The organism is Hydrogenophaga sp. L99 (assembly GCF_058731905.1).
On sequence record NZ_CM178972.1, the window covers coordinates 999,377 to 1,050,000 of the forward strand.

A 50,624-nucleotide genomic window follows, 5' to 3' on the forward strand; every position below is an offset into this window, starting at 1 on the left:
TGTTTTGAACGTGGTCGGTCATGGTGGTGATCTCCTTCATCATCTGACTTGCTAAAACAAACCGTTGCCAAACCCGCAGGTCAACAACGCTCTCCAACCTATTGTAGGGTGCCGCCTACCGCACAACGCCGTTCGGGCAAAAGCTCCATTTTTCGTAAGGTCACTTGTGACCTCAAAGCGCCCAATGCACGCGGTATCGTGGAAACCCTGTGGCTGAGCGTTTAAGCTCAGTCCTTGTTACGCCAATTACGACTCAACAACCTCGGAAAAAGTTCATGAAAAACAAAGCCGTCCTCGAAATCGCTGACATCAAACAGATGGCCGCTGCTGCTGAAGCTGAAGCGCTGCAAAACAAATGGGCCGTGACCATTGCCATCGTGGACGACGGTGGCCACCTGCTGTGGCTGCAGCGGCTGGACGGCGCCCCGGCCATTTCTTCACACATTGCACCCGCCAAGGCGCACACGGCCGCGTTGGGCCAGCGCGAAAGCAAGGTTTATGAAGATGTGATCAACCAGGGTCGTGTGTCGTTCCTGAGCGCGCCCGCCGTGTCGGGCATGCTGGAAGGCGGCGTTCCCGTCATGAAAGACGGCCAGTGCATCGGTGCTGTGGGTGTGAGCGGCGTGAAGTCGAGCGAAGACGCGCAGATTGCCCGCGCGGGCATTGCTGCACTCGGCCTGTAAGCCGCAGGGGCGGCTGGCCCCTGAAAACATGACGGGCTATCGAAAGTGCTAGAAAAGCACTTTCCTGGCTGGCCCAAAAAACGACGCCGGCGCCTGAAAAAGCGCCAGGTCGCCCCACGATCAAGATGGGTTGCGTGCTGCTTTTGCCGCTGGCTTCGGCTTGCGCAGCTTCATTTGGTCAGGATCAGTTTGCCAGCCCGTGTGCTTTGCAGGCGGTAAACGGTCCCGTTGTGCTCAATCACCACCGTCTTCTCCCCACGCAGCAGGTCTTGGCTGGGCAGTGCGGTGGCTGCGGTGGCTGCGGTCGAGCCTGACCGCCTTGGCTCGGCAGACGCTGCCAACGGCCCGCTCGTCTCGTTCGGTTGACTCATGCTGTCTGTCTTTTCAGGGTTGGCGTTTTGCATGGCTCACGGCCCGGGCGCAGTGGGTTCGGTGATGAAGCCGATCTTGCGTACACCGGCGCGCTGCGCAGCCGCCATGGCCAGGGCCACGCGCTCGTAGCGCACCGCTTTGTCGCCGCGAATGTGCAGTTCGGGTTGCGGCGTTTGGGCCGCAGCCAGCCCCAGGCGGTTGGCCAGAGCGTCGTCGTCCACCTTTTGCTCGTTCCAGAAATAGGCGCCGTCTGCGTCAATGGCCAAACGGATGTTCTCCGGTTTGTCTTGCACCTTTTCGTTGCTGGCGTTGGGCAGGTCGATATTGACCGCGTGTTTGATCACCGGCACGGTGATGATGAAAATGATGAGCAGCACCAGCATGACGTCGATGAACGGGATCATGTTGATCTCGCCCAGCATGGCGTCGCTGTCTTCCTGGGTTCCAATGGCCATGGTCGTGTCTTAAAAGGTTCAGGCTTTTTTCATGGGCAGCACCTTGCCGTCACCACCCGCCGTGACGCGGGCACCGGTGACAAAGTAAGCGTGCAGGTCGTGCGCAAAGCGGTTGAGCTTGTGAACGATGCCCTTGTTGCCGCGCAGCAGGGCGTTGTAGCCCAGCACCGCCGGAATGGCCACCACGAGGCCCAGGGCGGTCATGATCAGCGCCTCGCCAATGGGGCCTGCTACCTGGTCGATGCTGACCTGACCCGCCGCACCGATGCCCAGCAAGGCGTGGTAGATACCCCAAACGGTGCCGAACAAGCCCACGAATGGCGCGGTGGAGGCCACCGAAGCCAACACCGACAAGCCGCCCTGCGCGCGGGCCTGGAAGTCGTCCACACTTTTGCGCAGTGAGCGCTCCACCCAGTCGCTCACGTCCAGCGTGTCGTGCAGCTGGCGCACGGGGGGGGAGCCGTTGTGGCCGTCTTTGTGCAGGATGTGGCGCGTGGCTTCACGGCCTTCCATGGCCACAGCCCGAAACGGATTGCCATCGGGCTCGCCGAGCTTGTCCAGGCCTTCGGCAAAGTCGGCGCTGTGCCAGAAACCCTCAACGCCTTTGGCCTGGGCGCGTTGGGCGCGTTGGTCCAGGGCCTTCCACAAAATGATGATCCAAGTGGCCAGCGACATGACCAGCAGCACCAGCGCGACGCTGCGGGTGACCCAGTCACCCTGCGTCCAGACGTGGGCCAGGCCCGAGGTGGCGAATTGCGTTTCCATGGTTTCAAGCTCCGGGAGAAAAGGGGTTATTCAAGAACAAAACTGATCGGCACGTTGAACCACATGGCCTCGGCCACGCCGTTGCGTTTGCCTGGCGCGTAGCGCCATTTCAAAACCGTTTGCAGCGCGGTCTGGTCCAGCCGGTCGTAGCCGCTGGAACTGCGTATTTCGGCTTTGCTGGCCGCGCCGTTGGCCTCAATGAACACGCGCACCACCACCTTGCCTTGTTCGCCCAGGCGCTTGGACAGCGGCGGGTACGGCGGCCGCGGGTTGTTCAGGTAGTCGGCGCTGCTCGAAGGCAGTTCCACGCGGGGCGGCGCCGGGGGTGCCGGCGGCGCCGGGGGCGCCGGTGCTGGCTCGCTCACGGCCGCCAGCAGGGCAGGTGGTGCGGGGTCCGGCTGCGTGGCGCCTGTGGGTGCATCGAGCGCGGGTGTGGGGCTGGTTAGGGCCACGGGCTGGGGGGTCGGGGTTGTCGCCGGTTTCGGCTGTTTGGGTGCCTGGCTCACCGGGCGAGCTTTTTCGGTGGGCGGTGCGGGCGGCAGGGGGGTGATCTCGGGCTGTGGCGCCTCGATCAATTCGGCCATCACCAGCGCCGGCATCACCTTGGCCACGGCGCGGTGCAGCAGGCCGCTTTGCAGCGCCCACAGCCCAGCCACGTGAAAGCCCAGCACCGCCGCAACGATAAGCAGGCGGCGCTGAACGGGGGGGCGTGGGGCTTGGAAAGGCATGGGGCTGGGGAAGGGCGCAAAGCTTGCGCTGGCGGCGGTCATAGTTTAGGCGTGCTGGTGGGTGGTGTCAGGGGGTGTGGCGCTTGGGGCTGTTGACCGGGCGCAAGACCCAGCGCAGCGCCGCGAGCAGGATCACCAGACTGACGGCAAGCATTGTGAGACCAGTGGCCATGGCGGTTCCTTGGTGCGGTGGGGTTGTGCAGGTGTGGTGGATAGAAGTAGTTCATTCTACATGAGAATGATTCGCAATAAATGAATAAGGAGGGATGAGACGTGTTTTCTGGTCTGCGGGTAGGCTCTTACAGCCACGATCCGACTGTTCGCAGGTGCGTCAAGCCAGTGTCAGGTGGGCATCGTCCAGCGTACGGCATCCGGTGAGCGCCATGGCGATCTCCAATTCATCACGCAAAAGCCGGATCACGTGGGCCACGCCGGTGGCGCCAGCGTTGGTGAGTCCGTGCAAGATGGGGCGGCCAACCAGCACGCTTGACGCGCCCAGCGCCATGGCCTTGAGCACGTCGGTGCCCCGGCGAATGCCGCCGTCCACCAGCACCGGCACGTTGCCCTGAATTGCTTGGACCACGCGCGGCAGCAAGCGGGCGGTGGCGGGCACCGTGTCGAGCGTTCGCCCGCCGTGGTTGGACACGATCACACCGGCAGCGCCGCAGCGAACGGCCTCCACCGCATCCGCCGGGTGGGTGACGCCCTTGAGCAGCACCGGCAGATGCGTGATGGAGCGCAGCCAGGCCACGTCGGTCCAGGTGGGCGCGTGCGTGAGAAGACCATCGAACAGCGCGCTCTGCCCGGGTTGCAGCGGCGCGGCCGCAGGCGCGTTCATGCCGATGAGATTGACCGCAGTGACGCCAGCCGGTGTGTGAAAACCTGCGCGGCGCTCGCGGTCTCGCACACCCTGCACGGGCGCGTCCACCGTCAGCACCAGAGCTTCGTAGCCCGCTGCAGCTGCGCGCTGCACCAGCTCGCGGGTAAAGCCGCGGTCAGGTTGCAGGTACAGCTGGAACCAGAGCGGTCCGCGGTCAGCGTCGGGCAGGTAGGTGCGGCCACGTCCTCCAGGCGGGTGCTGGCCTGGGTGCTCACCACCAGACCGGCACCCAGCGCTGCAGCGGCCAGAGCGGTGGCGTGTTCACTCTGTGGGTGGGCCAAGCTTTGGTAGGCCATGGGCGCCACCAAAATGGGGTGCGCCAGCGTGCGGCCCAGCAGCGGTACCCGGGTGTGGCCGCCCGCCAGCGGCCGCAGCACGCGGGGCAGCAGCTCCAGGGTTTGCCAGGCCAGCGCATTGGCCCGCAGCGTGGTTTCGTCGGCTGCGCCGCCATTGAAGTAGGCCCACACCGTCTCGGGCAGCAGCGTTTGGGCGTGCTGTTCGTGGTCAAGCAAGCACACCAGCCCTTGAGGCAACGCACGGCCCATTGGGCTGTTGGGCTGATCTGCCGCTGAGCCCGGGTCGGTGTTGACCGGTTGCATGGGCGCACTCATGTGTCCGCCCACATGCGCAGCAGGTTGTGGTACGTGCCCGTCAGCGCCGTGGTCTCGGGGTTTTCGCCGTGCTGTTGGCGCAGTTTGAGCAGGTTCATGTCCAGGTCAAACAAGAGCCGGCGCTGTTCGTCGCTGCGCACCATGCTTTGAATCCAGAAAAAGCTCGCCAGGCGTTGCCCGCGCGTCACAGGCCGCACTTCGTGCCGGCTCGTGCCGGGGTAGAGCACCGCGCTGCCGGCCGCCAGCTTGATGCTTTGTGCGCCGTAGGTGTCGTGCACGGTCAGTTCGCCGCCGTCGTAGTCGCCAGGTTCGCTCAGGAAGACGGTGCACGACAGGTCGGTCCGAACGCGCTCGGCGGTTTGCTTGGAATGCACAATGGCACCGTCAATATGAGGCCCGTAGTGGTTGGCTTGCCCGCTGTAGCGGTTGAACAGCGGGTTGAAAATTTTGTGCGGCAGGGCCGCTGAAAAAAACAGCGGGTCGGCCTGTACCGCTTGCAAGATGCGTTGCTGCAACTGGATGGCCAATGCGCTGTCTTGGGCCAGTTGCTGGTTGTTCTTCTGGGTCACGGCCTGTCCACCCGCACTCGATGCGCCTGAGACCCAGGGCGCTTGCGGTCCCAGGTCGGAGCGAATCAAGGCGAGTTCCCCGGGATTCAAGAGATTTTTCAGGACAAGGATCATGTTGCGTGTGGCGCAGGCCGTGGGCTTGGGGGACGTTCAGAACAAGGTCTTCAGGCTCAACTGGACGCTGCGCGCAGCGCCCGGCACATAGAAGCCCCGGTACAGCGAGTCGGCATACAGCTTGTCGGTCAGGTTGGTCACGTTGAGCTTGACGGAGGTGCTGTCCGACACCATGACCTCGACCATCGCGTCGGCGGTGGCAAAGGCCTTGGCCATCAGCGAGCGCTGACCTTCAGGGTTCTGCTCCCCACGGTAGTTCAGGCCCGCGCCCACGCGCACCCGGGGCGTTACGCGGTAGGTGGTCCACAAGCTGGCGCTGTGCTTCGGCGTGAGTGCGGGGCGGTCGCCGGCTACTTGCGCCCCTGTGCCTGTCCCGTTGGGTGCTACGTTGCTTTCGTCAATGCGGGCGCTTGGAATCCAGGTGTGGTTGTAGAAAATGTCCCATTTCGGGTTGATGCGGCCCGACAGGTTGAATTCCATCCCGGTGGCGTGGCGCTTGCCTGAGAGCAGGTATTGCGTGGCAGCTGTGTCTGAATCGGTGTTGCGCTCGTTGAATTTCTCGGAACGGAACAAGGCCACGCCCAAGCTTGCACGGTCTTCAAACAACTCAAACTTGCCGCCGATTTCGATGTTTCGGCTCTTCTCCGGTGGCGTGTTGGACAGTTTGTCGTTGTTGCTCCCGGGTGCAAAGCTGCCCAGTGCAAACTGGTAGGTGTCGCCCGAGGTGTTGTACGAAGTGCCGGCTGAGGCGTAGTAAGACGCGGTGGTGCTGGGCTGGAACAGCACGCCCAGGCGCGGGCTCCACAAACCTTCGCTGATCTCTTTGCTGTTGCCGGCGGTGTCGCGGTAAGCGCCTTTGAATTTGTCGTAGCGCAGGCCGCCCAGCAGCTTGAGCTGGCGGGTGATCTCCACCGTGTCCTGCAGGTACAGGCCAACGCCGCTGGCCTTGAACGTGTTGAGCAGCGGATCGCCACGCACCACAGTGCTGACCGCGCCGTCGTTGGGCGTACCGACCAGGGTGGTCAAACCGCTCGGTGTGCCGGCAAAGCTGTTGTTGCGCTGGGCGTTCTCGTAAGACAGGTCCACGCCAGCCATCAGGTTGTGCTGTTTGCCGAACGCGGAAAACCGGTTGGTGTAATCGCTCTGAACCTGCGTCAGGTCGCTGATGCCCACCCGGCCTTTGGGCGTGCGGGTGATGACCGTGGCGTCGTTCAGGTTGTCGATGGTGGTGCCCGAAGCGAAGCGCACCACACTGGCCCACAGGTCACGCTGATAGGTTCCGTGCCGCACCTGGGTCTTGAGTTGGCTGTTTGGGTCAAACCGGTGCAGGTGGCTGAAGGTGGCGTAGGTGCTTTCGGTCTTCAGGTAATCACTCGCCAGGCCGTAGTAGTTGCTGGCCGGCAGGCTGGCCACGATCTCGTTGTTGACGATGAACCAGGGGTGGTTGTAAAGCGGCGTGCCATCGGTTTCCAGGTGGTACAGCCCCACGGAGAACTCATCTTTCAAGCCAATACCCCAGCGGTAGGTGGGTGCAATGCCTTTTTTGTTCACGGTGGCGCCGTCGTTCTCGGCGCTGTGCAGCATCGCGTTGAGCCGCAGGGCTGCGTCGTCGCCCGTCTTGATGTTGAAGTCGCCGGTGAGGCGGCCTTCTTTGCCGGTGCCCACCGTCAGGTTCACCTCGTGCTGGTCCATCAGAAACGGTTGTTTGCTGACCTGGTTGACCACACCGCCGGTGGAGCCTTTGCCAAACAGCATGGAGGCCGAGCCTTTGAGGATTTCAACCCGGTCGTGGTTGAAGGTGTCCCGCTCGATCAGCGGTGCGTCCCGCAGGCCGTCCACGTAAATATCACCTGCCTGGCCAAGCGAAAACCCCCGCATGCGCACGTCCTCTTCGCCGGTTTCCCCGGCCAGAAAGGTGACGCCAGCGGTGGTTTTGAGCACTTCCCGGAAATCGTCCAGGTTGCGGTCGTTCAGCAGCATCTCGGTCATCACCGTGACCGACTGCGGAATGTCGCGCAGCGCTTGCTGGCCTTTGCCGATGGTGCTTTCGGTGGCGCGCAGGTTGTTTTTGGACTGGGGCGTTTCAGCCTGCTCGCGCACCACCACGGTTGACAGCGTTTTTTCGGACCCATCGGGTGCGGTTTGTGCCATGGCACCGACAGACCCGGCCAGCAGCATGGCCCCCAGGGGCAGCAAGGCGGCGTTGCTTTTCGCTTGTGGGGATGGGGTCGAGTTGGCTTTTTGGGCGGGGACGGGGCTGAAGCGGTTTTTCCGGTTGGACATGGTTGCGTTGGCAGTCGATCAGGTTTTCGGCTGGCTGGAACGCACGGCATGCGGCGCTGTGGCTGGCTTGAGGATGTAACTGTATAAGAAATGCGAACGATTCGCAATAAGATAAAGTAGTTTCGGATCGCTTGTCGCGCTGCCGCCACACAGAGCGAGTGGGACTGCTCCAGAGGTTTTTCGGCTTTGTATGTTGCATAGCAACAAAATCTATGAGGTGCATAGAGACTATCAATAAAGATAATCAATAGTTTTGAGCTATGATTCGTTCATCGCCACAAAGCGAAGCGTTTCTTCAATCTTTTTAACCAACCTAGGAAACTCCATGTCTCTGATCAATACCGCAGTCCAGCCTTTCAAAACCCAGGCTTTCCACAACGGCAAGTTCATTGAAGTCTCTGACGAAAGCCTGAAAGGCAAGTGGTCGGTCCTGATCTTCATGCCGGCCGCGTTCACCTTCAACTGCCCGACCGAAGTGGAAGACGCTGCTGACAACTACGCCGAGTTCCAGAAAGCCGGCGCCGAGGTCTACATCGTCACGACCGACACCCACTTCTCGCACAAGGTGTGGCACGAAACCAGCCCCGCCGTGGGCAAGGCCAAGTTCCCTCTGGTGGGCGACCCAACCCACACCCTGACCAACGCGTTTGGTGTGCACATTCCTGAAGAAGGTCTGGCCCTGCGCGGCACGTTCGTGATCAACGCCGACGGCATCATCAAGACCGCCGAGATCCATTCCAACGAAATCGCCCGCGACGTCAAGGAAACCCTGCGCAAGCTGAAGGCCGCCCAGTACACCGCCGCCAACCCCGGCCAAGTGTGCCCAGCCAAGTGGAACGAAGGCGCCAAGACGATCGCTCCTTCGCTGGAACTCGTCGGGAAGATCTAAGCACCCCCGCGCCGCGCCTGCGGCGCGTCACCCCCTCAAGGGGGCAACGCTGGCGGCCCGGCAAAGCCGGTTCCGCGGCGTTCTTGGCTCAGACACTTCGCTCCGGCGCAGATTTGTTTTCTTGCCATTGGCAGCACCGCTGCCTCATGGGCTTGCTTGCAGGCCCATGCACCAGCGGCCTTCCGCACCTTAATTTTCTTTTCAGGAGTTCAACATGCTTGACGCCACCCTCAAATCGCAGTTGCAGCAGTACCTCGGTATGCTGCGCCAGCCGATCCAGCTGATCGCTTCGCTGGACGACAGCGACACAGGCATCGAGATGCGCGGTCTGCTCGACGACATCGTGTCGCTGTCCGACAAGGTCACGCTGGACACTTCGGGCGACGATGCGCGCAAGCCGTCTTTCGTGGTGGCCCGCGCCGGTGAAACCCAGGGCGTGCGTTTTGCCGGCCTGCCGCTGGGCCACGAGTTCACTTCGTTGGTGCTGGCGCTGCTGTGGACGGGCGGCCACCCGCCCAAGGTAGATGCCGACGTGATTGACACCATCAAGTCCCTGGACGGTGACTTCAGCTTCGAGGTCTACATGTCTCTGAGCTGCCACAACTGCCCGGACGTGGTGCAGGCGCTCTCTTTGATGGCGATCTTCAACCCCAAGGTCAAAACCGTGGTGATTGAAGGCGGCGCCTTCCAGCAAGAAGTGAACGAGCGCCAGATCATGGCCGTGCCCATGGTGTTCCTGAATGGCCAGGTGTTTGGCTCCGGCCGCATGACGGTGGAAGAGATCGTGGCCAAGCTGGACACCAAGTCGGGCGACCGCGAAGCCGCCAAGCTCAACGCCAAGGACCCGTTTGACGTGCTGATCGTGGGTGGTGGCCCAGCCGGTGCGGCAGCGGCGGTGTACGCCGCCCGCAAAGGCATTCGCGTGGGTGTGGCAGCCGAGCGCTTTGGCGGCCAGACCAACGACACCATGGCCATCGAAAACTACATTTCGGTGCTGGAGACCGACGGACCCAAGTTCGCTGCGGCGCTGGAAGCCCAGGTGCGCCACTACGAGGTGGACATCATGAACCTGCAGCGAGCCGACAAGATCATCCCCGCTGAAGAGCCGGGTGGTCTGGTGACGGTGCAGATGGCCAACGGCGGCGAGCTGAAGGCGCGCAGCGTGATCCTGTCCACCGGCGCACGCTGGCGCAATGTGAACGTGCCCGGCGAGCAGGAATACAAAAACAAAGGCGTGGCCTACTGCCCACATTGCGACGGCCCGCTGTTCAAGGGCAAGCGCACGGCGGTCATTGGCGGTGGCAACTCTGGCGTGGAGGCGGCCATTGACCTGGCCGGCATCGTGGCCCACGTCACGCTGGTGGAATTCGCCGACCAGCTCAAGGCCGACGCCGTGCTGGTGAGCAAGCTGAAAAGCCTGCCCAACGTGACCATCCACGTGAACGCCCAGACCACCGAGATCACCGGTGCCGACGGCAAGGTCAACGGCCTGAAGTACAAGGACCGCGCGACGAATGAAGAACATTTGGTACCGCTGGAAGGCGTATTCGTGCAGATCGGCTTGGTTCCCAACACCGAGTTCCTGAAAGGCACGGTCGAACTGAGCCGCTTCGGCGAGATCGTGGTGGACGCCAAGGGCCACACCGATGTGCCCGGCGTGTTTGCCGCTGGCGATTGCACCACGGTGCCTTACAAGCAGATCGTGATCGCCGCAGGCGAGGGCTCCAAGGCCGCGCTCAGCGCGTTTGACTACCTGATTCGCCAGCCCGTGGCGGCGGTGGCTCCAGCGGAAGCTGCCATGGCCTGACGGGTGGCGCGCCGCGCTCTGAGGCAGGGCGCGACGGTTCAAACGCAAAAAAGGGCTTCGGGAAACCGAAGCCCTTTTTTGCGTTTGAACGGGCGCCGCAACCGGTGCGGGCGCGGAGGCCGCGCTCGAATGTGATCTATTTGCTAGGGGCTTACCCTAGGGCCATGCTGGCGGGCCCCGATCAGCAATTTAGCTGTAAGGAAGCGGATCCACAGTCGCCCCCGTAATGCCAACAACCGCACGGGAATTGGCATGCAAAACGTGGCGGCGCAAGCCGTCGAAACAGCAAAAGCATCACTTTGAGGAGATGGCTTTCATGACAACTGATAGCAACGCAAAGGCCTACTGGTCTGCCACGCTTGGTCTGCTGACCAAGGTGCTGATCATCTGGTTCATCGTGTCTTACGGAGCAGGCATCCTGTTCGTTGGCGTTCTGAACAACATCAGTCTTGGCGGTTACCCGCTTGGCTTCTGGTTCGCCCAGCAAGGCTCGATCTACATCTTTATTGCGCTGATCTTTTACTACGCCAGCGCGATGGGCAAGATCGACCGCAAGTTCGGCATGCAAGAAGACTAAAGGAAGACCAAGATGGAACTCCAAACCACTATTTACATTTTCGTCGGGTTGAGCTTCGCGCTCTACCTCGGCATCGCCTTCTGGGCACGCGCGGGCAGCACGTCCGAGTTCTACGTGGCTGGCGGTGGCGTGCACCCGATCACCAACGGTATGGCCACGGCTGCTGACTGGATGTCGGCGGCTTCGTTCATCTCCATGGCGGGTCTGATCTCCAACATGGGCTACGGCGGCGCCGTGTTCCTGATGGGCTGGACTGGCGGCTACGTGTTGCTGGCCATGTTGCTGGCGCCGTACCTGCGCAAGTTTGGCAAGTTCACCGTGCCTGAGTTCGTTGGCGACCGCTTCTACTCGAAGGCCGCCCGCAACGTGGCCGTGTTGTGTCTGCTGGTGGCTTCGCTCACCTACATCATTGGTCAGATGACCGGCGTGGGCGTGACGTTTGCGCGCTTCCTGGGCGTGTCCAGCGAGCAAGGCATTTACATCGGTATGGCCATCGTGTTTGCTTACGCGGTGTTCGGCGGCATGAAGGGCATCACCTACACCCAGGTGGCTCAGTACTGCGTGCTGATCGCGGCCTACCTGGTGCCAGCGTTCTTCATCTCCCTGAACCTGTCGGGCAACTTCTTGCCACAGCTGGGCCTGGGTTCTGACTTGGCCGGTACCGACATTTCGCTGCTGACCAAGCTGGACCAAGTGGTGACCGATCTGGGCTTTGGCCAGTACACCACCACCAGCGCCGGCTCGACGCTGAACATGTTCTTCTACACCGTGTCGCTCATGATCGGTACCGCCGGTCTGCCCCACGTGATCGTGCGCTTCTTCACCGTGCCAAAAGTGGCTGACGCTCGTTCGTCCGCCGGCTGGGCGCTGGTGTTCATTGCTTTGCTGTACACCACCGCTCCGGCTGTGGGCGCCATGGCCAAGCTGAACCTGCACGGCACCGTGAACAGCGCTGTGGGTCTGAAGCAGACCGCCAACGGCATTGAAGTGGACGCCGACGTGGTGAAAGCCAATGGCGACCTGTACGCCACCGAAGCCAGCCTGGTTTACGAGCAGCGTCCTGACTGGATGAAGCGCTGGGAAAAAACCGGCCTGCTGAAGTGGGAAGACAAGAACGGCGACGGCCGCATTCAGTACTACAACGACAAGACCAAGAACGAAGCCGCCAAAGGCAAGGCAGAAGCTGCCGGCTGGAAGGGCAACGAGTTGACCGTGAACGCCGACATCATCGTGCTGGCCAACCCGGAAATTGCTCTGCTGCCTAACTGGGTGATCGCTCTGGTGGCTGCTGGTGGCCTGGCCGCTGCGCTGTCTACCGCTGCAGGTTTGCTGCTGGCCATTTCGTCCGCCGTGTCCCACGACCTGATCAAGGGTGCTATCAACCCTGACATCAGCGAGAAGAACGAACTGATTGCCGGCAAGATCGCCATGGCAGTGGCTATTTTCGTGGCAGGCTGGCTGGGTCTGAACCCGCCGGGCTTCGCGGCCGGTACCGTGGCTCTGGCCTTCGGTATTGCAGCGTCCACGATCTTCCCTGCGCTGATGATGGGCATTTTCAGCCGCACCATCACCGACAAGGGCGCCATCGCCGGTATGTTGTCAGGCTTGTTCGTGGTGTTGTTCTATGTGTTCGCACACAAGGGCATCTTCTTCGTGAAGGGCACCGACTACCTCGACCTGATCGGTGGTGCCAACTCGTTCTTCACGATCACCCCCGAGGCCTTCGGTACCGTGGGTGCTCTGGTGAACTTTGCAGTGGCCTACGTGGTGAGCAAAATGGGCTCTCCAGTGCCTAAGCACATCCAGGAACTGGTGGAGTCGGTGCGCGTGCCCAAGGGCGCTGGCACGGCCACTGGCCACTAAGTTGAACGGAAAGACCGGGCGCCCAGCAATGGTTGGGCACCGGGTCTGAATCCTGGCCCCGCTGGTTCGCTGGCGGGGCTTTTTTCATGGAGGACAATCCGGTACCCGCCGGCTTGTCCCCCAAGGTTTGTTGTGCACAGCCCGTCGGATCGGCCGTTTGCGCACAGCACATCTGCTGGCTGTTTTTAACAAGGACTTATCGGATGCACTTGCCGAGCGTTTTTATATTCAACTGGATATTTTTGTTGGCCTTGTTTCCAGTGAGCTTCTTTTGGCTGCGCCGGGCCTACCGTGTTTTGGTGAAGCGCGACTTTTCTGAGGTCGCTCTCAAGAAAGGCTTGCCGCCGCCCAATGCCGAGAAATACGCGCCTTATGAGATGGCCATCAACATGATCGGCGGCGTGGTACTGGTGGTGTTGCTGGTCGCGGTGCTGGGTTTCCAGGCGCTGGCTTCGGAAGACTGGGTTGCCATTGCCGGCGTGACGCTGTGGATCAAACTGTTCGCGTCGTTCGCGCTGGGCCGCCAGGCCCACGGATTGGGGCCCAAAAAGAAGCCGGCGGCCAGCAAAGAGACCCAGTGAAGCGGGTCTGCCCAGCCGGTACTGCGGGTTGGGCTTGTCGGTGATGTGCCCGGGCGCTGCGCCACACGCGCAGCGCCGCCGCGACAGGGATCAGTACACCAGCCGATCCGGTTGAATTTCTTGCAGGATCGTGGTGGCGATCTCTTCGATCGACTTGGTGGTGGTGGACAGCCAGCGAATGCCTTCGCGGCGCATCATGCCCTCGGCCTCGCTGATCTCCATGCGGCAGTTTTCCAGGCTGGCGTAGCGCGAGTTGGGGCGGCGTTCGTTGCGAATTTCGCTCAACCGCTCGGGTGCAATCGTGAGACCGAAGATTTTTTTGCGGTGGGGCACGAGCGCCGGCGGCAGCTTTCGGCGTTCAAAGTCTTCAGGAATCAGCGGGTAGTTCGACGCCTTCAGCCCGTACTGCATCGCCAGGTAAAGCGATGTGGGCGTTTTCCCGCTGCGGCTCACGCCCACCAGGATCACGTCGGAGCCCTGCAGGTCGCGGTGGCTCTGGCCGTCGTCGTGCGCCAGGGAAAAGTTGATGGCTTCGATCCGGTCGTTGTAGGCCTGGCTTTTTGAGGCGTCTGAAAAGCGGCCTACCCGGTGGTTGGACTTGATGCCCAGCTCTTGTTCCATGGGCTCGACAAAGGTGCCGAACATGTCCAGCAACATGCCCTGGCAGTGTTCCTTCACCACCCGAAGCACATCCATGTTGACCACGGTGGTGAACACCAGCGGCCTTTTGCCCTCCACCTCGGCTGTGTGGTTGATCTGCCGTATGGCCTGGTGGGCCTTGTCCACGCTGTCAATGAAGGGCAGGCGCACCCGCCGAACGGGCGCTTCAAACTGCGCCAATATGGCGTTACCAAAGGTTTCGGCGGTGATGCCGGTGCCGTCAGAGATGAAAAAGACCGTTCGGTTGGGCATGGTGGTACCGGGTATGGGCGAAAAGGGAGGACTGCAGGATTGCGAAAAATTCAAACCCTGCCGCCGTGGCTTTCACGCGCCTGCAGGCTGGGTGGCCGCCTCATCCGGGGCATGCACCCTACAATCACGGGTTGCGGCCGGTGACCATTATCCGGGTTACGGCCCCCAGATTCAGCCCCTTTGCCCGGTGCCAGACCCACAACAGAATTACAGGTCTTTAGCTGGTGCGTGGAGCCCCCGGTTTTTTAACCTTGAGGAGTCTTTCCATGTCCAACCTGTTTGCCCCGACCGATCTGGTCGTGCCTTTCGAGCATCTGCGGATGACCGATGTGGATTCTGTGGGCGGCAAAAATGCCAGCCTGGGTGAAATGATCTCGCAGCTGCCCAGCGGCGTGAAAGTGCCCACCGGCTTTGCGACCACCGCCCACGCGTTTCGCGAGTTTCTGCAGTTCGACGGCCTGACCGATCGCATCAACGCGCGCCTGGATGCGCTGGACACCGAAGACGTGCGCGCGCTGGCTGAAGCCGGTGCCGAGATCCGCGCGATGGTGGAAAACCAGCCGTTTCCCGCCGACCTGGAAAAAGCCATTCGCGATGCGTTCACCACGCTGGTGGGTGACAACGACAAAGCCACCTTCGCGGTGCGCTCGTCGGCCACCGCCGAAGACCTGCCCGACGCCTCGTTTGCCGGCCAGCAGGAAACCTTTTTGAATGTGCACGGCATCGACGAAGTGCTGCACAAGATGAAAGAGGTGTTTGCCTCGCTGTACAACGACCGCGCCATCAGCTACCGCGTGCACAAGGGGTTTGCCCATGCCGACGTGGCGCTCTCGGCTGGCGTGCAGCGCATGGTGCGTTCCGACACGGGCGCGGCTGGCGTGATGTTCACCATCGACACCGAGTCGGGTTTTGAAGACGTGGTGTTCATCACCTCCAGCTACGGCCTGGGTGAGACGGTGGTGCAGGGCGCCGTGAACCCCGACGAGTTTTACGTGCACAAGCCCATGCTAAAAGCCGGCAAGCGCGCGCTGATTCGCCGCAACCTGGGCAGCAAGCTGATTCAGATGACCTTCACCACCGCCGAAGAGAAAGCCAACGAGGGCGCGCTCAAGGGCAAGCTGGTGAAAACCGTGGATGTGCCGGTGGAGCAGCGCAACCGCTACAGCCTGACCGACGCCGACGTGGAGCAGCTGGCGCATTACGCGCTGGTGATCGAACAGCACTACGGCCGCCCCATGGACATTGAGTGGGGCAAGGACGGCAACGACGGCCAACTCTACATTTTGCAAGCCCGCCCCGAAACGGTGAAGAGCCAGTCGGCCGGCAAGACCGAGGTGCGCTACAAGCTCAAAGGCAAGGGTGCCGTGCTGGCTTCGGGCCGCGCCATTGGCCAAAAAGTGGGCACCGGCCCGGTGCGCCTGGTGAGCCACATCAGCGAGATGGACAAGGTGCAACCCGGTGATGTGTTGGTGACCGACATGACCGACCCGAACTGGGAACCGGTGATGAAGCGGGCCTCGGCCATCGTGACCAACCGCGGCGGCCGCACCTGCCACGCCGCCATCATTGCGCGCGAGCTGGGCATTCCGGCCGTGGTGGGCTGTGGCGATGCCACCGAGCAGCTGAAGGACGGCATGCTGGTGACGGTGAGCTGCGCCGAGGGCGACACCGGCAACATCTACGACGGCCTGCTGGAAACCGAGATCACCGAAGTGCAGCGCGGCACGATGCCCGAGGTGGACGTGAAGATCATGATGAACGTGGGCAACCCCCAGTTGGCGTTCGATTTTTGCCAGATCCCCAATGGCGGCGTGGGCCTGGCGCGCCTGGAATTCATCATCAACAACAACATTGGCGTACACCCCAAGGCGATCCTGGACTACCCGAACATCGACGCCGATTTGAAGAATGCGGTGGAATCGGTGGCCCGCGGCCACGCGTCGCCCCGTGCCTTTTATGTGGACAAGGTGGCCGAAGGTGTGGCCACCATTGCCGCGGCCTTCTGGCCCAAGCCGGTGATCGTGCGCCTGTCGGACTTCAAGAGCAACGAATACCGCAAGCTGGTGGGTGGCAGCCGCTACGAGCCCGATGAAGAAAACCCGATGCTGGGCTTTCGTGGCGCGGCGCGCTACATCAGCGAAGACTTCCGCGAGGCCTTTGCCATGGAGTGCGAGGCCTTGAAGCGGGTGCGCGAAGAGATGGGTCTGGACAACGTGCAGGTGATGGTGCCCTTCGTGCGCACGCTCGGCCAGGCGCAACGCGTGACCGAACTGTTGGCCGAGAAGGGCCTCAAGCGCGGTGAGCACGGGCTCAAGGTCATCATGATGTGCGAGATCCCGAGCAACGCTGTGCTGGCCAACGAGTTCTTGCAGTTTTTTGACGGCTTCTCCATTGGCTCGAACGACCTCACCCAGCTCACCCTGGGTCTGGACCGCGACTCGGGCTTGGAGCTGCTGGCCAAAGACTTCGACGAGCGTGACCCGGCCGTGAAAGCTTTGCTCAAGCTCGCCATTGGCGCCTGCAAGGCGCAGGGCAAGTACGTGGGTATTTGTGGTCAGGGCCCCAGCGACCACCCCGACTTTGCGCAGTGGTTGCGTGACGAAGGGATCAGCTCGATTTCGCTGAACCCCGACTCGGTGGTGGACACCTGGCAGCTGCTGGCATCGACCGCCAAGTAAAGCGCCGGTAGACCCGGCAACGGTAAAAAGCGGCAAGGGGCAACCCTTGCCGCTTTTTTTGTTGCGCTGCAACGTAAGGCGGGGGTCAGTGCCTGGCGCACAATCGTTACGAAGGTGCGTCCACCGAGCGCGCCCGACAACGAGGAGACACGCATGTTTGAAGGACTGGTCGCACAGCGCTTGGTGGCCCTGTTTTTCGCCGGCTGGGCGTTGCTGAACTTTCCCTTGCTCGCCCTGTGGGACCACGACGCTCGGGTGTGGGGCTTGCCGTTGTTTCCGCTCGCGCTGTTTGTCATCTGGGCGCTGCTGATTGCGGTGCTGGCCTGGGTCGTAGAGGGCAGTGCGTCTTCGCGTTCGTCTGTGCCCCACGAGCGCTTGGACTGAGGGGCCAAGAGCCTTTTGCTCATGCCCGCTCGCCACCCCAAACCGATCAGCCTCTGACCCGATAGCACCGCCATGTTGTCTGCCCCGCTCGTCATCGGCGTCTCGTTTGCCTACCTGCTGCTGCTGTTTGCGGTGGCGTATTTCGGCGACTGGCGGGCGTCTCAGGGGCGTTCGATCATTGGCAGCCCGTGGGTGTATGCGTTGTCGATGGCGGTGTATTGCACCGCGTGGACTTACTTTGGCAGTGTGGGCCGCGCGGCCAATTCCGGGGTGTGGTTCCTGCCGATCTACCTGGGGCCCATGCTGGCCATGATCCTGGCCTGGATGGTGGTGCGCAAGATGATCCGCATCGCCAAGACCTACCGCATCACCTCCATTGCCGACTTCATTGCCAGCCGCTACGGCAAAAGCCCGACCCTGGCCGGCCTGGTGACGCTGATCACCGTGGTGGGCATCGTGCCCTACATTGCTCTGCAGCTCAAAGCCATTGCCAGCGGCTACGCGGTGCTCACCTCGCCCCTGGGCCAGCCAGCGGTGCAAAGCGCCGACTGGTGGAGCGACAGCACGCTGTATGTGGCGCTGGCGCTGGCGGGTTTCACCATGGTGTTTGGTGCCCGCCACCTCGACAGCACCGAGCGCCACGAAGGCATGGTGGCAGCGATTGCGTTCGAGTCGGTGGTGAAGCTGGTGGCGTTTCTGGCGGTGGGGCTGTTTGTGAGCTTTGGCCTGTTTGCCAGCCCTGCCGCCTTGTTTGAGCAGGCGCATGCCGTGGAGGCGCTGCGCAGCCTGCTGCAGTTTGGGCAGGGGCAGCCGTTTGCCTATGCCCAGTGGCTGGGCCTGACGCTGCTGGCCATGTTGTCGGTCATTTTTCTGCCGCGGCAGTTTCAGGTGATGGTGGTGGAAAACGTGGACGAGCAGCACCTGCGGCGTGCGGTGTGGGCGTTTCCGCTCTACCTGCTGCTGATCAATTTGTTTGTGTTGCCCATCGCCATCGGCGGCCTGCTGCATTTCGGCCCTGGTGCCATGGACCCGGAGACCTTCATCCTCTCGTTGCCGTTGTCACAGGGGCAAAACGCTTTGGCCTTGTTTGCCTTTGTGGGTGGGTTGTCGGCGGCCACCGGCATGGTGATTGTGGAAGCCATCGCGGTGTCCACCATGGTGTGCAACGACTTGGTGATGCCCATTTTGCTGCGCATGCGGCGCTTCGGCGCGCGCGCCAGTGGGGACCTGACAGGCTTGTTGCTGGCCATTCGCCGCTTGGCCATTTTGGGCATTTTGTTGCTGGGCTACCTGTACTTTCACCTCGCTGGCGAGGCCTACGCACTGGTCAGCATCGGGCTCATCAGCTTTGCCGCCGTGGCGCAGTTTGCGCCCGCCATGCTGGGCGGCATGTACTGGAAGGGCGGCACACGCCATGGTGCGCTGACCGGTCTGTTGCTGGGTTTTGCCTTTTGGGTCTACACCCTGATGCTGCCTTCGCTGGCCAAGTCGGGCTGGCTGGCGGCCGACTTTCTGCAGCACGGGCCCTGGGGTTTGGCTTGGCTCAAGCCCGAAGCCTTTCTGGGCCTGGTGGGTTTGGACAACCTGACCCACTCGCTGTTCTGGAGCTTGCTGGCCAACGTGGGTGGCTACGTGGGCGTGTCGCTGTGGCGGGCGCCTTCGGCCCGCGAAACCAGCCAGGCTTTGTTGTTTGTGGACGTGTTCAACCGCAAGGCCGGTGCGCGGCCGGTGTTTTGGCAGGGGCGGGCCAAGGTGTCGGCGCTGCTGCCGCTGGCGGGCCGCTTCCTGGGGGCTGAGCAGGCGCAGCGCCTGTTTGCCGACTACGCGCGCCGCGTGGGGGTAGCGGGCATTGACGCCATACCCGCCGACGCCCGCCTGGTGCAGTTTGTTGAAACCGAATTGACCGGTGCGATCGGCAGCGCATCGGCGCGGGTCATGGTGGCTTCGGTGGTGGAGGAAGAGCCGCTGGACCTGGACGATGTGATGCGCATCCTGGACGAAGCGTCCCAGCTGCGGGCCTATTCCCATGCGCTGGAAGAAAAGTCGCAGTCGCTGGAGCGGGCCACCGCCGACTTGCGCGAGGCCAACGAAAAGCTGAAGAGTCTGGACCGGATGAAGGACGATTTCATGTCGTCGGTGACCCACGAATTGCGCACACCCTTGACTTCGATCAGGGCGCTGTCGGAGTTGATGCGCGACGATGACGACATGGATCTGGCGCAGCGCCAGCAGTTTCTACGCATCATCGTGGTGGAGGCCGAGCGGCTGAGCCGGTTGGTCAACCAGGTGCTGGACATGGCCAAAATTGAAGCGGGGCATGCCGAATGGCACAACACCGAGGTGGACATGCGTGAGCTACTGGAGCAAGCCGCAGCCACCATGGGTGAAACCTGCCGGGAACGCGGCGTGGTGTTGCAGCTGGCGTTGCCACCGGTGGTACAGCCGCTGTGGGCCGACGCAGACCGGATCACCCAGGTGGTGCTGAACCTGCTGTCCAACGCGGCCAAGTACGCGCCGCGCGGCGCGGGGCAGGTGCAGCTGCGCTTGAAAGACGAGACGGATGGCATCACGGTGGAGGTTCAGGACAACGGTCCGGGCATTGCGCAGGACCAGCAGGCGATGGTGTTTGAGAAATTTCGCCAGGTGGCGGGTGACGACCACTACCGCCCAGGTGGAACGGGCCTGGGTTTGCCCATCAGCCGCCAGATCGTGGAGCACTTTGGCGGGCACATGTGGCTGCAGTCGTGCGCGGGGCAGGGCGCTGTATTTGGATTTTTCTTGCCGCGACAGAACACCGGTCATGAAGTTCCGGTGAGCGTCGCATCCGACACACCAGCGACTTGAGTCCCGAAGGACTGAGCGCGGCACACAACAAACAGAGGAGCACAGGCATGAGCCAAAAAATACTGATTGCAGACGACGAGCCCAACATCCTGATCTCGCTGGAATTTTTGATGAAGCGCGAAGGCTACGAGGTGGTGGTGGCGCGCGATGGGCAGGAGGCGGTGGACGCGGTGCTGCGCGAGCGCCCGGCGCTCGTGTTGCTGGACGTGATGATGCCCATCAAGACCGGCTTTGATGTGTGCCACGAGGTGCGTGCCAACGAGGCCGTGCGAGACACACTCATCGTGATGCTCACCGCCAAGGGGCGCGATACCGACGTGGCCAAGGGCTTGGCCCTGGGTGCCAACGCCTACATGACCAAGCCGTTTTCCACCAAAGAACTGGTGCAAAAGGTGCGTGAGCTGTTGGGGTCGCCTGCATGAGCGCACAGCAAAAAACCGACCGTCGGCTGTGGTGGTTGCTCGGTGTGGCGGCCGTGTTGTCCGTGGCCTGGTTGCTGGCCACCCTGGGTTTGGTGGGCTCAACGCTGGAGCCGACCGAGCGCACAACGGTGTGGGGCCTGCTCGGCGACCGGCTGGCCCTGATTTCGCTGACCTGGGGCGCCGGCATGGCGGCCATTGCCTGGGGGCTCAAGCGCTGGTTTGACCACTGGGTCACGCCATCGGTGCAGCTGGCCGAAGAAGCCCAGGTGCTGCTGAAAACCGACGTGGTGCGCGAACTGCGGCCAAAAGGCAATGTGGAAACCCGCGTGCTGGCCGATCTGTTCAACCAGCTGGTGGGCCAGCGCGAGGCACTGCGGCGTGAGATGGACAGCAAGGTGCAGGCCGCTGCGCAGGGCATTGAGCAGGAAAAGAGCCGCCTGGCCGCGCTGATGTCCGAACTGACGCAGAGCGTGGTGGTGTGCAACCTGGACGGCCGCGTGCTGCTGTACAACAACCGCGCCCGCATGCAGTTTCGTGCGCTCTCACAGGCCCCCGGCGTGGCCGGTGGTGCCGAGCTGATCGGTCTGGGTCGGTCGATTTACAGCGTGTTCGACCGCAAGCTGGTCGCCCACGCGCTGGAAAATATTCAACAGCGCATGCTGCGCGGGGCAGGGCAGCCGTCGGCGCAGTTCGTGACCACCACCGCAGCCGGGCAGCTGCTGCGGGTGCAAATGGCGCCTGTGCGCTCACCGCAAGCCCAAGGAGCCGAAGCCGCGGCCGACCGCATGGAGCTGACCGGCTTTGTGCTGATGCTCGACAACATCACCAGCGACTTTGAAGCCGAGTCGGCCAAAGACCAGGTGCTGCACAGCCTCACCGAGGGCAGCCGTTCGGCACTGGCCAACATGCAGGCGGCCATTGACATGCTGGACTACCCCGACCTGGAGCCCGCCATGCGCGAGCGTTTCCTGGGCGTGATCCGCGATGAAACGCGTTCGCTGAGCCAGCGCATTGGTGCGCTGGAAGCGGGTTCGGCCGACAGCCTGAATACCCGCTGGCCGCTGGAAGACATGCTGGGTGCCGACCTGGTGAATGCTGCACTGCGCCGCATCGAGACCGTTACCCGTCTGCCTGCCTCGTCCATCGACGTGGACGGCGCGGTGTGGCTCAAGGTCGAAAGCTTTTCGCTGCTGCAGGCGCTGGTGTATCTGGCGGGGCGCCTGGCCGACGAGTTTGAGGTGCGCTTTGTCCAGCTGCGGCTGGGCAACGCAACGGGCAGCCCGGGCAAAGCCCAGCTGGACCTGATCTGGTCGGGCCAGGCCATGAGCACCGAGACGGTGATGAGCTGGGAAATGGACGCCATGAAGGTGGGCAGCGAAACCACACGCCTGACGGTGCGCGATGTGGTGGAGCGCCACGGCGGCGCTTTCTGGTTTGAGCGCGAGCGTTCGCGGCACCAGGCGTTTTTTCGTTTTCTGCTGCCGCTGGCCAACCCGCAGGAGCAGCTCGATGCGGCCGCGTTCGTCAAGAACGAAAGCCGTCCCGAGTACTACGACTTCGACCTTTTCAAAACCACCGAGCAGACCCGCACCCTGGACGACCGCCGACTCAGCGACCTGGTCTATACGGTGTTTGATACCGAGACCACCGGCCTGAACCCTTCGCAGGGCGACGAGATCATCCAGATTGGTGCGGCGCGCGTGGTCAACAACAAACTGTTGCGCCAAGAGTGTTTTGAACAACTGGTCGACCCGCGGCGCACGATTCCAGCCGCCTCCATACCCATTCACGGCATCCAGCCCGAGATGGTGGTGGGCCAACCCACCATTGAAAAGGTGTTGCCCGCGTTTCATGCCTTTGCGCAGGACACCGTGCTGGTGGCCCACAACGCCGCTTTTGACATGCGCTTTTTGCAGCTGAAAGAAAAGCAGAGCGGGGTGGTGTTTGACCACCCGGTGCTCGACACGCTGCTGCTGTCGGCCCTGGTGCACCCCAACCAGGATTCGCACCGCCTGGAGGCCATCGCCGAGCGCTTCAACGTCACCATCATCGGCCGCCACACGGCCATGGGCGACGCCATGGTGACCGCCGAGGTGTTCCTGAAGCTCATTCCGCTGCTGGCCGAAAAAGGCATCCACACGCTGGGTGAAGCGCGAGAGGCAGCGCAGCAAACGTACTACGCCCGATTGAAGTACTGAGCTTTCCCCGGGCCGACTGCGGGCCGGCGCGGGGGGAACTCAGTGCCTGTAACGCTGGGCCAGCACGCTTTGCAGCGACTGCACCACGGTGAAGGCATCCTTGAGCTGGCTGCGCTCGAAGTTGGATACGTCGGCTGGATTGAGAAAGTTGTCGGGCGACTGGCCGCGGCTGATCTGCCGGGCCTGGTGCTGGATGCGGGTGTAGGCGAGAAATTCCAGAGCGTCACGCAGGTCGCGCGCGCTTTGCTCGCTGATGGCGCCACCGGCCGCTGCGCTCGTCAGGCGATCGTGGGTGTTCACCGCTGCGTCGCCACCTGCCAGCGCATAGACCCGCGCCAGGTCGACGATGGGCACCACGCCGGTGTGCTTGAGGTCGATCTTGCCCTTGTGCTCGCCACTGCGAACGGTGGAAATACCTTTGAACATGCCCAGCGGGGGCTGGTGCGTGAGCGCGTTGCCGACCATGTGCGCGAGAAACAGGCTGTTGCCCTGCGTGCGCTTGAGCACGTCGCTGCGCAGTTTGTCCAGCAGCTCGGCTTTGCCGTGAATCGCGCGCAGGTCGAAAAACACGCAGGTCAGCATCAAGGCTTTCGGGTCGGGCTGGCTCGTCCAGCGCGCGAAATACTCAGCCCAGCGCTTCTGGGGTTGGCGCCATGTGTCGGTCATGGCCATCATCTCGCCGGGGCAGTAGATGTAGCCGCAGGCGTCCAGCCCATCGCAAACAAACTGGGACAAGGCCTTGAAATAGGCGCCGTGCTCGGCCTCGTCGTAGCGGTCGTCCAGCACCATGCAGTTGTCCTGGTCGGACTTGGCCGTCTGCTCGTTGCGCGCCTGAGAGCCCGCCGCCACCCACACGTAGTCGACCGGCGCCGGGCCCAGCTGCGCTTCACCCAGTTGCAGCAGCCGCGTGGTGATCGCATCGGTGATGGCCGTGATGATGTGGCCGGTGCTGTAGGCCGAGGCTTCGGCCGCCGCCAGACTCTGCTGCAGGCGCTTGATCTTGGTGCTGGCGCGTTGCAGGCCTTCTACCGTGCTTTGTTTGTAGATGTCGCCAGCCAGGTACACGGCCGAGGTGCTGTGCTGTTCGGTCAGATCGGTGGCGGTGATCATGCCGACGATGCGCTGCCCATCCAGCACCGGCACATGGTGGATGTTGTGCCGCGCCATCAACAGCAGTGCGTCAAAGGCCGGGTTCTGCACGTCGATGCTCAGCGGGGCCAGCGTGGCAATGTCCATGATGGGGCGCGCGCTGTCCATGCCGGCGGCGATCACGCGGTTGCGCAAGTCGCGGTCGGTGACCACGCCAAACAGGTGCTCTTGCTCCACGATCAAGACCGACGACACCCGTTGCTCGCTCATGAGCTTGGCCGCGTCGCGGATGCTGGTGTGCGGCGGCAAGGTGATCGGGGCACGCTTGATCAGCGCGCGCACCGGCGTGGTCATGAGGTTGAGGGCGGGGTCTGCGCCGCCCGGCGCACCGCGTGGGCTGCTGGCCGCTGAAGCGGCGCCAGCGCTGCCCGCGGGCAGCAACAGGCTCAGCGCAGGCAATTCGGTTTGCAGGGTCTCGACCAAGGCGCGGTCCATGCTCACCAGCGTGCAGTCGGTTCGAGCCTGGCACTCTTCAACACCGGCCATCCCATCGGCCTGCAAGCCAAACAGTTCACCGGGGTACAAAGTGACCACGGGCTGCTGCTGCCCGTCCAGCAGGCTCACGCTACCCGAGACCAACCAGTGCAGCTGTTGCTGCAGTTCGGCGGGTGTACAAGCGAGTGCGCCAGACGCTACCGGCTTCGCCTGGAGCGTGTCAGCCAGCTTCTTCTGGGTGTCGTCGGACAGCAGGCCAAAGATGCGGTGCGCGCGCAGGAGGTCGGCCAAATGCCGTGTGTCGGAAGCGGTTTTTGTCATGGGTCGGGGTTTCTGATGGAGTCAACGAAACATGCTACACCGCACCGCAGCGGTCGCTGGTGGGTAAACCCTCACAGGGTTTGACCTGCGTCAGAGGGTTGGCGGGTGCCCATGTAAGAACGCGGTAAGGTCCAGATTCAGAATGGCGACACCGTTACCGCAGGCTTACATGCTCTTAATGATTTCTGCGCTCAAACTGATCACCGAAGTGGCCTTGTTGGCCCTTGCCGGGCAATGGATTTTGGGCCTGCTGGCTGGCCAGCGCAAACAACACAACCTCTTCTATCAGGTGCTCGCGATCATCGGGCGCCCATTTGTTCAATTGACACGCTGGGTGACACCGCGTGTCGTCCTGGACCGCCATCTTCCGCTGGTGGCCTTTTTGATTTTGGGTTTTGTCTGGCTGGCCGTTACCGCGGCCAAGATTTCCTATTGCCTGAGGGTGGGGGTCTCTTTGTGCCAGTGAGTCGTCCCACCAAGAGTCGGTTCGTTCACTGGCAGGTGCGGGGCTTGCTGCTGTTTGGGCGCCGTCTCCAGGCGCTTGAGCGCATCACCGAGGCGCTGCACACCAACCCCAGTGACGCCAGGGCGCTGGCGACCCGCGCCCACGTGTTGGCCGAGCTGGGTGAAAAGCCTGCTGCGGTCCAAACGCTGGCCGATTTGGTGGCGCTTGAGCCAGGCCAAGCGGCCAGCTGGTTCAACTACGGTTATCTGAGCGAAGAACTGGGCTTGCTGGAGCAAGCTGAAAACGCTTTTCAGCGCGCCATCGCCATCGACCCCCAGCTCGACCGGGCTTGGTATGGTCTTGCACTCTGCCTGATCCGCCAGCGCCGTTTTGACGAAGCCATTTCCGCGCTGAAAAAAAACACCGAACTCCAACCCATGAGCCCCTACGGTTGGTACCAGTTGGCGCGCGTGCATGTGCAACGGCAAGAGCCCGACGAGGCAGCGAAAATCATTCGCCATCTGCGCCGTTTTGAGCCCAAGGTGGCTGCTCAGCTCGAAAGGGAAACGGGCTTGGGCGGACCACGATTGAAGACCGCGTGAACGCCCAAGGCGTTTGTTTTGAACACGGGTTCCCGGCACCAGCCAGGCCCATGATGTGCCCGCATGGGCCAAGTTGACCAAGGTGAAACCCGTGGACCTGACCGACAACCACCGCCGCTACTGGCGCAAGAACCTCCGCATCACAGGGGTGTTGCTGGCCATCTGGTTTGTGGTCACGTTCGTCGTGAGCTACTTTGCCCGCGAACTGAGCTTCAGTTTTTTCGGCTGGCCGTTCAGCTTCTGGATGGGTGCCCAGGGCGCGCTGGTGGTGTATTGCCTGATCATTGGTTTTTACGCCTGGTACATGAACCGCCTCGATATTGAGCACGGTGTTGAAGAAATTGAGGATTGAAGGCGTGGCAGGTAGTTCAGATTCCGGGCCCGCCAGCGGGAAAGGCGCGGCCAACAGATCCTTCCGCCAGCAGCTCAACAAGGTCTACAAGTGGTACACCGGCGGCTTCTTCGTCTTTGTGATCGCGCTGGCCATCCTGGAGCAGTTGGGGCTGTCGCGCGAATGGATCGGCTTCATCTTTTTGCTGGCCACCATCGGCTTGTACGCGGGCATCGGCATCATGAGCCGCACCACCGATGCGGCCGAATACTACGTGGCCGGTCGGCGTGTGCCAGCGGTCTACAACGGCATGGCCACCGGTGCCGACTGGATGTCGGCGGCCTCGTTCATTGGTATGGCCGGTACGCTGTACCTCACGGGCTACAGCGGCCTGGCCTTCATCATGGGCTGGACGGGGGGCTACTGCCTGGTGGCGCTGTTGCTGGCGCCTTATCTGCGCAAGTTTGGGCAGTTCACCATTCCCGACTTTCTGGGTGAGCGCTACGGCGGCAACATGCCGCGTTTCATTGGCATCTTTGCGGCCATTCTGTGTTCGTTCACCTATGTGGTGGCGCAGATTTATGGCGTTGGGCTGATCACCTCCCGCCTCACTGGCGTGGCCTTTGAACTCGGTGTGTTCCTCGGGCTGGGCGGTATTTTGGTGTGCTCGTTTCTGGGCGGTATGCGCGCCGTGACCTGGACGCAGGTGGCCCAGTACATCGTCCTGATCGTGGCCTACCTGATTCCCGTGGTGTGGCTGTCGGTCAAGCAAGCCAACTTTCCCGTGCCGCAGGCCATCTATGGCTACCAGCTTGAGAAGGTCACAGCCAAAGAAAAACTGCTGACCAACGACCCCAAAGAGCTGGAGGTGCGTGGCATCTTCAGGGAGCGCGCCGCCGAGCTGACGGAGAAACTGAAAGACCCAGGCGCGGCACTGAAGGCCGACAAGGCCGCGGCTGAAGCCAAGCTGGCCGAGTTGCGGGCGGCCAATGCGCCGTCCAGGACGGTATCCACAGCCGAACGAGCGGTGTCATCCTTGCCCAAGGATGAAGCATCAGCCAAAGCCGCCTGGACCCGAGACAAGACGCTGGCCGAAACCAAGTCCAAGCCCCTGAATGGCATGCCGCCTCACGCGGCGCAGTTTGCGGGTGATCCACACGGCAATGCCCAGGAGAAAGCGGCCTACGACAGCTCGCGCCGCAACTTTCTGGCCTTGATCTTCTGCCTGATGATCGGCACAGCCGCCCTGCCGCACATCTTGATGCGCTACTACACCGTGCCCAGCGTGAAGGAGGCCCGGCAGTCCGTCACCTGGTCGCTGTTCTTCATCTTTTTGCTCTACTTCACCGCGCCGGCCTTGGCTGTGCTGGTGAAGTTTGAGGTGTTTCATGTGCTGATTGGCACACCCATCGACCAGCTGCCCGCCTGGGTGGCGTCCTGGAACAAGGTGGATCCGAGCCTGATGTCGATCACGGACGTCAACAAGGACGGCATTTTGCAGCTCAATGAGATGAGCATCGGCGGCGACATCATCGTGCTGGCCACGGCCGAAATCGGTGGCCTTCCTTACGTCATCTCGGGCCTGGTGGCAGCCGGCGGCCTGGCAGCAGCCCTGTCCACCGCCGACGGGTTGTTGCTGACCATCGCCAACGCGTTATCGCACGATCTGTATTACAAAATGATCGACCCCAACGCGTCCACCGCCCGCCGGGTGACCATCTCCAAGGTGTTGTTGCTGATGGTGGCGCTGGTGGCCGCTTATGTGGCTGCGCAGAAGCCTGCCGATATTTTGTTTTTGGTCTCAGCCGCTTTTTCGTTTGCTGCTGCCGCGTTTTTCCCCGCGTTGGTGCTGGGCATTTTCTGGAAGCGGGCGACCGGCATCGCCGCCTCGTTGGGCATGATCGCCGGCCTGGGCGTCACGTTCTATTACATGGTCACCACCCAGCCCTGGCTAAGGGATGTGTTTGGCGTGACAACGCCCATAGAACTCTGGTGGGGCATCTTGCCTATTTCGGCCGGAGTTTTCGGGGTTCCATTGGGGTTTGCGGTGATCATTTTCATCAGCTGGGTGACCCCGGCACCCAGCCGCAAAGTGCAGCAACTGGTGGAGCATGTGCGCTACCCCAACCTGCGAGAGCCTTGATCGTGAGCACTGCAGACGCAGGACCTGTCGCGTACTGCCGCCGAAGCCCATTCAAGGCGCCGGTCTGGCAAGTTTTGCCAGACCCCAGGTTTTCTTGTTAGAATCGTGGGCTTGCCTTGCTGCACCCCAATCAGACGCTGGGGGCGGCTTTTTTATCCACAAGGAGAGTCTATGCGTCATTACGAAATCGTTTTGCTGATCCACCCGGATCAAAGCGAACAAGTTCCGGCCATGCTGGAGCGCTACAAGGGCATGATCACGGCCGGCAACGGCAAGATCCACCGCGTTGAAGACTGGGGCCGCCGTCAGATGGCGTACCAGATCAACAAGCTGTCCAAGGCCCACTACCTGTGCGTCAACATCGAAGCCGATCAGGCTGTGATGGCTGAACTGGAGCACGCCTTCAAGTTCAACGACGCCGTGCTGCGACACCTCACCGTGCTCAAGAAGAAAGCCGACACCGGCCCATCTTCGATGATGAAGTCGGTCGAGCGCGAAGAAGCCCGCAAGTCCCAGCAACAACCGCAGGAACAGGCCGCAGCGTAACAGCGCTGCGTGACGTCGTCAGCGGGTGAACCAACTTCAATTGTCCGCCGTGGTGGTGCAGGTCCAGAGCCTGCGGTACACACCGGCTGGCATACCAGCTCTCAACATCGTGCTCGAACACGATTCCGAGATCGTTGAAATGGACACCCCCCGGCTCGTGAAGCTGCAACTGAGGGCTGTGGCCTTTGGTGCGCAGGCAGAAGTCTTGTCCCGCCAGGGGCTCGACTCGGCTTGTGAATTTCATGGCTTCCTGACGAACGCCCGCAACGGTAAAGGCGTTGTGTTCCATATCCAAGATTTCAGCAAGACATAGGAAGGCCCATCATGGCTGCACCAAAACGTTTCAACAAAGACAAGCGCCCCAAGCGCAACACCCAATCGCTGCTGTTCAAGCGCAAGCGCTTTTGCCGCTTCACGGTGGCCAACGTCGAAGAAGTTGACTACAAGGACGTCGATGTCCTGCGCGACTTCATCGCCGAAAACGGCAAGATCATCCCCGCGCGCCTGACCGGCACGCGCGCCTTCTACCAGCGTCAGGTCAACACCGCCATCAAGCGTGCTCGCTTCCTGGCCATGTTGCCTTACAGCGACCAGCACCGCGTCTGAAAGAGAGCCTGACATGCAAATCATTCTGCTCGACAAAGTTACCAATCTCGGCGCCCTGGGCGATGTGGTCAAGGTCAAGGACGGTTACGCACGTAACTTCCTGATCCCCACCGGCCGCGCACGCCGCGCTACCTCCAACGCCATCGCCGAATTCGAAGCGCGCCGCGCTGAACTCGAAAAAGTGGCTGCTGCCAAGCACGCTGAAGCTGCCGCCCTGGGCGAGAAGCTGTCTGCTGTGACGGTCAAGCTGTCGCAAAAAGCCGGTGTGGACGGCCGCCTGTTTGGCTCCGTGACCAACCACGACGTGTCCGAAGAGCTGAACAAGCTGGGCTTCGCTGTGAACAAGTCGCAAGTGCGTATGCCCAACGGCCCGCTGAAGTTGGTGGGCGACTACACGGTGAGCGTGCACCTGCACACCGATGTGACGGTTGACGTCAACGTCTCGGTGCTCGGCGAAACCGCCTGATCACCCGGTGCTGGCGCGCAAGCGCTGCACCCAAAAGCCGCCGCGCCTTCGGGTCGGCGGCTTTTTTCATGGCTTGGACCCCATGGCGGATCGCGTCGAGCGCTGAGGGCCTTTGGGGTCTACAGCGCAGTAGTTATCCCGTGAAGTCCACTGTCTGCCCACCGAATACCCACCGGTTGTCCACAGACTTGTCCCATGACTTCTGATCGCTCAGGGCGTACCATTGCCAGTCACTCAAAGAGAGCCCATGTCTGCTGTTTTTTCCGATTCCTTTTCTTCTTTTGATGCCGGCCTGGATGTACCGGGCATGGGTCTTGATCGCCAGGTAGCGCAGTTGCGCGTGCCGCCGCATTCGATCGAGTCCGAGTCCAGCGTGCTGGGCGGCCTGTTGCTCGACAACGGGGCCTGGGACCGGGTGGCCGATCTGCTCAATGAGTCGGATTTCTACCGTTACGAGCACCGATTGACGTATTCGGCCATTGCAACGCTGGTGAATGGCAGCAAGCCGGCCGACGTGGTGACGGTCTACGAGCATTTGCAAAACCTGGGCAAGGCCGACGAGGCGGGTGGTCTGGCTTACCTGAACTCGCTGGCCCAGTACGTGCCGAGCGCCGCCAACATTCGCCGCTATGCCGAGATCGTGCGCGAGCGCGCCATTTTGCGCAAACTGATCACGGCCAGCGACGAAATTGCCACGTCCGCCTTCAACACGCAGGGCCGGCCGGTAGACAAGATCCTTGACGAAGCCGAACAAAAAATCTTCCACATTGGGGAAGAGGGCTCGCGCATGAAAGAGGGTTTTCAAGGCATGGACACGCTCGTGGTCGAGTTGCTCGACCGTGTGCAGGAAATGGCCGACAACCCCAACGACGTCACGGGCGTGCCGACAGGCTTTGTCGACCTCGACCGCATGACCTCGGGTCTGCAGGCGGGCGACCTGATTGTGCTGGCGGCACGGCCTTCCATGGGCAAAACGGCGTTCGCCATCAACATTGCGGAGCACGTGGCGCTGAACGAAGGTTTGCCGGTGGCCGTGTTCTCCATGGAGATGGGCGCTTCACAGCTGGCCGTGCGTATCGTGGGTTCCATTGGGCGCATCAACCAGAGCCACCTGCGCAGCGGCAAGCTCACCGACGACGAGTGGCCACGCCTGACCGAAGCGATTGAAAAACTCCGCAATGTGTCGCTGCACATCGACGAGACGCCTGGTCTGAACCCCAGCGTGCTGCGGGCCAATGCCCGGCGCTTGTCGCGCCAGTGTGGCAAGCTGGGCCTCATCGTGGTGGACTATTTGCAGCTGATGAGCGGCAGTGGTTCTGATGGCGACAACCGGGCATCCGAGCTGGGCGAGATTTCGCGCGGTTTGAAAATGCTCGCCAAAGAGTTGCAGTGCCCGGTGATTGCGCTCTCGCAGCTCAACCGATCGGTGGAGACGCGCACCGACAAGCGCCCGATGATGAGCGACTTGCGCGAGTCAGGCGCCATCGAGCAGGATGCGGACATCATCATGTTCATCTACCGCGACGAGTACTACACCAAGGACGCCTGCAAGGAGCCGGGCGTGGCTGAAATCATCATCGGCAAACAGCGAAACGGGCCCACCGGGACCGTGAAACTGGCGTTCTTGAACATGCTTACACGCTTTGAAAGTTTGGCTGGTGGTGGCGATTACTGATGCTTTTTCCGTTGAATCGACATGAAAAAACCGGCCAAGGCCGGTTTTTTCATGGTCGGTGAAGCAGCGCCTCGCGTCAGAGCACCTCGCTGGCGAAGTCTGCCAGCCTGGAGCGTTCACCACGCGCCAGTGTGATGTGCCCGCCGTGAGGCCATCCTTTGAAGCGGTCCACGGCAAACGTGAGCCCCGATGAGCCTTCGGTCAGGTAGGGGGTGTCGATCTGGGCCAGGTTGCCCATGCAAATGATCTTCGTGCCGGGGCCGGCGCGGGTGATCAGTGTTTTCATCTGCTTGGGTGTCAGGTTTTGCGCCTCGTCGATGATCACGTACTTGTTCATGAACGTGCGCCCGCGCATGAAGTTCATGCTCTTGATCTTGACCCGGCTGCGCACCAGTTCGTTGGTGGCCGCACGGCCCCATTCGCCAGCATTGCCGCCATCACCTTTCGCCAGAAATTCCAGGTTGTCATCCAGCGCGCCCATCCAGGGACCCATCTTTTCCTCTTCGGTACCTGGCAGGAAGCCGATGTCTTCACCCACGCTCACCGTGGCGCGGGTCATGATGATCTCGGTGTATCGGCGATCATCCAGCACCTGCGTCAGGCCACTGGCCAGCGCCATCAGCGTCTTGCCGGTGCCAGCGGTGCCCGCCAGCGTGACGAAGTCGATTTCGGGATCCATCAGCAGGTTGAGTGCGAAATTTTGCTCGCGGTTGCGGCTGGTCACCCCCCACACGGCATTCTTCAGGTGGGTGTAGTCCTTCAGTGTCTTGAGCACCGCGGTTTTGTCGCGGATTTCGGTGACCCGGGCGTACAGCGAAGGCTCACCGGGCGCTTCAAAGTAGACAAACTGGTTGATGTAAAACTGACCCACGGTAGGGCCGCTGACGCGGTAAAACGTATGGCTACCGCTGGCCCAGCTTTCAATGGTCTTGCTCTGGCGTGTCCAGAAGTCTTGCGGCAAAGCCAGAGCGCCTGCGTACAACAGCTCGCCGTCCTCCAGGGTCTTGTCGTTCTCGTAGTCCTCGGCGGCGAGACCCAGTGCGCGTGCCTTCACCCGCATGTTGATGTCCTTGGACACCAGGATCACCTCCCGCTGTGGGTATTTGCCCCTCAGCGCATGAACCACACCCAGAATCTGGTTGTCCGCCTTGCCCTGGGGCAGGCTGGACGGCAACTGAGCATCCAGTGGTTCCGTCTGGAAGAAGAGCAAGCCCTTGGCCGACTGGTGTCCTGTGGCCGAGAGTTTGAGTCCCTTGGTCATGTCACCGCCCTGCTGGGCCACCAGTGCGTCCAGCGTGCGGCTGGTCTGGCGGCCATTGCGGGCCACTTCGGTCATGCCTTTTTTGTGCCCATCAAGCTCTTCCAGCACGATCATGGGCAGGAAGATGTCGTGTTCCTCAAAGCGGAACAGGCTCATCGGGTCGTGCAGCAGCACGTTGGTGTCCAGCACGAACAGGCGGGGTGCGCCCACGTTACCCGACTTGCTGCGGTCACTGCGGCGGTTGCTGGCCACGGGTGCCGGGCGCTTGGTGGCAGCGCCGCCTTGTGCCTGGTTGGTGGTTTGGCGGGAGTCGCTGGTGTTGGCGTTGGGGGCTACCGCTGCTGGCATCGGCTCGGCAGCCGGCGAAGCCCTGGTCGATTCAACGTGCGCAACCAAAGGCGCCGGCACCGCAGGTTGGTTTGTTTTGCGGCTGCGCGACCTGGACCGAGGGTTGCTCGTTGCCGGTGCAGTGTCTGCTGCGGGTGCAGCCGCACTTGCTGGAATCGCGCTGGCTGCCACCGGCACGATGGCTTCACGCACGGGTGCCAAGTCCATGGGTTCATCGGCCGGTTTGCGGTTGTATGCGTCGGGGGAGAGCAAAGATGCGCGTTTTGATGGGGCTGGTGGCAGTGGCATGGCGGGCGTTTGGGTTCAGCGCAGAATCAGAAAACAAAAAGCCGCCGGGGTGACCGGGCGGCTTCGAGGGCTGCTGTGGGTTTTGGAGAGCTGGGAGCGGATGGGCTTCCTCGTGTCATGAAATCATTATGCATGACAGCTGTGACAGTGTTGACCCGGAGCGGATCGGACAGTCACAGCGCTGTGGATTCAATCAACCCGCTTTTTTCAGCGTTTTCACGGCCTTGAGAACCTCTTCGACGTGCCCTGGGACCTTGAGTCCGCGCCATTCCTGTGCGAGCACACCGTCAGGTCCGATCAGGAAGGTGCTGCGCTCAATGCCCTTGACCTTCTTGCCGTACATGATCTTGTTCTTGACCACACCAAACATGTGGCACATTTTTTCTTCGGTGTCGGCGATCAACTCAAACGGGAGTTCGAGCTTGGTTTTGAAGTCGTCGTGAGACTTCATGTTGTCGCGCGAGACGCCGAACACCTGCGCACCCGCTTTGACAAAGTCTTTGTACTTGTCGCGGAACTGCATGGCTTCGGTGGTGCAGCCCGGGGTGTTGTCTTTGGGATAAAAATACAAAACCACCGTTTGCCCAAGGTGCGTTTGATTGCTGACCTTGATGCCGCCGGTGGCTTGAGATTCAAATTCGGGAATGGGTTTATTGACAACGACTGCCATACTGCGTGGACCCCTGACGTAAGTTGGTGGTGATTCGTTGGCTTGTGCTTGGTGACACAGGCTCCCGGTGGCAGCTGTGGCGCACGGGAGGCAGGCCAGGAAACAATCGGGTATTTTAACCCCGAACCGCTTTTTGGGACAGTCCCAGCCCCAGGGTGCTCGGATGGAGCTCTCTCACGGGCCCAAAATGGCGCCACGTGGATCGCCGCTTGGCCGTGTCTCGGTCCGCGCTGCGGGCCTGGTCTTCCCGGATTGATGGCCTCAGGTTTCAATCAGCAAGGCCGCCACGACCCGCCTGCCTTCGCTCGCGAGAATGTTGTAAGTGCGACAGGCGGCTGTTGTGTCCATGGTCTCCACGCCAATTCGCTGCCCCATCAGGCTGCGCAGCAAGGCGGGCGGCAGGAAACGGAGTTTGGAGCCGCTGCCGAAAACCACCAGTTCGGGCGCTTCCGTCATCACGCTGGCCAGCATCGAAAAATGCGCTTCGGTCAGGTCTTCAAAACGGGTGCAGGTCCATGGCACCAACTGGCCCGATGAGGCGAGCACCAGGCTTTGGGTGTGGCGCTGCCCGTTGACCGCAATCCAGCCTTCGCCATAAGCAGTGACGGACTGGGTATCCAATTTGTCGGCGTGCAGTTTCATGGCGTGATGGATCAGGCGGCTGGGGGTGCGGCTTGCACGCGGTGGTGTGCCACTGGGGGTGCAGAGATGCGGTGGAGAACTGTGGTCAAATTACAGGTTTTCCCTGCAACCGACCCGTAATATAACGCTCGGCGAACCTGCCCAGGGCGGGTGCGCCGCTTGACCCCTGACTCCCCTTGGGAGGAACTTTGAAAACCATCCAGAAATCCGCCAAACTCGCCAACGTCTGCTACGACATCCGGGGTCCCATCATGGACGCGGCGCGTCAGATGGAGGAAGAGGGTCACAAGATCATCAAGCTCAACATCGGCAATTTGGCGGTGTTTGGGTTTGATGCGCCCGAAGAGATCCAGCAAGACATGATCCGCAACCTGCCGAACTCGGCGGGTTATTCGGACAGCAAAGGTATTTTCGCGGCGCGCAAGGCGGTGATGCACGAAACCCAGAAGCAGGGTGTCAAGGGTGTAACGCTGGACGACATTTACCTGGGCAACGGCGCCAGCGAACTGATTGTGATGGCCACCAATGCGTTGCTGGATGACGGCGATGAGCTGCTGCTGCCTTCACCCGATTACCCGCTCTGGACGGCCGCCGTGAGCCTGTCGGGCGGCACGCCGGTGCATTACCGGTGCGACGAATCCAACGGGTGGATGCCCGACCTGGACGACATTCGCTGCAAGATCACCCCTGCCACCAAAGGCATCGTGGTGATCAACCCCAACAACCCGACCGGCGCGCTGTATTCTGACGCGCTGCTCAAGTCCATCGTCGAACTGGCTCGCCAACACGGGCTGGTGATTTTTGCCGACGAGGTGTACGACAAGGTGCTGTATGACGGTGTCAAGCACACCGCAATGGCGAGCCTGTCGGAAGACGTGCTGACGCTGACGTTCAATTCGTTGTCGAAGAGCTACCGTTCGTGTGGCTACCGCGCTGGCTGGCTGGTGGTGTCTGGCGACAAAAAGCCTGCCAAGGATTACATCGAGGGCTTGAACATGCTCTCGAACATGCGACTGTGCGCCAACGTCCCCGGCCAGTGGGCCATTCAGACAGCCCTGGGTGGTTACCAGAGCATCAACGATCTGGTGTGCGATGGCGGGCGTTTGCGGCGCCAGCGCGATCTGGCCTATGAGCTGATCACCGCCATTCCGGGGGTGAGCTGCGTCAAACCCTCGGCGGCGCTCTACATGTTTCCGCGCCTCGACCCCCAGATCTACCCGGTCGAGGACGATCAGCAGCTGTTCCTGGAGCTGCTGCAGGGAACGCGCGTGATGCTGGTGCAGGGCTCGGGTTTCAATTACCCGGACAACCAACATTTCCGCATCGTGTTTTTGCCGCACGAGGACGACCTGCGTGAGGCCATTGGCCGCGTGGCGAAGTTTTTTGAAGGCTGGCGCAAACGCCACGGCACCTGATTTTTTTGAATTCCATTCAAGCAATGACCGATATGAAACCAATTCAAGTGGGCCTTTTGGGCATAGGTACCGTGGGCAGCGGCACGTTCAATGTGCTCAAGCGCAACCAGGAAGAAATCAAGCGCCGCGCTGGCCGCGGTATTGAAATCACGATGGTGGCCGATCTCGATGTGGCCCGCGCGCAGTCTCTGGTAGGGCCCGGTGTGCAGGTGGTGAACGATGCCCGTGCCGTCATTGCCAACCCTGACATCGACATCGTCATCGAGTTGATTGGTGGCTATGGGATCGCCAAGGCGCTGGTGCTTGAAGCCATTGCCGCTGGCAAGCATGTGGTCACGGCCAACAAAGCGCTGCTGGCGGTGCATGGCACCGAGATCTTTGCCGCAGCGTCGGCCAAGGGCGTGATGGTGGCGTTTGAAGCGGCGGTGGCCGGTGGCATCCCGATTATCAAAGCGTTGCGTGAAGGTCTGACGGCCAACAGCATTCAATGGATCGCCGGCATCATCAACGGCACCACCAACTTTATCTTGTCCGAAATGCGCGACAAGGGTTTGGACTTTGACGTGGTGCTGAAAGAGGCGCAGCGTCTGGGTTATGCCGAAGCCGACCCTACGTTTGATATCGAAGGCGTGGACGCAGCGCACAAAGTGACGCTCATGAGCGCCATTGCATTTGGCATCCCGGTGCAATTTGACAAGGCTTATGTCGAAGGCATCACCAAGCTCGGCGCCGCTGACATCAAATACGCAGAGCAACTGGGCTACCGCATCAAGCTGTTGGGTATCACCAAGCGCACGGCCCAAGGCATTGAGTTGCGCGTACACCCCAGCCTGGTGCCCACCAAGCGCCTCATCGCAAATGTGGAAGGTGCCATGAACGCCGTGGTGGTGCAGGGCGATGCCGTGGGCACGACGCTGTATTACGGCAAGGGCGCTGGCAGCGAACCCACGGCGAGCGCCGTCATTGCCGATCTGGTCGACATCACCCGGCTGCACACCGCTGACCCGCACCACCGCGTGCCGCACCTGGCCTTCCAGCCCGACGCCATGAGCGACCTGTCCGTGCTGCCCATGAGCGAGGTTGTGACGAGCTACTACCTGCGTCTGCGCGTGGCAGACGAAGCCGGTGTGCTGGCCAAGGTAACCGGGCTCTTGGCTGACGCTGGTATCAGCATCGACGCGGTGTCGCAGCGCGAGGCCGATGAAATCGGCGGTGAGGGCTCGACCCAGACCGACGTCATCATCCTCACGCACGACACCCGCGAGGGCACGCTGGACGCCGTACTGGCTCAAATGCAGGCGCTTCCTTCGGTGCTGGCGCCCATAACGCGCATCCGCAAAGAAGAGTTGAATTAACCCCACGCGTCGCCTGCGGCGCCACCCCAAGGGGCGATGCTCGTGGGCCGGCAGAGCCGGTTCCATGGCATCTTGATCGAGCACCTCCCCTCGAGGAGCGTCTTATCTGCTGATATTGGAACTGACATGCAATACCTTTCCACCCGCGGTCACCCGGATCGCAAACGTTTTTGCGAAATCCTGCTGGAAGGCTTGGCGCCCGATGGCGGTCTGTATCTGCCTGAGCGCTACCCACAGGTGGATGCAGCCACGCTGGCGCGCTGGCGGGCTGCTTTCAACGGCGGCGAATCGGGCGGCTACGCTGCGCTGGCATTCGAGGTGCTGTCGCTCTACATCGACGATATTCCGCCGGCCGATCTGAAGGCGCTTTGCGAAAAGACGTACACGGAGGCGGTGTACGGCACAGCAGCCATCGTTCCACTGAAAAAGCTGGAGGATGGCTTTTACCTCGAAGCGCTGTCCAATGGCCCCACGCTCGCCTTCAAGGACATGGCGATGCAACTGCTGGGCAACCTGTTTGAATACGAACTGGCCCGCCGCGGCGAAGAACTCAACATTTTGGGGGCTACCAGTGGTGACACCGGCAGCGCGGCCGAATACGCCATGCGAGGCAAAAAAGGCGTGCGCGTTTTCATGCTCAGCCCGCACGGCCGCATGAGCCCGTTTCAGCAGGCGCAGATGTTCAGCCTGATGGACGACAACATCCACAACATCGCCATTGAAGGTGTGTTCGACGACTGCCAGGACATTGTCAAAAACGTCAGCAACGACCTTGACTTCAAGCGCGGCTACAAGATCGGTACCGTCAATTCGATCAACTGGGCGCGCTTGCTGGCGCAGGTCGTTTACTACTTCGCCGGCTATTTTCAGGCAACCGCCAGCGACACGCAAAAGGTGAGCTTCACGGTGCCCAGCGGCAACTTTGGCAACGTCTGCGCTGGCCATGTGGCGCGCCAGATGGGCCTGCCCATCCAGACGCTGGTGGTGGCAACCAATGAAAACGACGTGCTGGACGAGTTCTTCCGCACCGGTGTGTACCGCGTGCGGGCGAGTGCTGACACGTTTGAGACCTCCAGTCCATCGATGGACATCTCCAAGGCCAGCAACTTTGAGCGCTTTGTGTTCGATTTGCTGGGTCGAGACGGTGCCCGCGTCAAAGCCCTCTTTGGCGATGCGCTGCACAAAGCTGGGCGCTTTGAGCTGGGTGCCGATAAGGTGTTTGCCGAGGCCGCCAGTCGCTACGGTTTTGCCAGTGGCAAGAGCTCGCACAGCGATCGACTGGCCACGATCAAGGACGCGTTTGAGCGCTACAACATCATGATCGACACCCACACCGCCGATGGCGTGAAGGTGGCGCGGGAGCACCTGCAACCGGGCGTGCCCATGATCGTTCTGGAGACGGCTCTGCCCATCAAGTTCGCTGAAACCATCGTTGAAGCCCTGGGCCGTCAGCCCGATCGGCCAGCCCGTTTCAACGGTATTGAAGACCTGCCCAAGCGCGTGCGTGTCATGCCCGCAGACACCGCAGCCGTGCAGGCCTACGTCGCCGAGCATTGTCCCGTCGCATGAAGGTCGTCGGCTTTGCGGGTTACTCGGGTTCGGGCAAGACCACGCTGGTTGAGCAGCTGATTCCGGCGCTTAAATTTCGTGGCCTGCGTGTGTCGGTGGTCAAGCACGCCCACCACCAGTTTGACATTGACCACCCCGGTAAAGACACCTGGCGCCACCGCGAAGCCGGTGCCTTTGAGGTGGTGGCGGCGTCGCCTAACCGACTGGTGCTGATGCGCGAGTTTGAACAGCCAGCCGAACTCAAGGTGCACCAGTTGATTGCCGAGCTTTACGGCGGTGTGGACTGGGTGCTGGTTGAAGGCTTCAAAGAAAGCGATTTGCACAAGATTGAGATTTGGCGCGAGGCCAGTGGCAAGCCCGCTCGCTACCCCGACGATCCTTTCATTGCAGCCATTGCAACCGACAGCCCGACAGCCTTGCCCGTCTCAACCGCTCGACCGGTACTGGATTTGAACCAGCCAGATGACGTCGCGACCTGGTTGGTCGAAAATGGCCATCGATTCGATTACAGCCCAGAGATCTACGCGCCATGACCGTTCACAAGCCAGCAGCCCGAGCCCCTTTGATGTCGCTGGACGATGCACTGGCCAGCTTGCTGGGTCGCGTGGTGCCGCTCAGCGCCGCGGAAAACGTGGCTACCTTTGACGCCGATCGCCGCGTGCTGGCGCAAGACCTGGTTTCTGCGCTGCAAGTCCCGCCAAACGACAACTCGTCCATGGACGGTTATGCGGTGCGCAGTGCAGACGTCACGGCCCCTGGGGTGGTCTTGTCCGTGTCGCAGCGCATTGCCGCTGGCCATGCCGCAGAACCGCTACGCCCAGGCACCTGCGCCCGTATTTTTACTGGCGCCCCCATGCCTGAAGGTGCCGACGCGGTGGTGATGCAGGAAGACACCCAAGATGTGGGTGGCAACATCCATGGCGTGCACATCAACGCCGTGCCCCAGCCGGGCCAGTGGGTGCGCCGGGCCGGAGAAGACGTGACGCGTGGTGCCGTGGTGTTGTCTCGCGGCGAGCGGTTGTCACCGGCAAGCCTGGGTTTGGCCGCCAGCCTGGGCTTGGCCCATGTGCCGGTGGTCGCGCGGCCCCGTGTGGCGCTGTTTTCAACCGGCGACGAACTGGTGATGCCGGGTGAGGTATCCCCGCAGGACATGAAGCCTGGCGCCATTTACAACTCCAATCGCTTTTTCTTGCGTGCGTTGTTGCGGCGTCTGGGCTGTGAGGTGAGTGATCTGGGCATCGTGCCCGACCGCCGCGAAGCCACGCTGGCGGCACTTAAAACGGCAGCAGACCACCACGACCTGATCTTGACCAGCGGTGGTGTTTCGGTGGGTGAGGAAGACCACATCAAGCCGGCCGTGCAGGAACTCGGCAGCCTCGATCTGTGGCAGATTGGTATGAAACCGGGCAAGCCGTTTGCTTACGGGCGTGTGAACCGCGACGCCGGTGCGGGCGCCAGCGCTGCGCAGCCTTGCCATTTCATTGGCCTTCCTGGCAATCCGGTGTCGAGCTTTGTGACCTTTGTGTTGCTGGTCAGGCCGTTTTTACTCAAGCTGCAAGGCGCGCAAGTTCCTCGTGTGCAGCCCGTGATGCTGCCGGCCCACTTCACGGTGGTCCGTGCTGACAAGCGCCGCGAATTTCTGCGCGTGTGTCGCAACGCCGAAGGTGGGTTGGACCTCTTTCCCAACCAGAGTTCGGGGGTTTTGACTTCTGCCGTGTGGGGTGACGGTCTGGTGGACAACCCGGCCGGCGCCACCATCGCCCATGGTGATCCAGTGCCCTATCTTTCTTTTGCAGAGTTGCTCGCATGATTGTCAAACTTCGCTATTTCGCATCGATTCGAGAGGCCATCGGCGCCAGCAGCGAGTCGGCTGACACCAAGGCAGCCACCCTGGGCGCGCTGCGTGAAGAGTTGGTTGCACGCGGTGGTGCTTACGCCGAAGCGCTGGCGCGTGGTCGTGCGGTGCGGGTGGCCTTGAACCAGACCATGAGCGACGAGGGGGCCGCGCTCATCGATGGCGCCGAAGTGGGGTTTTTCCCACCCGTCACAGGAGGCTGAACATGGCACCGCGCGTCAGCATCCAGACCGAAGACTTCGACCTGAGCACCGAGGTGCAGCGGTTGCGCGAGCAGGACAAGCGCGTGGGCGCCGTGTGCAGTTTCATGGGTACCGTGCGTGACCGCAACGACGGGCAGAGCATCAGCACGATGGAGCTGGAGCACTACCCTGGCATGACCGAAAAAAGCATTGAGGCCATGATCGACGAAGCCTTCCGGCGTTTCGACATCTTCGGTGCACGCGTGATTCACCGCGTGGGCTTGCTGCAGCCGCTGGACCAAATTGTGCTGGTGGCCGTGACATCGGCCCACCGTGGCGAGAGCTTCCAGGCTTGCGAATTCCTGATGGACTACCTGAAGACCCAGGCGCCGTTCTGGAAGAAGGAACAGACGCCCGAGGGTGCGCGATGGGTGGACGCACGCGTGAGCGACGACGCGGCGCTGGCCAAGTGGGGTATCGAAGCGCGCAACGCTTGAGTGTCCGTTTGCGCCTTGCGTGTCCCGCGCGACCGTGCGTGGGGTGTGCGCACAACGGACTGAAAACGCACGGCCCTCGCGGGTGCAGCCTGCGCGGATGCGCTGAGACCTTGCTTTTTTCGAATTGGCGCAAAAATGGACGGCGTGCACGTGCTTGGCTGATCTGCGTCAACGGCTGCGCGGTCAGCCTGCATCAGGCTTCATGCTTGTCTTGAAAAGTGGTCGTCAAGCGCCACATACCAGCCAATACAAACATTCGGAGTGCTGATCCATGCGACTCGACAAACTCACCACCAAGTTCCAAGAAGCCCTGAGCGAAGCCCAGACACTGGCGCTCGGCGCTGACCACGCTTACATTGAGCCCGCTCACCTGCTGCTGGCCATGCTGCGTCAGGCCGATGGCCCGCAGTCTTTGCTGCAGCGCGCGGGTGTCAACGTGCCTGGATTGACCAAGGCCGCCGAGGCGGCGATGACGCGCTTGCCGGAAGTGCAGGGGCAAGACCAAGTGCAGGTTGGGCAAGAGCTGTCCAAATTGCTGCAAGCCACCGAAAAAGAAGCCATCAAACGCGGCGACCAGTTCATCGCTAGCGAACTCTTTTTGCTTGCAGTGGCCGACAGCAAAGGGGAGTTGGGGCGCATCTCGAATGAGAACGGCCTGAACCGCAAGAGCCTTGAATCGGCCATCATCGCCGTACGCGGTGGTCAGTCCATGGACAGTCCCGAGGCCGAGGGTCAGCGCGAGGCTCTTAAAAAATACACGATGGACCTCACCGAGCGCGCCCGCATGGGCAAGCTGGACCCGGTGATTGGCCGCGATGACGAGATTCGCCGCGCCATCCAGGTGTTGCAACGCCGGACCAAGAACAACCCTGTGCTGATCGGCGAGCCCGGTGTGGGTAAAACGGCCATTGTTGAAGGCTTGGCCCAGCGCATCGTGGCGGGCGAAGTGCCTGATTCGCTCAAGGGCAAACGCGTGCTGAGCCTGGACATGGCGGCGCTGCTGGCCGGGGCCAAGTTCCGTGGTGAGTTTGAAGAGCGCCTGAAAACCGTGCTCAACGAGTTGGCCAAAGACGAAGGCCAGACCATTGTGTTCATTGACGAGTTACACACCATGGTGGGAGCCGGCAAAGGCGAAGGGGCTATGGATGCGGGCAACATGCTCAAGCCAGCGCTGGCCCGCGGAGAACTGCACTGCGTGGGTGCCACCACGCTCGACGAGTACCGCAAATACATTGAAAAAGATGCTGCACTCGAGCGCCGCTTTCAGAAGATCATTGTGGGCGAGCCCAGTGTGGAAGCCACCATTGCCATCTTGCGTGGTTTGCAAGAGAAGTATGAGGTGCATCACGGCGTTCAGATCACCGACCCGGCCATCGTGGCCGCTGCCGAGCTCAGCCACCGCTACATCACCGATCGCTTTTTGCCTGACAAGGCCATCGATCTCATCGACGAGGCGGCCAGCAAGATCAAGATCGAACTCGACTCCAAGCCCGAGGTGATGGACAAACTCGACCGCCGTTTGATTCAGTTGCAAATTGAGCGCGAGGCCGTGCGGCGTGAGAAGGATGAGGCGTCACAAAAGCGCTTCGGTCTGATTGCGGAAGAAATTGCCCGGTTGGAGAAAGAAATCTCCGACTACGACGAAATCTGGAAGGCTGAAAAAGCCCAGGCGCTGGGCTCCAAGGACGTGATGGAGGAGATGGACCGTATCCGTTCCCAGATCAAGACATTCACCGACAAGGGTGACTTCAACAAAGTGGCCGAGCTGCAATACGGCAAGCTACCCGAATTGGAAAAGCGCCTCAAAGACGCGCAGGCTGTGGAATCGGGGAAAGCCGCCAACAAAGACGGTACGGGCCGCCCGCAGCTGCTACGTACCCAGGTGGGTGCTGAAGAGATTGCAGAAGTCGTGGCCCGCGCGACCGGCATCCCCGTGGCCAAACTCATGCAGGGCGAGCGCGACAAGCTGCTGGTGATGGAAGACAAGCTGCATCAGCGTGTGGTGGGGCAAGACGAAGCCATTGGCGCCGTCGCCAACGCGATCCGCCGCTCACGCTCCGGACTATCCGATCCGAACCGACCCACGGGCTCGTTTCTGTTTTTAGGCCCAACGGGTGTCGGTAAAACCGAGCTGTGCAAGGCGCTCGCCGGCTTCCTGTTTGATAGCGAAGACCACCTGATTCGCATCGATATGAGCGAATTTATGGAGAAACACTCGGTGGCACGCCTCATTGGTGCGCCGCCCGGGTATGTAGGCTACGAGGAGGGCGGCTACCTGACAGAAGCCGTGCGCCGTAAGCCTTACAGCGTGCTGCTGCTGGACGAAGTGGAGAAAGCCCACCCGGATGTGTTCAACGTACTGCTTCAAGTTCTGGACGACGGACGTCTGACCGACGGGCAAGGGCGCACCGTGGACTTCAAAAACACGGTGATCGTGATGACGAGCAACATTGGCTCGCACCTGATCCAGGCCATGGTGGGTCAACCCTACGACGATGTGAAAGAAGCGGTGTGGGGAGAGCTCAAGGAGCATTTCCGGCCTGAGTTCTTGAACCGCATCGACGAGACAGTGGTGTTCCATGCACTCGATGCTCAGCATATCGCTTCCATAGCCGGCATTCAGCTGAAGGCTTTGCAGGCTCGCCTGCAGAAGATGGACTTGCGCCTCGATGTGGCTCCCGCAGCGCTGGATGAGCTTGCTAAAGTAGGTTTTGATCCCGTGTTCGGTGCCCGACCGCTCAAGCGGGCGATTCAACAACGCATAGAAAACCCACTTTCCAAGTTGCTGCTGGAAGGCAAGTACCCGCCTAAGTCGGTGATACCTGTCGGCGTGGACCCCGTTCGCAACCCGGGTGTGTTCGAGTTCGGCGAGGCGGTTGCCATGGATTGACGCCTGCACTTCACAAAACTTCCCCGTAGGTCACCGCGTGCACCGCTGTGTAACCGGCACAGCCCGACCGCGGCGCAACGGGGAAGGGGCGGAAGTAAAAGCTGGGATGAAGGTGCAACCAACCTTGCAACGAAAGCCGCAGCAGCAAATGGTCAGAAAATTTAGCCAAGCTGTTGACCGCCGCGAAAAAACCGATGTATACTGTAAAGCTTCGCTGATCACTGCAACGCCGCAAGGCAGGCAACCTAAGTCGGCGAAGTGGGCTGAGTGTTCTAGGTAAAAACCCTAAAATACTTTTTCCAGACACCAAAAACTGTGTCATAATACGAGGCTCAGCTGATCGCAGCTAAGCAAGACGGATGAGGTGGCAAGTGCTGCTGAGTTTGTTGGATCATTAAAAATATACAGCCGATAAGCGTGGGCGTTTGAAGGCGATTGCGAAAACGGATTCTTCGGAATCCAAGTCGCAAGACTTTAAACGTTCATGAAAATAGAAATGAAGTTTACTTCGTTTGCGTTTTTATGAGTAAATTCAAGATCGAACTAAAGAGTTTGATCCTGGCTCAGATTGAACGCTGGCGGCATGCTTTACACATGCAAGTCGAACGGTAACAGGCCGCAAGGTGCTGACGAGTGGCGAACGGGTGAGTAATGCATCGGAACGTGCCCAGTCGTGGGGGATAACGCAGCGAAAGCTGCGCTAATACCGCATACGATCTAAGGATGAAAGCGGGGGACCGTAAGGCCTCGCGCGATTGGAGCGGCCGATGTCAGATTAGGTAGTTGGTGGGGTAAAGGCTCACCAAGCCGACGATCTGTAGCTGGTCTGAGAGGACGACCAGCCACACTGGAACTGAGACACGGTCCAGACTCCTACGGGAGGCAGCAGTGGGGAATTTTGGACAATGGGCGCAAGCCTGATCCAGCAATGCCGCGTGCAGGAAGAAGGCCTTCGGGTTGTAAACTGCTTTTGTACGGAACGAAACGGCGAGCTCTAATACAGTTTGCTAATGACGGTACCGTAAGAATAAGCACCGGCTAACTACGTGCCAGCAGCCGCGGTAATACGTAGGGTGCAAGCGTTAATCGGAATTACTGGGCGTAAAGCGTGCGCAGGCGGTTTTGTAAGACAGTCGTGAAATCCCCGGGCTCAACCTGGGAATTGCGATTGTGACTGCAAAGCTGGAGTGCGGCAGAGGGGGATGGAATTCCGCGTGTAGCAGTGAAATGCGTAGATATGCGGAGGAACACCGATGGCGAAGGCAATCCCCTGGGCCTGCACTGACGCTCATGCACGAAAGCGTGGGGAGCAAACAGGATTAGATACCCTGGTAGTCCACGCCCTAAACGATGTCAACTGGTTGTTGGGTCTCTTCTGACTCAGTAACGAAGCTAACGCGTGAAGTTGACCGCCTGGGGAGTACGGCCGCAAGGTTGAAACTCAAAGGAATTGACGGGGACCCGCACAAGCGGTGGATGATGTGGTTTAATTCGATGCAACGCGAAAAACCTTACCCACCTTTGACATGTATGGAAGTTTCCAGAGATGGATTCGTGCTCGAAAGAGAGCCATAACACAGGTGCTGCATGGCTGTCGTCAGCTCGTGTCGTGAGATGTTGGGTTAAGTCCCGCAACGAGCGCAACCCTTGTCATTAGTTGCTACATTCAGTTGGGCACTCTAGTGAGACTGCCGGTGACAAACCGGAGGAAGGTGGGGATGACGTCAAGTCCTCATGGCCCTTATAGGTGGGGCTACACACGTCATACAATGGCCGGTACAAAGGGTCGCAAACCCGCGAGGGGGAGCCAATCCATCAAAGCCGGTCGTAGTCCGGATCGCAGTCTGCAACTCGACTGCGTGAAGTCGGAATCGCTAGTAATCGTGGATCAGCATGTCACGGTGAATACGTTCCCGGGTCTTGTACACACCGCCCGTCACACCATGGGAGCGGGTCTCGCCAGAAGTAGTTAGCCTAACCGCAAGGAGGGCGATTACCACGGCGGGGTTCGTGACTGGGGTGAAGTCGTAACAAGGTAGCCGTATCGGAAGGTGCGGCTGGATCACCTCCTTTCTGGAAAAATCCACACCAGTTCTTGGTTTGATGGTCCTGCTTGCAGGGTTGGATGCTGAGAGCGGCAGTGGATCAAGCAATCAAGCTCAAACGCTCACACTTATCGGTTGTTGGAAGGAAGTCGCCAGCGATCTGGGTCAAACCAGGTTACTAGTGACCGGCTTGGGTCTGTAGCTCAGTTGGTTAGAGCACCGTCTTGATAAGGCGGGGGTCGTTGGTTCGAGACCAACCAGACCCACCAAGTGGGTCTGCTGTCTGAGCGCTGTCTGACCAAAACGTTGACGGTTATCCTGGGGGATTAGCTCAGCTGGGAGAGCACCTGCTTTGCAAGCAGGGGGTCGTCGGTTCGATCCCGTCATCCTCCACCATCCACACCTGTTGGTGCTGCCTGTCATGCAGTGCAACACTTGTCTGTCTCAACATCAAAGCATCCTGTGCTGCAGGGTATTTTGATGTTGATCGGTATCTATCGATCTTCAAGCGATCTTCGGATTGCAACGGCTGTTCTTTAAAAATTCATAGAGTCGAATCAGCGTTGCTGATGGAAACTGCACATTCGTAAAGGTTTCGTGCAGACCGTGCCATCAGCAACAAGAATTTTTGATTGCGTCAACGAATATTCAATTTAGTCAAAAGATATAAATTGAAACGGCATAACGCGTCAGGTGTGAGACCTGACAGACATTCTCTTGATGTGACGATTGTGTTTTGTTGGTTTGAACGAACTGGCAAGACGTCAAAGTTATAGGGTCAAGTGAATAAGAGCATGTGGTGGATGCCTTGGCGATGATAGGCGACGAAGGACGTGATAGCCTGCGATAAGCTTCGGGGAGCTGGCAAATTAGCTTTGATCCGGAGATTTCCGAATGGGGAAACCCACCTAGCAGTAGGTATCGCATACTGAATACATAGGTATGCGAGGCGAACCGGGTGAACTGAAACATCTCAGTAGCTCGAGGAAAAGACATCAACCGAGATTCCGAAAGTAGTGGCGAGCGAAATCGGAAGAGCCTGTTAGTGATAGCACGACACTTAACAAAACGGCATGGAAAGGCCGGCCAAAGAAGGTGATAGCCCTGTATGTGAAAAGAGACGTGTGGTACTGAGCTAACGACAAGTAGGGCGGGACACGAGAAATCCTGTCTGAATATGGGGGGACCATCCTCCAAGGCTAAATACTCATCATCGACCGATAGTGAACAAGTACCGTGAGGGAAAGGCGAAAAGAACCCCGGGAGGGGAGTGAAATAGATCCTGAAACCGCATGCTTACAAAAAGTAGGAGCCTCGAAAGGGGTGACTGCGTACCTTTTGTATAATGGGTCAGCGACTTACATTCAGTGGCAAGGTTAACCGAATAGGGAAGCCGTAGAGAAATCGAGTCCGAATAGGGCGAATCAGTCGCTGGGTGTAGACCCGAAACCAAGTGATCTATCCATGGCCAGGATGAAGGTGCCGTAACAGGTACTGGAGGTCCGAACCGACTAATGTTGCAAAATTAGCGGATGAGCTGTGGATAGGGGTGAAAGGCTAAACAAACTTGGAAATAGCTGGTTCTCTCCGAAAACTATTTAGGTAGTGCCTCAAGTATTACCGTCGGGGGTAGAGCACTGTTTTGGCTAGGGGGTCATGGCGACTTACCAAACCAAGGCAAACTCCGAATACCGACGAGTACAGCTTGGGAGACAGAGCACCGGGTGCTAACGTCCGGACTCAAGAGGGAAACAACCCAGACCGCCAGCTAAGGTCCCTAAAACGGGCTAAGTGGGAAACGAAGTGGGAAGGCTAAAACAGTCAGGATGTTGGCTTAGAAGCAGCCATCATTTAAAGAAAGCGTAATAGCTCACTGATCGAGTCGTCCTGCGCGGAAGATGTAACGGGGCTAAGCCAGTTACCGAAGCTGCGGATTTGCAATTTATTGCAAGTGGTAGGAGAGCGTTCTGTAAGCCTGTGAAGGTGTCTTGTAAAGGATGCTGGAGGTATCAGAAGTGCGAATGCTGACATGAGTAGCGTTAAAGGGGGTGAAAAGCCCCCTCGCCGTAAGCGCAAGGTTTCCTACGCAACGTTCATCGGCGTAGGGTGAGTCGGCCCCTAAGGCGAGGCAGAGATGCGTAGCTGATGGGAAACAGGTCAATATTCCTGTACCGATTACAAGTGCGATGTGGGGACGGATCTTAATAGGTTATCCGGCGGTTGGATGTGCCGGTTTAGATGGATGTAGGCGACACGTAGGCAAATCCGCGTGTCATATACCGAGGCCATTGATCGAGCGAGCTTGCTCGCGAAGTAACTGAACGAGGTCCCAGGAAAAGCCACTAAGCTTCAGCTTGTAATTGACCGTACCGCAAACCGACACTGGTGCGCGAGATGAGTATTCTAAGGCGCTTGAGAGAACTCAGGAGAAGGAACTCGGCAAATTGACACCGTAACTTCGGAAGAAGGTGTGCCCTTGTAGTGTGATGAGAACATCTGAGCACGAACGGGTTGCAAAAAATTGGTGGCTGCGACTGTTTATTAAAAACACAGCACTCTGCAAACACGAAAGTGGACGTATAGGGTGTGACGCCTGCCCGGTGCTGGAAGATTAATTGATGGGGTGCAAGCTCTTGATCGAAGTCCCAGTAAACGGCGGCCGTAACTATAACGGTCCTAAGGTAGCGAAATTCCTTGTCGGGTAAGTTCCGACCTGCACGAATGGCGTAACGATGGCCACACTGTCTCCTCCTGAGACTCAGCGAAGTTGAAATGTTTGTGATGATGCAATCTCCCCGCGGAAAGACGGAAAGACCCCATGAACCTTTACTGTAGCTTTGTATTGAATTTTGAACAGATCTGTGTAGGATAGGTGGGAGGCTTTGAAGCAGGGTCGCTAGATCTTGTGGAGCCAACGTTGAAATACCACCCTGGTGTGTTTGAGGTTCTAACCTAGGTCCATTATCTGGATCGGGGACAGTGCATGGTAGGCAGTTTGACTGGGGCGGTCTCCTCCCAAAGTGTAACGGAGGAGTTCGAAGGTACGCTAGGTACGGTCGGACATCGTGCTAATAGTGCAATGGCATAAGCGTGCTTAACTGCGAGACTGACAAGTCGAGCAGATGCGAAAGCAGGACATAGTGATCCGGTGGTTCTGTATGGAAGGGCCATCGCTCAACGGATAAAAGGTACTCTGGGGATAACAGGCTGATACCGCCCAAGAGTTCATATCGACGGCGGTGTTTGGCACCTCGATGTCGGCTCATCTCATCCTGGGGCTGTAGCCGGTCCCAAGGGTATGGCTGTTCGCCATTTAAAGAGGTACGTGAGCTGGGTTTAAAACGTCGTGAGACAGTTTGGTCCCTATCTTCCGTGGGCGCTGCAGATTTGAGGAAGCCTGCTCCTAGTACGAGAGGACCGGAGTGGACGCACCTCTGGTGTACCGGTTGTCACGCCAGTGGCATTGCCGGGTAGCTAAGTGCGGAAGAGATAACCGCTGAAAGCATCTAAGCGGGAAACTCGTTCCAAGATGAGATCTGCCGGGGCCTTGAGCCCCCTAAAGAGTCGTTCAAGACCAGGACGTTGATAGGCTGGGTGTGGAAGCGCAGTAATGCGTTAAGCTAACCAGTACTAATTGCTCGTGAGGCTTGACCCTATAACTTTGATCTAATCCATCAACAGTTGAATGTCACCCGACTACAATACACAACCGTTTGTAGTCCAGTTATGCCCTTATGGAATTCAACACTGTTGATCCATAACGTTGGCAGCAATCAAAAAGACAGCTGATTCGAAGCTCTATGAATTCGTCGCCGTAGCACCCTCGTGCTGCAGCGGCAACCCCTTATGCCTGACGACCATAGCAAGTTGGTACCACTCCTTCCCATCCCGAACAGGACAGTGAAACGACTTTGCGCCGATGATAGTGCGGATTCCCGTGTGAAAGTAGGTCATCGTCAGGCTCTTACCAGCCCCCCAAACCCCCTCGTACCCCGTGTACCTGGGGGTTTGGGCTTTATATAAGTGTAGGCATGTGTTTTGTCTTGTAAGCTTCAAAAAGAAATTTGCAAAGACACCAAAAACTGTGTCATAATAAGAGGCTAAGCTGATCGCAGCTAAGCAAGACGGATGAGGTGGCAAGTGCTGCTAAGTTTGTCAGATCATTAAAAATATACAGCCGATAAGCGTGGGCGTTTGAAGGCGATTGCGAAAACGGGTTCTTTGGAATCCAAGTCGCAAGACTTTAAACGTTCATGAGAATAGAAATGAAGTT

41 protein-coding genes, 2 tRNA genes, 3 rRNA genes and 1 pseudogene (1 of these 47 cut by a window edge) are annotated in these 50,624 nt (G+C 60.3%); 34 read left to right on the forward strand and 13 right to left on the reverse strand.

Going from position 1 to position 50,624, the window contains the following annotated elements; all coding sequences use genetic code 11:
• On the reverse strand, positions 1-22 hold the beginning of the coding sequence (locus AC4QBL_RS04810; RefSeq protein ID WP_472906663.1) for a Bax inhibitor-1/YccA family protein. 674 nt of this gene lie to the left of the window's left edge; 22 of the gene's 696 nt are visible here — the first part of the coding sequence; its start codon is at positions 20-22; its stop codon lies beyond the left edge, outside the window.
• Between the two features lie 253 nt (positions 23-275).
• Here AC4QBL_RS04810 and AC4QBL_RS04815 point away from each other — a divergent pair, with 253 nt between their 5' ends.
• A complete protein-coding gene (locus AC4QBL_RS04815) occupies positions 276-683 on the forward strand; it encodes a GlcG/HbpS family heme-binding protein (RefSeq protein WP_472901809.1) in 408 nt (135 codons plus the stop codon).
• Between the two features lie 170 nt (positions 684-853).
• Here the strand turns inward: AC4QBL_RS04815 and hemP are convergent, their stop codons facing one another.
• The 7 genes and pseudogenes from hemP to AC4QBL_RS04850 form a co-directional block, all read right to left on the reverse strand.
• Positions 854-1,054, reverse strand: coding sequence for a hemin uptake protein HemP (gene hemP, locus AC4QBL_RS04820; protein ID WP_472906664.1), 201 nt, complete (start codon positions 1,052-1,054; stop codon positions 854-856).
• A 36-nt stretch (positions 1,055-1,090) separates the two neighbouring features.
• Entirely contained in the window at positions 1,091-1,510 is a 420-nt protein-coding gene (locus tag AC4QBL_RS04825) for an ExbD/TolR family protein (RefSeq protein WP_472906665.1), read from the reverse strand.
• 18 nt (positions 1,511-1,528) lie between these two features.
• Entirely contained in the window at positions 1,529-2,275 is a 747-nt protein-coding gene (locus AC4QBL_RS04830) for a MotA/TolQ/ExbB proton channel family protein (protein ID WP_472906666.1), read from the reverse strand.
• 26 nt (positions 2,276-2,301) lie between these two features.
• Entirely contained in the window at positions 2,302-3,003 is a 702-nt protein-coding gene (locus AC4QBL_RS04835; protein WP_472906667.1) for an energy transducer TonB, read from the reverse strand.
• A gap of 331 nt (positions 3,004-3,334) precedes the next feature.
• Positions 3,335-4,428 (reverse strand): annotated as a pseudogene (locus tag AC4QBL_RS04840) (alpha-hydroxy acid oxidase).
• A 62-nt stretch (positions 4,429-4,490) separates the two neighbouring features.
• The gene (locus AC4QBL_RS04845; protein ID WP_472906668.1) at positions 4,491-5,177 is read right to left on the reverse strand and encodes a Fe2+-dependent dioxygenase; all 687 of its coding nucleotides are present in this window, start codon (positions 5,175-5,177) and stop codon (positions 4,491-4,493) included.
• 36 nt (positions 5,178-5,213) lie between these two features.
• Positions 5,214-7,460: a TonB-dependent receptor gene (locus AC4QBL_RS04850; protein WP_472906669.1), complete on the reverse strand. Its 2,247-nt coding sequence runs from the start codon at positions 7,458-7,460 to the stop codon at positions 5,214-5,216.
• Between the two features lie 325 nt (positions 7,461-7,785).
• Between AC4QBL_RS04850 and ahpC the strand changes: the two genes are divergently transcribed.
• The 5 genes from ahpC (at position 7,786) to AC4QBL_RS04875 (ending at position 13,177) form a co-directional block, all read left to right on the forward strand.
• The gene (gene ahpC / locus AC4QBL_RS04855; RefSeq protein WP_472901802.1) at positions 7,786-8,349 is read left to right on the forward strand and encodes an alkyl hydroperoxide reductase subunit C; all 564 of its coding nucleotides are present in this window, start codon (positions 7,786-7,788) and stop codon (positions 8,347-8,349) included.
• Between the two features lie 214 nt (positions 8,350-8,563).
• Positions 8,564-10,156: an alkyl hydroperoxide reductase subunit F gene (gene ahpF, locus AC4QBL_RS04860; protein ID WP_472901801.1), complete on the forward strand. Its 1,593-nt coding sequence runs from the start codon at positions 8,564-8,566 to the stop codon at positions 10,154-10,156.
• Between the two features lie 316 nt (positions 10,157-10,472).
• Positions 10,473-10,733, forward strand: a complete 261-nt coding sequence (locus tag AC4QBL_RS04865) for a DUF4212 domain-containing protein (protein ID WP_439114613.1) — start codon at positions 10,473-10,475, stop codon at positions 10,731-10,733.
• Between the two features lie 12 nt (positions 10,734-10,745).
• Positions 10,746-12,596 carry a sodium:solute symporter family protein gene (locus tag AC4QBL_RS04870; protein ID WP_472901800.1) on the forward strand — a complete coding sequence of 617 codons (1,851 nt, stop codon included), beginning with the start codon at positions 10,746-10,748 and terminating at the stop codon, positions 12,594-12,596.
• 86 nt (positions 12,597-12,682) lie between these two features.
• Positions 12,683-13,177 carry a hypothetical protein gene (locus tag AC4QBL_RS04875; RefSeq protein ID WP_492131633.1) on the forward strand — a complete coding sequence of 165 codons (495 nt, stop codon included), beginning with the start codon at positions 12,683-12,685 and terminating at the stop codon, positions 13,175-13,177.
• 90 nt (positions 13,178-13,267) lie between these two features.
• On the opposite strand, the gene ppsR is transcribed toward AC4QBL_RS04875, so the two are convergent.
• Positions 13,268-14,089: a posphoenolpyruvate synthetase regulatory kinase/phosphorylase PpsR gene (gene ppsR / locus AC4QBL_RS04880; protein WP_472901798.1), complete on the reverse strand. Its 822-nt coding sequence runs from the start codon at positions 14,087-14,089 to the stop codon at positions 13,268-13,270.
• A gap of 266 nt (positions 14,090-14,355) precedes the next feature.
• Here ppsR and ppsA point away from each other — a divergent pair, with 266 nt between their 5' ends.
• The 5 genes from ppsA (at position 14,356) to AC4QBL_RS04905 (ending at position 22,615) form a co-directional block, all read left to right on the forward strand.
• Positions 14,356-16,767, forward strand: a complete 2,412-nt coding sequence (ppsA, locus tag AC4QBL_RS04885; protein ID WP_472906671.1) for a phosphoenolpyruvate synthase — start codon at positions 14,356-14,358, stop codon at positions 16,765-16,767.
• A 153-nt stretch (positions 16,768-16,920) separates the two neighbouring features.
• Positions 16,921-17,151, forward strand: a complete 231-nt coding sequence (locus AC4QBL_RS04890) for a hypothetical protein (RefSeq protein WP_472906672.1) — start codon at positions 16,921-16,923, stop codon at positions 17,149-17,151.
• Positions 17,152-17,223: 72 nt separating this feature from the next.
• On the forward strand, positions 17,224-19,995 hold the full coding sequence (locus AC4QBL_RS04895; protein WP_472906673.1) for an ATP-binding protein: 2,772 nt from the start codon (positions 17,224-17,226) through the stop codon (positions 19,993-19,995).
• Positions 19,996-20,042: 47 nt separating this feature from the next.
• A complete protein-coding gene (locus tag AC4QBL_RS04900; protein WP_472901794.1) occupies positions 20,043-20,417 on the forward strand; it encodes a response regulator transcription factor in 375 nt (124 codons plus the stop codon).
• A complete protein-coding gene (locus tag AC4QBL_RS04905; RefSeq protein WP_472906674.1) occupies positions 20,414-22,615 on the forward strand; it encodes a 3'-5' exonuclease in 2,202 nt (733 codons plus the stop codon). The genes AC4QBL_RS04900 and AC4QBL_RS04905 overlap by 4 nt, the downstream gene beginning before the upstream one ends.
• Positions 22,616-22,654: 39 nt before the next feature.
• Here AC4QBL_RS04905 and AC4QBL_RS04910 read toward each other — a convergent pair whose 3' ends face one another.
• Positions 22,655-24,520 carry a putative nucleotidyltransferase substrate binding domain-containing protein gene (locus tag AC4QBL_RS04910; RefSeq protein WP_472906675.1) on the reverse strand — a complete coding sequence of 622 codons (1,866 nt, stop codon included), beginning with the start codon at positions 24,518-24,520 and terminating at the stop codon, positions 22,655-22,657.
• Positions 24,521-24,698: 178 nt separating this feature from the next.
• Here AC4QBL_RS04910 and AC4QBL_RS04915 point away from each other — a divergent pair, with 178 nt between their 5' ends.
• The 9 genes from AC4QBL_RS04915 (at position 24,699) to dnaB (ending at position 31,334) form a co-directional block, all read left to right on the forward strand.
• A complete protein-coding gene (locus AC4QBL_RS04915) occupies positions 24,699-24,986 on the forward strand; it encodes a hypothetical protein (protein WP_472901791.1) in 288 nt (95 codons plus the stop codon).
• The gene (locus AC4QBL_RS04920; RefSeq protein ID WP_472906676.1) at positions 24,983-25,567 is read left to right on the forward strand and encodes a tetratricopeptide repeat protein; all 585 of its coding nucleotides are present in this window, start codon (positions 24,983-24,985) and stop codon (positions 25,565-25,567) included. Before AC4QBL_RS04915 ends, AC4QBL_RS04920 begins: the two co-directional genes overlap by 4 nt.
• 91 nt (positions 25,568-25,658) lie before the next feature.
• Positions 25,659-25,919, forward strand: a complete 261-nt coding sequence (locus tag AC4QBL_RS04925) for a DUF4212 domain-containing protein (protein WP_472901790.1) — start codon at positions 25,659-25,661, stop codon at positions 25,917-25,919.
• A 4-nt stretch (positions 25,920-25,923) separates the two neighbouring features.
• A complete protein-coding gene (locus AC4QBL_RS04930; protein ID WP_472906677.1) occupies positions 25,924-28,041 on the forward strand; it encodes a sodium:solute symporter family protein in 2,118 nt (705 codons plus the stop codon).
• A 171-nt stretch (positions 28,042-28,212) separates the two neighbouring features.
• Positions 28,213-28,587 (forward strand): 30S ribosomal protein S6, encoded by a 375-nt coding sequence (gene rpsF, locus AC4QBL_RS04935; protein WP_304829898.1) that lies wholly within the window; start codon positions 28,213-28,215, stop codon positions 28,585-28,587.
• Positions 28,588-28,612: 25 nt separating this feature from the next.
• On the forward strand, positions 28,613-28,900 hold the full coding sequence (priB, locus tag AC4QBL_RS04940; protein WP_472906678.1) for a primosomal replication protein N: 288 nt from the start codon (positions 28,613-28,615) through the stop codon (positions 28,898-28,900).
• Positions 28,901-28,911: 11 nt separating this feature from the next.
• Positions 28,912-29,193 carry a 30S ribosomal protein S18 gene (rpsR, locus tag AC4QBL_RS04945; protein WP_068166407.1) on the forward strand — a complete coding sequence of 94 codons (282 nt, stop codon included), beginning with the start codon at positions 28,912-28,914 and terminating at the stop codon, positions 29,191-29,193.
• 13 nt (positions 29,194-29,206) lie between these two features.
• On the forward strand, positions 29,207-29,659 hold the full coding sequence (gene rplI / locus AC4QBL_RS04950) for a 50S ribosomal protein L9 (protein WP_304834477.1): 453 nt from the start codon (positions 29,207-29,209) through the stop codon (positions 29,657-29,659).
• Positions 29,660-29,906: 247 nt separating this feature from the next.
• Positions 29,907-31,334: a replicative DNA helicase gene (dnaB, locus tag AC4QBL_RS04955; protein ID WP_472901787.1), complete on the forward strand. Its 1,428-nt coding sequence runs from the start codon at positions 29,907-29,909 to the stop codon at positions 31,332-31,334.
• A 76-nt stretch (positions 31,335-31,410) separates the two neighbouring features.
• Here dnaB and AC4QBL_RS04960 read toward each other — a convergent pair whose 3' ends face one another.
• Positions 31,411-32,943 (reverse strand): PhoH family protein, encoded by a 1,533-nt coding sequence (locus AC4QBL_RS04960; RefSeq protein WP_472906679.1) that lies wholly within the window; start codon positions 32,941-32,943, stop codon positions 31,411-31,413.
• On the opposite strand from AC4QBL_RS04960, the gene AC4QBL_RS04965 reads away from it, so the two are divergent.
• On the forward strand, positions 32,921-33,352 hold the full coding sequence (locus AC4QBL_RS04965) for a hypothetical protein (RefSeq protein ID WP_472906680.1): 432 nt from the start codon (positions 32,921-32,923) through the stop codon (positions 33,350-33,352). The two genes, AC4QBL_RS04960 and AC4QBL_RS04965, sit on opposite strands and share 23 nt — an antisense overlap.
• A 72-nt stretch (positions 33,353-33,424) precedes the next feature.
• On the opposite strand, the gene AC4QBL_RS04970 is transcribed toward AC4QBL_RS04965, so the two are convergent.
• Together AC4QBL_RS04970 and AC4QBL_RS04975 are read right to left on the reverse strand one after the other, a co-directional pair.
• The gene (locus AC4QBL_RS04970) at positions 33,425-33,901 is read right to left on the reverse strand and encodes a peroxiredoxin (protein ID WP_439114631.1); all 477 of its coding nucleotides are present in this window, start codon (positions 33,899-33,901) and stop codon (positions 33,425-33,427) included.
• Between the two features lie 261 nt (positions 33,902-34,162).
• A complete protein-coding gene (locus AC4QBL_RS04975) occupies positions 34,163-34,543 on the reverse strand; it encodes an Mth938-like domain-containing protein (protein ID WP_472901784.1) in 381 nt (126 codons plus the stop codon).
• A gap of 188 nt (positions 34,544-34,731) precedes the next feature.
• Between AC4QBL_RS04975 and AC4QBL_RS04980 the strand changes: the two genes are divergently transcribed.
• The 13 genes from AC4QBL_RS04980 (at position 34,732) to rrf (ending at position 50,313) form a co-directional block, all read left to right on the forward strand.
• Positions 34,732-35,958 (forward strand): pyridoxal phosphate-dependent aminotransferase, encoded by a 1,227-nt coding sequence (locus AC4QBL_RS04980; RefSeq protein ID WP_472906681.1) that lies wholly within the window; start codon positions 34,732-34,734, stop codon positions 35,956-35,958.
• A gap of 32 nt (positions 35,959-35,990) precedes the next feature.
• Positions 35,991-37,313 carry a homoserine dehydrogenase gene (locus AC4QBL_RS04985; RefSeq protein ID WP_472906682.1) on the forward strand — a complete coding sequence of 441 codons (1,323 nt, stop codon included), beginning with the start codon at positions 35,991-35,993 and terminating at the stop codon, positions 37,311-37,313.
• A gap of 126 nt (positions 37,314-37,439) precedes the next feature.
• Positions 37,440-38,882 carry a threonine synthase gene (thrC, locus tag AC4QBL_RS04990; protein WP_472906683.1) on the forward strand — a complete coding sequence of 481 codons (1,443 nt, stop codon included), beginning with the start codon at positions 37,440-37,442 and terminating at the stop codon, positions 38,880-38,882.
• Complete coding sequence (gene mobB, locus AC4QBL_RS04995) at positions 38,879-39,415, forward strand: molybdopterin-guanine dinucleotide biosynthesis protein B (protein ID WP_472906684.1); 537 nt, start codon at positions 38,879-38,881, stop codon at positions 39,413-39,415. The genes thrC and mobB overlap by 4 nt, the downstream gene beginning before the upstream one ends.
• Complete coding sequence (locus AC4QBL_RS05000; protein WP_472906685.1) at positions 39,412-40,692, forward strand: molybdopterin molybdotransferase MoeA; 1,281 nt, start codon at positions 39,412-39,414, stop codon at positions 40,690-40,692. Before mobB ends, AC4QBL_RS05000 begins: the two co-directional genes overlap by 4 nt.
• Positions 40,689-40,940, forward strand: coding sequence for a molybdopterin converting factor subunit 1 (gene moaD, locus AC4QBL_RS05005; protein ID WP_472901778.1), 252 nt, complete (start codon positions 40,689-40,691; stop codon positions 40,938-40,940). The genes AC4QBL_RS05000 and moaD overlap by 4 nt, the downstream gene beginning before the upstream one ends.
• A 2-nt stretch (positions 40,941-40,942) precedes the next feature.
• A complete protein-coding gene (locus tag AC4QBL_RS05010; RefSeq protein WP_472901777.1) occupies positions 40,943-41,416 on the forward strand; it encodes a molybdenum cofactor biosynthesis protein MoaE in 474 nt (157 codons plus the stop codon).
• A gap of 271 nt (positions 41,417-41,687) precedes the next feature.
• Positions 41,688-44,306: an ATP-dependent chaperone ClpB gene (gene clpB, locus AC4QBL_RS05015; protein ID WP_472901776.1), complete on the forward strand. Its 2,619-nt coding sequence runs from the start codon at positions 41,688-41,690 to the stop codon at positions 44,304-44,306.
• Between the two features lie 540 nt (positions 44,307-44,846).
• Positions 44,847-46,379, forward strand: a 16S ribosomal RNA gene (locus AC4QBL_RS05020).
• A 164-nt stretch (positions 46,380-46,543) separates the two neighbouring features.
• A tRNA-Ile gene (locus tag AC4QBL_RS05025) sits at positions 46,544-46,620 on the forward strand.
• Between the two features lie 51 nt (positions 46,621-46,671).
• Positions 46,672-46,747: transfer RNA gene (locus tag AC4QBL_RS05030), tRNA-Ala, on the forward strand.
• Positions 46,748-47,127: 380 nt separating this feature from the next.
• Positions 47,128-50,006, forward strand: a 23S ribosomal RNA gene (locus AC4QBL_RS05035).
• A 194-nt stretch (positions 50,007-50,200) separates the two neighbouring features.
• Positions 50,201-50,313, forward strand: a 5S ribosomal RNA gene (gene rrf, locus AC4QBL_RS05040).
• The 16S, 23S and 5S rRNA genes sit together here with 2 tRNA genes alongside, the layout of an rRNA operon.
• Positions 50,314-50,624 lie beyond the last annotated feature (311 nt).

Excerpts from the sequence above, each read along its gene's own strand:
- AC4QBL_RS04985 (WP_472906682.1), top strand. The coding sequence starts at position 35,991 with ATGAAACCAATTCAAGTGGGCCTTTTGGGCATAGGTACCGTGGGCAGC.
- hemP (WP_472906664.1), bottom strand. The coding sequence starts at position 1,054 with ATGAGTCAACCGAACGAGACGAGCGGGCCGTTGGCAGCGTCTGCCGAG.
- rplI (WP_304834477.1), top strand. The coding sequence starts at position 29,207 with ATGCAAATCATTCTGCTCGACAAAGTTACCAATCTCGGCGCCCTGGGC.
- AC4QBL_RS04870 (WP_472901800.1), top strand. The coding sequence starts at position 10,746 with ATGGAACTCCAAACCACTATTTACATTTTCGTCGGGTTGAGCTTCGCG.
- AC4QBL_RS04825 (WP_472906665.1), bottom strand. The coding sequence starts at position 1,510 with ATGGCCATTGGAACCCAGGAAGACAGCGACGCCATGCTGGGCGAGATC.
- thrC (WP_472906683.1), top strand. The coding sequence starts at position 37,440 with ATGCAATACCTTTCCACCCGCGGTCACCCGGATCGCAAACGTTTTTGC.
- AC4QBL_RS04850 (WP_472906669.1), bottom strand. The coding sequence starts at position 7,460 with ATGTCCAACCGGAAAAACCGCTTCAGCCCCGTCCCCGCCCAAAAAGCC.
- clpB (WP_472901776.1), top strand. The coding sequence starts at position 41,688 with ATGCGACTCGACAAACTCACCACCAAGTTCCAAGAAGCCCTGAGCGAA.
- mobB (WP_472906684.1), top strand. The coding sequence starts at position 38,879 with ATGAAGGTCGTCGGCTTTGCGGGTTACTCGGGTTCGGGCAAGACCACG.
- rpsF (WP_304829898.1), top strand. The coding sequence starts at position 28,213 with ATGCGTCATTACGAAATCGTTTTGCTGATCCACCCGGATCAAAGCGAA.
- AC4QBL_RS04905 (WP_472906674.1), top strand. The coding sequence starts at position 20,414 with ATGAGCGCACAGCAAAAAACCGACCGTCGGCTGTGGTGGTTGCTCGGT.
- AC4QBL_RS04835 (WP_472906667.1), bottom strand. The coding sequence starts at position 3,003 with ATGCCTTTCCAAGCCCCACGCCCCCCCGTTCAGCGCCGCCTGCTTATC.
- AC4QBL_RS04895 (WP_472906673.1), top strand. The coding sequence starts at position 17,224 with ATGTTGTCTGCCCCGCTCGTCATCGGCGTCTCGTTTGCCTACCTGCTG.
- rpsR (WP_068166407.1), top strand. The coding sequence starts at position 28,912 with ATGGCTGCACCAAAACGTTTCAACAAAGACAAGCGCCCCAAGCGCAAC.
- AC4QBL_RS04890 (WP_472906672.1), top strand. The coding sequence starts at position 16,921 with ATGTTTGAAGGACTGGTCGCACAGCGCTTGGTGGCCCTGTTTTTCGCC.
- moaD (WP_472901778.1), top strand. The coding sequence starts at position 40,689 with ATGATTGTCAAACTTCGCTATTTCGCATCGATTCGAGAGGCCATCGGC.
- AC4QBL_RS05010 (WP_472901777.1), top strand. The coding sequence starts at position 40,943 with ATGGCACCGCGCGTCAGCATCCAGACCGAAGACTTCGACCTGAGCACC.
- AC4QBL_RS04845 (WP_472906668.1), bottom strand. The coding sequence starts at position 5,177 with ATGATCCTTGTCCTGAAAAATCTCTTGAATCCCGGGGAACTCGCCTTG.
- AC4QBL_RS04815 (WP_472901809.1), top strand. The coding sequence starts at position 276 with ATGAAAAACAAAGCCGTCCTCGAAATCGCTGACATCAAACAGATGGCC.
- AC4QBL_RS04915 (WP_472901791.1), top strand. The coding sequence starts at position 24,699 with ATGATTTCTGCGCTCAAACTGATCACCGAAGTGGCCTTGTTGGCCCTT.
- dnaB (WP_472901787.1), top strand. The coding sequence starts at position 29,907 with ATGTCTGCTGTTTTTTCCGATTCCTTTTCTTCTTTTGATGCCGGCCTG.
- AC4QBL_RS04865 (WP_439114613.1), top strand. The coding sequence starts at position 10,473 with ATGACAACTGATAGCAACGCAAAGGCCTACTGGTCTGCCACGCTTGGT.
- ahpF (WP_472901801.1), top strand. The coding sequence starts at position 8,564 with ATGCTTGACGCCACCCTCAAATCGCAGTTGCAGCAGTACCTCGGTATG.
- AC4QBL_RS04910 (WP_472906675.1), bottom strand. The coding sequence starts at position 24,520 with ATGACAAAAACCGCTTCCGACACACGGCATTTGGCCGACCTCCTGCGC.
- AC4QBL_RS05000 (WP_472906685.1), top strand. The coding sequence starts at position 39,412 with ATGACCGTTCACAAGCCAGCAGCCCGAGCCCCTTTGATGTCGCTGGAC.
- ppsA (WP_472906671.1), top strand. The coding sequence starts at position 14,356 with ATGTCCAACCTGTTTGCCCCGACCGATCTGGTCGTGCCTTTCGAGCAT.
- ppsR (WP_472901798.1), bottom strand. The coding sequence starts at position 14,089 with ATGCCCAACCGAACGGTCTTTTTCATCTCTGACGGCACCGGCATCACC.
- AC4QBL_RS04975 (WP_472901784.1), bottom strand. The coding sequence starts at position 34,543 with ATGAAACTGCACGCCGACAAATTGGATACCCAGTCCGTCACTGCTTAT.
- AC4QBL_RS04900 (WP_472901794.1), top strand. The coding sequence starts at position 20,043 with ATGAGCCAAAAAATACTGATTGCAGACGACGAGCCCAACATCCTGATC.
- AC4QBL_RS04970 (WP_439114631.1), bottom strand. The coding sequence starts at position 33,901 with ATGGCAGTCGTTGTCAATAAACCCATTCCCGAATTTGAATCTCAAGCC.
- AC4QBL_RS04875 (WP_492131633.1), top strand. The coding sequence starts at position 12,683 with ATGGAGGACAATCCGGTACCCGCCGGCTTGTCCCCCAAGGTTTGTTGT.
- AC4QBL_RS04960 (WP_472906679.1), bottom strand. The coding sequence starts at position 32,943 with ATGCCAGCAGCGGTAGCCCCCAACGCCAACACCAGCGACTCCCGCCAA.
- AC4QBL_RS04830 (WP_472906666.1), bottom strand. The coding sequence starts at position 2,275 with ATGGAAACGCAATTCGCCACCTCGGGCCTGGCCCACGTCTGGACGCAG.
- ahpC (WP_472901802.1), top strand. The coding sequence starts at position 7,786 with ATGTCTCTGATCAATACCGCAGTCCAGCCTTTCAAAACCCAGGCTTTC.